Below are 57,671 nucleotides of genomic sequence, written 5' to 3' on the forward strand. Positions count from 1 at the left end.
TACTGTCAAGCCACCAAAACCTGTGACTGCACCCGTTGCTGGCAATGACAAAGACGATGACAACGATGATGACGATGTTGATAATGTCGATCGTACTGTCAAGCCACCAAAACCTGTGACTGCACCCGTTGCTGGCAATGACAAAGACGATGACAACGATGATGACGATGTTGATAATGTCGATCGTACTGTCAAGCCACCAAAACCTGTGACTGCACCTGTTGCTGGTAATGACAACGATGATGACAACGATGATGACGATGCCGATGGTACTGTTGAGCAACCTCAACCTGTTGTTAGTAATGCCTATTACGACGATTTTGTTAATACAGCCAAAGATTACTTCCGCAAACTCAACAATAATAACAATGGTTTGAGCGATGACGATGACGATGACGATGCTGATGATATCGATAGCAACTTAGGTACAGATGACGATGCTGATGATAATAATGCGGAACAACCTCAATCTATTGGTGACAATTTAGACACCGATGACGACGATGATAATGATGATGATGATGATGATGACGATGCTGATGATGCTGATGATGATAATAATGCGGAACAACCTCAATCTATTAGCGACAATTTAGACACTGATGACGACGATGCTGATGATGATGCTGCTGATGATTGCACTTGCGATAAACCTGATGCGATTACTGATAGTTTAGATTTCAGCGACGATCACGTTGATGCAATGGAAGATTTGATTCGCAATTTCAAAAAACAATACGGCGATGATGGCGAGGTCGATCGACGTGGGACTATTGGTGATGATTTCAATTATGTCGAGTATCTTGAGTCAGTGAAAGATTTTATTGAGGGTTTGAGCGATGACGATGACGATGATGACAATGACGATGACGATCTAGATGACAATGACGACAGTGATGACGATGACAATGATGACAATGACGATCTAGATAACAATGACGATGATGACAATGATGATGACGATCTAGATAACAATGATGATGACGATCTAGATAACAATGACGATGACGATCTAGATAACAATGACGATGATGACAATGATGATGACAATGATGATGACGATGATGACAATGACGACGATGACAGTGACGACAATGACGATGACGATCTAGATGACAATGACGACAGTGATGACGATGACAATGATGACAATGACGACAATGACGATCTAGATGATCGTGATGATGATGTTGATGATTGCAATGTAGATAAACGCGATGACCTTACTGACGGTGTAGATTACAGCGACGATCTCGATGCAGCGAAAGATTTCGATCGCAATTCTAGCAATGACAAGGATGATGACAACAAGGATTTCGGTAAAGTTTTCGATAATGCTGATGATTCAGGTGACGATACCGATGACGTAGATGGAGGGGTAGATACCCAGTTCAACCCAATGGATCAACGAACCGTACAATGGTCTAATGGTGATGAAAGCACTGATGACAAATTGTTGGGAAGCGAAAACAAAGATACCCTGTTAGGCGGAACCCAACGGAATGATTTGTTGACAGGCAATGCTGACGACGATCGCATTGATGACGATCGCAACGCCAGCAGTATCTACAGCAACCAAGGAAATGATTTGCTCTTAGGTGGCGGTAACGCTTTACTGGGTGGCAATTCCAGCAACGATCTTCTGACAGGGGGTCAACCCAAGAATACACTTGTCTTGGGAGATGACAGCGGTATTGATATCATTTCTAACTTCATCAATAGTCTTGATAGTCTCGGTTCAATCAATGGATTTAGCACGGATCGGCCAACCATGATTCCTGGTGGTGGCGATGCTTTGATTCCCACAGACGATCGCCTGTTAGGCAATCCCGGAGTTTTGCCCAATCCACTCTCAACCCCTGATTTTCTCTCATAGTTCTCAGTCTTGATGAGCGATCGCCTTTGGTTGCAGAAATAGTAGTCGGGGCGATCGACTTTCTGAAACCGAGTTTCTCTGCCAGACATCGATCGAATTTAAATATTGACTCAAGCAAAATCGGATTTCAGATTCATTTTGGGAGAGGGCTGATACCCTCTCCCGAAAAAAATCTGAAGCTTTTTTTATTTCTGAGGACAAACATAAGTGCGATCGATGTTTAATAAGTTTCTTAATCTGTCCGCAGCTCTTCAGTAATTTTACGGTGATAGCCCAATAGCGATCGGGCAAAAGAGCCAATTAATCCCTGTAAAACCACTGAAAATCGATTTTGTTTGATAACATAGTTTTAACGCAAGGTTAAAAGAACATGAAATTTCAGATTTTTCTAACTCCCGCAGGCATAACTCAATTCCTACTTCGAGTCGTAGCTTTTTTAGTTGTAATGTCTTTCTTAGGGCAAATGACAGTGTACTTCTTGCCGAACTACCCCTTCCGAGACTACTTGGCAAAAGCATTCAGCGTTGATTACGAGCGAAACATTCCAACCGCATACTCAATTTTGGCATTGCTGTTTAGTTCTACCTTGCTGGGGACGATCGCCTATGGGAAGAATTTGGATAGCGATCGCTACAAAAACCACTGGAAAGTGTTATCCTTCATATTTTTCTATATCTCTTTCGATGAAGCAGTTCAAATTCACGAAAAGTTTATGGAGCCGATGCGATCGCTCTTAAATGCCACGGGCTTTCTTTACTTTACTTGGGTTGTGCCGATCGGTTTTCTGGTAGCGATATTCCTATTATCCTACGCTAAGTTTTTGTTCCACCTTCCTACTTCTATAAGAAACTTGTTTGTTGCTGCCAGCCTTCTTTATATTGGAGGAGCATTAGGGATGGAAATGGTAGGGGGATACCAAGCTTATACGGTTGGAATGGAGAATATACCTTACCTAATAATTGTGACTATTGAAGAGTTTTTAGAAATGCTGGGCATTATTGTCTTTATTCACGCCTTGACATCGTATATTAATAAATATTTAGGCGGTGTAAGTTGGACATTGTTCCTAGGGAAAAAACAGCAACTACACAACAGCTCAAGTATCGAGATGGTTGCTATTAGCGAATCGGCAAACCAAAAGTAGCGCAAATTCGCGGACAGATCAATGATCATTTGTACCAACACAGCATCTAAAAATGAGATTGATATATATAGCAGTCTTTGCAGAAGTCGTAAAGTTTTTGCCCCCAGCCCAGCCCTCCCCTTATAAATGGGAGGGAGTAAGAAATTTACAAATGATTTAGGATTACTATAGTTTTTTTTGAAAATAGTGGAAAATGCCGAGATATCAGGGCTATTTCATTCTCTTGTAGGGGCGGTGCCCCCGTGCCCGCCCTCTCCGAGTAGAGGGGTAGGCACGGGGGCACTACCCCTACAAAATCGCAATAGTCCTGAGAATGAAATAGCCCTGGCCGAGATATAATGTAATCACCTTGAACGGTTGCAAACAGTATGTTATGTTTCGAGATAGTTTAGATAAAATTGGCACAGAATCATGATATCAAAGTATATTGGGATGATGCTACAAGCCGCTCTAATAGTTACTCAGTTTGCACCTAAAGCGGCAGCCAATACTAACAGTATTATTCCGGTTCAATTAGCAGAAACTGCTACTGTCAAAACTGAATGGCAAGAAAATATTTCTGAATCAGAGAGCAATGAAATATCACCGCCAACGATCGGCGGACAAATCCCACAATCTGGGAATACAACAGAATCAAATCCCAAAGACACTTGTCTCCAGCCAGGGCAACCGACAGCAGCAATCACTGAATATATCTTGCCTGTCCCAGTCAAAGTATCTGGGAATGCTATTTCGGTAAAGATTACTGGGATTACTGCATTCAGTCAAGCTCAAATTGATGCGGAAATTAGGACGATCGATCAGCGGTTTGTCGATCGCGAAATTCCCAATGATGAATTTCTCGATTTTTTAAAAGAAGTAGAAAATAAAATCACTCAACTCTATCGTAATAATGGCTATATCTACACCCAGGCTCGACCGCAAAGTGCTACAATTATAGACGGCGGTTTTGTCGAAATTCGCGTAACAGAAGGCAGTGTTTCAGAAATTCTAATTCGAGGCAGACAACGGTTAAACTTGTCTTATCTTTGCAGTAGAATTAAAGCGGGAGTAGGTACTCCTTTTAGCACGGTAGAACTCGAAGAAAAATTAAGACTACTACGTTTAGACCCGCTTTTAGAAAGCGTACAGGCAAGTTTGCAATTTGGTAGAGCAAACCAAAAGACTTTGACTATTAGTGTCAAAGAAGCAAAACCCTTCGCGGCTAGTATCAGTTTTGACAATTACTTTCCTCCCAGCGTTGGATCGGAACGAGTTGGAGTTAATCTGCGGTATCAAAATTTAACCGGAATCGGAGATGAGATGGTCGGTTCTTATTATCGAACTACATCGGGAGGTGCTGAGGTGTTTGATTTGAATTATCGATTGCCACTCAATTCAATGAATGGCACGCTACAAGCAAGAGTAGCACTCAATCAAAACAAAGTTACTCAATCAGATTTTGATGATTTGGGAATTAGGGGAGATACAAAATTGTACCAGGTGATTTACCGCCAGCCAATTGTGCGATCGACCGATCGCGAATTTGCGATAATTGGCGGTTTCACCCATCAAGACGGTCAAACCTTTATTTTCGATCAAACACCTGTTCCCTTTGGCATTGGGCCCGACGACAATGGAGTCAGCCGCACCAGCGTCATTCTGTTCGCTCAAGACTATGTAAGCCGCGGGACTCGTGGTTCTTGGTTAGTGCGATCGCAATTTAGCCTCGGCACCGATTTATTGGACGCCACAACTAACAATTCTCCCATTCCAGACGGACAATTCTTGAAATGGAACGGACAAGTGCAGCGAGTGCAGCAACTCGATCGAAATCATTTATTAATCCTGCAAACAGACTTGCAACTAACTCCAAATAGCCTGTTACCATCGCAGCAATTTGTGATTGGCGGCGTTCAATCGATACGCGGCTACAGGCAAAACGCGCGGGCTGGAGATAACGGATTTCGCTTGTCAGTAGAAGACAGAATCGCTGTAAGGAGGAATGCAGCCGGAACCCCCACACTTCAACTTGCACCATTTGTAGAATTAGGAACGGTTTGGAACTCAGCCAAAAACCCGAATCCATTACCAAAACAGACATTTTTAATCGGCAGCGGTTTAGGAGTAATTTGGCAACCGTTTCTCGGTATAGAGGGTTTAAGCGTCAGACTTGACTGGGGAATACCGTTAATTAATTTACGCGATAAAGGCAACAACCTGCAAGAGCAGAGCTTGTATTTCGGTGTAGGATACACGCTCAAATAAAACTACTGTATTAGTAACATCTCTTAGATTTGTAGCAGAATTATTGCGGAACAGGTTCTATGCGTGTTCCACAATAATTCTGCCAGATGTCTAATGAAATAACTTACAATTTGATGATTCTTGTGGGATGGGCGTCCTGCCCGTTTAGAAAGGACGGGCTATAAAAGCCCATCCCACTTTCAAGAGTGTAAATTATTTAATTGGCGATAACTGACTCAACTCAAGCGTTTTCCTCATCCGCCGGGTCGCCGTAGGGGTCTTCGCTAGCGGGGGTGACGTTGCCGAACATTCCAGCATCCGCATAGGAGTCTGCCGGGTCGCCGTAGGGGTCTTCGCTGGCTGGGGTGACGTTGCCGAACTGTCCGTAGTCGGCGGGATCGCCGTAGGGATCTTCGCTGGCGGGGGTCAGGTTGCCGAATTGTCCGTAGTCGGTACTGGCGTAGTCGGCGGGGTCGCCGTAGGGGTCTTCGCTGGCCGGGCGGGCGTTGCCGAATCGCCCAGGAGTTGAGGGATCTTCGTAATTGGCGTCAGGATCGACTTGCTCGCTGTCTGGCCCGACGATCGCATCTTTTAACTTCCGAAAAAATCCGTCTACCATGATAAAGTTCCTCTATTTTATGTGTTGAAAAACTGTTGTTTTAGATTGGGAATACCAGAGTTAAGGGAAAATCATGGAACCTGCAATCTAAAATCTCCAATGGTGAGGCTACTGTGCCGGAACAGGACTTGTAGCTTCCGGCAAGCCTTTCAAGTCTCGACCGGTAGTTTGGTTGTTGTATCCCTGGAATTCCCGGTAACGCGCTGCTTCGGACTCAGGAACATTAACCTTAATTCCTTCAGGCGGTGGCGTTACCCAGTGAGCGCGATTTTGGGCATCGCGGTAGTAAACCCGACCGTTTTTGGAAAGGTAATGTTTTCCCTGCGCCCCCTGTTCTTGTTTATTTTTGTGCTGATTGTAGATGTAGTAAAGGGCGGCCGCTCCTGCTAAAGTAATCGCTACTTTTTGAGTATTGCTCAATCCTTTTTTTGCTTCGGGCGTAGGAGTGGCGCGATTAGTTTGCACTGATCCAGCGCGAGTGTCGTCAACGGTCGGCGGGGGAGCCGAACTTTCCTTGCTAGAACCGCAAGCACTCAAAAACGGAAAGGTCAGCAGCGTTGTCAGCAGCAGAGCCATGAAGCGCGATCTTCTGGTTTCGGGTTTGATTGTGTTCATTGCCGCTCCGAATTGTCGGGATTACAGGTAGGGTGTGTTCTGGCGAGGTTGAGGAACCTGAGCTGCTGCTAACCGTTTTGTAAGTACATTAATTACTCAAAGCAATTGTGACAAAAGTAGTTGCCCAGAACTTACAACAGCGCAGGTACGGCATTGCATTTCTCTTTGATCATCCGCAAATTTTTCTAAGATTGGCTCATGCTAGGGATATAAATAAGGTTTGTTTTTTTTCAGCCCGCAGGTATATGCGCATACGTTGCCTGAGGTAAAAAAAGTTTGTTGGTGGGCTGCCCAAAGCGAAGTGAAGCAGACCGACGGGCGAGTCCGAAACCAAAAGCGGCACAGCCGAGGGAGAGAAGGCGGGATTTAATTGTGCGAACCGGCTTATCTGAAATACAGACAATTTTGTTGTGGAAATTCAGGAGAAGTCGATCGCGCTGCTGTATTAATAATTAACCGAGATAGAAAGCCACAGTGGCTTTTCAGAATTTTTATGAAAATCCAAAATATAATTACTGCTGGATTGTCGATCGCCCTTTTATTGGCTGCGGTCAAATACATACCTGATTTAAACAAGCAAAACCAAGTCAAGCAATTGCTGGAGACCAAACAGTGTCCAGAATGCAATCTCAGCAATGTCAACTTGAAGGGAATGGACTTACAAGGATTTAACTTGCAGGGAGCCAACCTAGAAGGTGCTAACTTATCGGGAGCAAAATTGGCGAATGCCAACCTAAAAAATGCCAACTTGAATAAAGCCAACCTGACTGGTTCTGATTTGGGCTGTAGCGGCATAAGTTTCAATCTTGATACTAATGGTCAAGCAGCAAATATGGATTTTAAAGTCAGTGCCGTTCCCGAAAAAAATAACCCAGAAAATGCAGTAGTTGGTTTTAATATGAAATCAACAGACCGAGGAGCCACAATGCGTTTCAATCTTCCGGGATGCGCGGATTTCGAGAATGCTACAATGCAGGAAACTAAAATGCCCGATGGCAACATTCACCTTTAGTTCCCGGAAATATAGCAACCTACTGTCTCATCATTTGTCAACTTCTTTTCATTCTTTCTGCTCTCTCTTTTCTCTTTCTCTGCGTCCTCTGTGGCCTCTGTGGTTCATTAAAAAAAACCGCCGTCTGAACAGCAGACAGCGGTTTTTTAAGTAACTAACAGCCCCTAAAATTAGTGAGCAGAACCGTTACCGTGATACTTGTCACTATCGTAGAATCCGTTTTTTGTGCCGAAGAACAAACAGCACACGGTGAAAACTGCTGTCAAGACTGCTAAAACTAACTTAACGTCCATAATTTACTGTCTCCTGTTTGATGAGTGCAAATACTCAGATTGTAGAATCTTTTTGGCTGGCGCGGCCATCTACCAGCGTAGCGCCTGATTTGCTGGGCTGTACTCTGGTGCGCCAGTTTCCTGATGGGGAGATGATTCGGGGAATGATTGTGGAAACCGAAGCTTACGCCCCCGGAGATCCCGCTTGTCACGCTTACCGACAGCAGACTCCTCGCAATCAGGCGATGTTCGGGCGTGCGGGTATCGGCTACGTTTACTTTATCTACGGGATGTATCACTGTTTTAACGTGGTGACGGATGCGGAGGGAGTGGGTAGCGCTGTGCTGATTCGAGCTTTGCAGCTAGATGCGCCTCCTGTCAAGTTTGCTGCAATTCCCGAAAAAAAGCAGTTGCGCCTCGCCGCCGGGCCTGGGAAGCTGTGTAAGGTGCTGGAGATCGATCGAACTTTAAACGCTTTACCTTTGGCTGTCGGGGAACCGCTGAGGTTGGAACACCGGAGTGCCCAATTTCAGGAGGCGATCGAGTCAGGTACGGTTAATATTGTGCAAACTACGCGGATCGGGATTTCGCAAGGGATGGATTTACCTTGGCGTTGGTATATTGGGAACTGTGCGGCTGTATCTACATTCAAGTAATGTCAAAGATGTCACTGTAAATTTTGTCACTTATCTCAATCAAATTATGGCTTATTCTTCTGAAAACCCGATCGTACAACTCAAAAAATGCCTGACACTCGCTCAGGATGTTGGGAGTCACGCCGAAGCTAACCGAGCTTTTGAGCAGTTGTGCGGGATTATCGATGCTGAAAATCCGATGGCGGCGCAACTTTTGGAGATGTTGTGGGAAGATGCAATTCTGGCTAGGCGATCGGCTGTATTTTGGCAGCAAATGAGCGAGGTTGAGAAAGATATGGCGAATAGAATGATGGAAAATATGACGCAGATGAGACAAAATTATTTGCGCTTGATGCAAGAAATGTAGGATTTGGGAATGGGGAATTGGGCAAAGAGGGCATGGGGCATTGCTAATTGCCCGGACTTTACCAACAGGCGTAGGGTGCGTCAGTCCAGATATTTAACATCGAGCGAACAGTTGGTTTCTGACCGAATAGCCGGGGTTTGAAGCCCTTACTCAGGTCGGCAGATTGTGATAAGAACGGAGTTTAAATCTCCGTTCTTATCACTTCGCTCTCAACTGTCAACTGTCAACTGTCAACTGTTTAAGCACCCTACGATCAATTTTCCTACTTCATTAAAGCAGCGCCGCGGTTGTAAAGTTCGCGGGCGTAATCAGTCCAAGTTCCCTGTCCCCAATAGCGAAAACAGCTTGTTTGCACTAACAAATTGTAAAGCAAAGCTTGCTGGTATTCAAACTGCTTGGTAACTGTGGCATCTTGCTGCACCAGCCGATCGTACTTTTGGTGAAAGGCAGCGCTGAGTTGATTCATCGGTTCCAGGACGTTTTCGTAGCCCTTCACCCAACTCAAATCGTTTGTCCAAGAAGCACCATCCATGTGAAAATTGTGGTCTGTTTGCTTGAGTTGGGCGATCGCACTTTCGACCTTTTCCGGTGTAGCATTATCAGCATCGACTAACTGCCAGATTTTGTGCTGGTTAACCCCTTGACAAATCGGATAATCATCAGGATTAACACCCGCCGCCTCAATCATCTCCAAATATTCAGTACCGTTTAAACCGACAACACCGGATTTGCCGCCACCTTGAGAGCGGTTTTCGTGCCAAGCTTTCACAAAGGCGCTGGGGAATTCATTCATCATCACGCCGCCATTTTCGCCATCGGCAATTTGAGTGACTAAAGAAGGAACTGTGACATTGCCAATTTGCTGTTTGTTGCGGACTTTCGCTTCGTAATACGGCTGCATTTGTCCAACCAACTTTGTATCGGAACCTTGAGTTTTAATCAAAGCCGTAATGCTGATGGTTTCGCCGCGAGAATTGCGGGCTTGCAAACGATTGGGAATGTATTTTTGGTCTTGCGACAAGCCGGAACCGTCGAGATTTTCCACAGAATGTTCCTGCACCATCAGCCAGCGGTAGCCGCATTCTTTCAAAGCTTTGATGTATTCGTACAGTGTATCGGGGTGATTGGGAAAGTGCATTTCTGGAGGCGAAAAACCTTTAACGCGCTTCAAGGCATCCAATCCGAAAATTGCGGCAAAATGATGTTGCCATGCTTGAATTTGGAGTTTGATATCGGGAATTGGAGTTGAGGGAATGACGGCGTGACTCCACATTGTTCCCAGCCATTCTACGTGGGGTTGATATTGAGGATCGCAGGTAATTCGCTTGAGATTGTCAAAGATATCGTCGCGTCCCATTTGGCGCAATCCCCACAATAAATTGCCCGAATAGTCGAGCATGATTCGCGGGTTGCAGCCTTCAGAAATGAGTTGGGGAATGAATTCTCCCATGCGGGAATAGCACCAAGCAAAGACTCCGGCATTGTGGTTGTCTCCTTGGTTGGGATTTTCAAACATATGCTGGAGATTGCAGATTAGTTCGCCGTTTGCACCTGCTGGAATTGTGGGTTGGTGCATATGCAGGGCGCAGGCGAATCCGGCTTGAATGTTTTCGAGGCGCAGATTTGTCTTAGGTAAAAAGACTGGTTCGTTGCTGTTGGCTGCGGCGCTGATTTCTGCTTCCGATCCGCAGATGTTGGGTAATCCTGAGCGAAGTTCTTCTAAAACGGGTGGGTTGGGGGATGGTGCGATCGCAGACATAAGTTTTTCTCAAGAATTGTGGAGGAACGCGGTCTGCTATTTGGTAAGATAGCTATATGCTTTTAGGGTAGCAGAAAAGGTAGCAGATTTAAGTAAGTATCGAAAAGTTAGGAATAATCTTTGAGTTAGTTATGCGATCGATATTCGGAAAAAGACGAGACAACTGGCGATTTGCATCAAGAAATTGAGTTGACAAAAGCGATCGAATGAGTTAGGTTTTTCGGAATTTGTCACTTAGTTGCAGATATTTCGACTTGGGTTCACAATGATTGATTATAAAAACCGCAAATTAAGGCAGATAAACACAGATAAACGCAGATAAAAGTCTGCCATGATTATTGTCAGGTTGCTGTGCGATCGCCCTGAGACTTTGTACCTCTACCTCGCAGATATTTTATGAATGAAAAAAAACTGCTCCTACAGCAGGCGGCGATTAATTTGCTGGTGGCTGTAACCATTGTTCAACCTGGATTGGCTGCGATGCTCGCGGATTCATCGGACTCACCGCATTTGCAGCCGCAGGTACTGGCTTACGAGCCGCCCGCGCGGGGAGCACCGGGCGATCGCGGAGATGCAGGCAGCCGCGACGATATTCACCACTTTTTAGCTTTAATTCCGGCTCTAAATTTAGGATTGACTGCGATCGCACATCCGACTTTTTGGCTGTACTTGCCGGCTCCATTTCCCGATGACATTCCCTTGGAGTTTGTGCTGCGAGACGAACAGCAAAATGTAATTTTTAGAACTATTTTTGAAATAGAAACAACTGCGGGAATTGCGAGTTTTTGCTTGCCACCAGATTCAGATCCTCTGGAAATTGGCAAGAAGTATAACTGGTACTTTTTCTGCGGGAATATCTCCCGCCACGGGTGGATTGAGCGGGTGGCGATGAAACCAGAAATTTTGGTACAGCTAGAAGCAGCATCGCTGAGGCAGCGCGTTTTGATGCTTGCTGAGCAGGGTTTGTGGTATGACACAATCGCAGAATTAGTTGCACTGCGCGATAAATTGTTAAGCCAATTACAGGCAGCTAATTTAGAGGAAAGGCTGGTGATTTATGCTGAAAATGACTTGCGGTATGAAGCGCTGGCAGAATTAAGTGGATTTGATAAAATATCTTCTCTGGCGACTTTGGAGGCTGACTGGGAGGCTTTATTGCAGCATCCGTTTGTGCGGTTGCACGGGATAGTTTCACCACCGTTTGTTTGAGTCCGAACGTGTATAATACATAGGCCGGGGCGGGTTTTTGAGATTGTGGGTTTTTGGCTCAGATTGTTGGTGAACCCGCCCCTACAGGAATTAATGTCAATGGATCGAACACGATCGTTTTTATTTATGGTGAGCTTGCTGCAAAAAAAAAACATCCGAAATACTGTAGGGGCGGGTTCGCAAACCATCTACAAAATCGACAAACAATCTAAAAAACCCGCCCCATCCCCGCCATTATTTACATTAACAATTCCCTAAATCCGATCGTGCATAATACATAGATAGGCCGGGGCTGGTTTTTGAGATTGTGGGTTTTTGGCTCAGATTGTTGGTGAACCCGCCCCTACAGGAATTAATGTCAATGGATCGAACACGATCGTTTTTATTTATGGTGAGCTTGCTGCAAAAAAATATCCCAAAATCCTCTAGGGGTGGGTTCGCCAACCATCTAAAAAATCCACAAACAATCTAAAAAACCCGCCCCATCCCCGCCATTATTTACATTAACAATTCCCTAAAAATGAAAAGATAAACCGATCGATGAAATACCCGATATTAAGCGCCTACAATACTTTCAATAAAGCACCGATCGCCCTTTGGGCATTTGATGCAGCAGGAAACTTGGCGAGCGATCGCCCGGATCTCCCTCCAGCACTGCTAATTGACAGCGTTTGCCGTGCTGTTGAGCGATCGCAAAACGGGCCGCAAGAAAGCCTGCTGCTGACTGGAGGTTACGTTACTTTCCCAGTCACTCCTCTACTGGATCTCGGCACGGAAGACTTTTCTATCTGTGCGTGGATTCGCACGGAAGATTACGGTATTGTCAAAATTATCGATAAGCGGATTGAAAATTCCGGCCCTTTGCAGGGCTGGAGTTTGTTTATTTATCAAAGTAGAATTAACCTGCAAATAGCGGATGCAAAAGGTTGGCTAAACTGTGGTGCAGATCGTCCAGAAAAAATGGATCTTTTCCCAGTTGTTAGCGACAGCCAATGGCATCATGTTGCGGTAACAGTCGATCGCAATTTAGCGGATGGAGGGCGCTGGTATGTCGATGGTAAGGAAGTAGGTGAGCGATTTAGACCCATCTACCAACAGGGTTCTCTCAGCAATAATATGCCCCTGACTGTTGGCAGGCGATCGGACGATTTTGGTGGCATTTATCGAGGCAATATTGGAGATATTCGGCTCTACAAACAGGCGCTGTCGCCGGCAGATGTGTTGTCGATTTACCGATCGATTCAGTCTCCTATTAATAATAAATTTTTTGTTAATATTCTGAAGAGACCAGAAATACCGCACCCCGAGCAAGATTCCTTCTCGGACAGTGATAATAATACCCTGGAAAGATACTCGCAGGCGATGGAATACTATCAGGAGTCGCTAAATATTCATAGAAACAACGGCAACGGCTACGGAGAAGCGAATTCTTTGAACAATCTAGGCAATATTTACAGCGCGCTGGGGGAATACTCGCAAGCAATTGACTCTCACCAGCAAGCGCTAAATATTCAGCGAGATATCGGCGACTGCGCTGGACAAGTGGATTCTTTAAACGCTTTGGGCAATATTTACAATGCTTTGGGGGAATACTTGCAAGCAATTGAGTGCCACCAACAGTGTTTAAAGATTGAGCCGGAAATCGGCAACCTCTATGGAGAACCTAATTTCTGGCGCGATTTGGGGAGTGCATATCATTCCCTGGGCGAATACCAGCAGGCGATCGAATGCCAACTTCAGTCTTTAGATATGGCAATAAAACTCAACTCTAAGCATAGAGAATTGAACTCCTTAAACGCTTTGGGACGTACCTATGTTTCCCTGGGGAAAAATCAATTGGCGATCGAATACTGTGAGAAGTCCCTGAATCTTGCAGCGAAAATTGACAACCGCTTTGGGGAAGCTAATTCTTTGGTGATTCTGGGTAATGCTTACAGTAATTTGGGGCATTACTTGCGGGCGATCGCATTTTACAAACAATCCTTAGATATTCAGCAGGAAATTGGCGATCGCTCTGGGGAAGCAACTTCCTGCCGAAATTTGGGCAATGCTTACCGCTGTTTGGGGCAGTACCAGCGGGCGATCGAATACAGCCGCAAGAGTTTGGAGATCGCGCGGGCGATCGGCGAAACCGCATCAGAAGGGGCAACTCTCAACAATTTAGGACTTGCTTTATTTGACTTTGGCAAGTTTGCAGAAGCTGAAACAGTCCTGGGCGATGCAATTCAAACTTGGGAATCGCTGCGGGTCAAATTGAGCGATCGCGATAACTTTAAAGTATCTATTTTTGAAACCCAAGCCGCAACTTACCGCCATTTGGAAAAAACCCTGATCGTCCAGAACAAAATAGAAGCAGCACTGGAAATTGCGGAGCGATCGCGCGCGCGAGCTTTTGTAGAGTTACTGGGTGCTCGGTTGTCGGCAAATTCAGATGCGATACCCGATATTAAGCCGCCTAACATCGATCGCATTCAAGAAATTGCCAGAGCCCAAAATGCAACTTTTGTAGAATATTCGATTTCTTTTTTAGAAGAACTCTTTATTTGGGTAATTCAGCCGAGTGGTGAAATCGCATTTCGCCAAGTTGATCTCAACTACGAACATACTTCGCTCAAAGAATTGGTTGCCGATTCTCGCGAGGCGATCGGCATCAGGAATCGCGACTTCAATCCGACTCTAAAATTTGACGCGGGCGATTTAGTCAAACTCCACGATGATGCGCCGAATTGGGAACCATGGCAAGTAATATCTGTAGATAAAACTGACAATATTCTTTCGCTCTGCCAATCCTCTTGGCCCCCAGGATTGACTATTCCGAGGCCTGCAATTGATGTAGCAACAAAAGTGGAATCGAGCCTCACCAATCACCCTCGCTTGCAAAAACTTTATCAACTGCTAATCGAACCGATCGCCGACTTGTTGCCGACAGATCCAGCAGCTAAAATTATCTTTATTCCTCAAGCCGAACTGTTTTTTGTGCCGTTTCCGGCGCTGCAAGATGCTGCTGGGAAATACTTAATTGAAAAACATACTATTCTGACCGCTCCTGCAATTCAAATTCTGGAATTAACCAGTCAAAAACGGCAAGAAAATTCTAATTTAGCTGGGGATATTTTAGTAATAGGAAATCCGACGATGCCAGAAGTTGCTTTGGTACCGGGGAAACCTCCGCAGCAGTTATCTGCTTTGCCGCATTCAGAAACCGAAGCTAATACGATCGCCAAATTGTTCAAAACCCAAGCCTTAACTGGCAAATTCGCTACTAAAGCCGCCGTAATTCAGCGATTGCAAAACGCCCGCATTGTCCATTTAGCCACCCACGGATTGCTGGATAACATTCGCGGAATCGGCAGTGCGATCGCCCTTGCACCCGATCGCACCGATAGCGGTTTGCTGACGGCTGAGGAAATTTTGCACCTGCACCTCCAGGCGGATTTAGTAGTTTTGAGTGCTTGCAATACCGGCATGGGGCGGATTACCGGTGACGGAGTTATCGGCTTGTCTCGCGCTTTAATTTCGGCTGGTACATCCAGCGCGATCGTGTCTTTGTGGGCGGTACCAGATGCTCCTACAGCCGATTTGATGGTGAAATTTTATCAAAATCTCGATCGAACGGGCAACAAAGCTCAAGCCCTCCGCAGCGCCATGCTGGAGACAATGCAGCAACACCCAAATCCGAGAGATTGGGCAGCTTTCACCCTAATTGGTGAAGCTTCAACAGTTGACAGTTGACAGTTGACAGTTGACAGTTCGAGAGCGACCTCTACTTATAAGTCCGAGGATTGGAGTAATGAATAGTCTGATTTTAATTTCTCCCGAGCAGGCTTGGGGCTTTCAACCAATTCTTTCTGGAAATCGGGAGTTTCGGTTAAATTTTGTAAAGAATTGGCAAATCCCGCGAAAAAATTAGTTTTTTGACTGAAATCTCCACAGAAAGGCGATCGGGCCTGGATCGGTCATTTCGATTTTCGATTTTCGATTTTCGATTTTCGATTGGGAATGACTTAGATCGTGTTCAGTCAATCACCAGCAACAAAAACGGTTTGTAGTGAGGACTTCAGTCCTCACAATCAGAGGACTAAAGTCCTCACTACGAACCAAACTTATGATAGTTGTTTGACCGAACAGGATATTACTACTTAACTTTGCGCCATTAACAATTGAGTTGAAAATTATGAAAATCTCTGCCCCTCAAAACACCAAAATTCTAGTTGTAGAAGACGACGCGCCAGTTCGCAATCTAGTCTATCGCTTTCTGAAGCAGAGATATGAAGTACAATTTGCAGCCGATGGCAAAACAGCCTTAGAAATATTTAATGAATTCAATCCAGTTCTAGTTATTTTAGATTGGAATTTGCCCGACACTACAGGCTATAAACTTTGTCAAGAAATGCAAAAAATGACCAATGTTTTAGTCGCCATTCTCAGCAGCCGTACCGCCGAAGAAGATCGAATTAAAATCCTGAAAGCAGGTGCTGACGATTTTATATCCAAACCGTTCAGTATTGAAGAATTAGCAGTTAGAGTAGAAGTCTTGCTGAGGCGTGGGAGAACTGTCAACCCGCCCCGCCTTGTCTGCGGTCAACTAGAAATTGATTTAATGAACAGACAAGTAAGATTCCAAGGGCAAACTTTAACTCTCACCAGCTTAGAATATGAGATATTGTGTTTTTTAGCAACTCATTCAGATGAAGCTTGGACTCGCCAACAGCTAATCGAAAAAATTTGGGGTTGGAAATCCAATTACGCATCAGAAGAGCGAGTAGTGGACGTGCATATCGGCCAGATTCGCAAGAAAATGGCTAAAGTCGATCGGGCTGTGCCAAATTTTATTCAAACAGTTCGCGGATACGGTTATACATTTGCTCCGAATGCTCGCAATCACAGAATATTTTCCAATTAGAATCGAATAGTCAAAGTCTTTGCAATCAAATTTTTGGACGTTGCTCAGAGCAACATCCAAATTATTTTGGCAATACAAGCCTATTGAATAAACAACTTTAAATCCGCTCTTAATCCGAATGATTAATCTCTCTCTTTTCTCCCTCTGTGTCCTCTGCGGCCTCTGCGGTTTAAAAAATCCGGTACAGCCAGACATGATATAATTTAAAATCCCCAAAAAAAGGTATGTAGTTGCGATGCAAGCGCTCCGATCGCAGATAATGAAGAGCGCTTGCATCGCAACAACGTACCTAAACTCGATCGCAAACAATTGCAATACCAAACGCCCCCAACATTGCCACAACCGACGGCACCAAAGGCACCCACCAGCCCTGGATTAGCAAAAACCAGCAAACACCGCCCAAAATCCCCACAAAAGCGATCGCCCGCAACACAGCAAACAGCCTGCGCCGGCTCAAAATCGCGATCGTGCTACCAACTGCTGCAGCGCCCAAAATCCACAGCATTTCCTGCCACAGAGAAACAATTTGCAGCAGCGGGCGCCCATCCAAAGCAGCACTGATAATTTGACTAGACATTTGTGCTTGAAGTAACACCCCCGGCATTTTCTGGTAAGGTATTTCTCGCGCGCTGTAGGGTGTAAAAAAATAATCGGGATTGGAAATCGGCGCCGTCACACCGATAAAAATAATTCGCTCTTTAATCAAATTGGAACTGACTTTTCCTTCTAACAGTTGTGTCAGGCTAACTCGCTGAATAAAATTTTGGGGCGATCGATAATTGAGCATAATTTGAAAACCGCGACTATCCAGATTGTGATAAGCGCCTGTACTGCCGTGAATCGGTGCAAAAACTGCCTTTCCCAGCTCTATCTTATCTCCTGACAAAGTTTTTGGTTTGATGCTTTTTGCTGCTAGGTAATGGAGTGCAGCCCTCACGCTCAAAGAATGTTCTGTAGCACAACCATCGGTTGTCTGCGGCTGGATAAACAGCAAGTGGCGGCGGAGAGTGCCATCGGCATCAGCCACCACATCGCTAAATCCGAGGCGCTCTTTTGGCAGTGCAGGTGGCGGTTTGATCCCGCATTTGTTCGGTTTGCCACTTTCTTTGATGCTGCACAAACCAATTAAACTTCGATCGCTCTTAAAGCTAGCAGCCAATGCCGCATAACCGACTCCGACAGGGCGAGGGCGAAAGATATCCAGGGCGATCGTTTGCGGTTGATACTGTGCTAAATTTGCTAGTGCTTGGGCGATCGTCCCATCCGGCAGCGGAAAGCCGTATTTTTCGATATCCGTTTCCGTTGCTTCCACCAGCAACAAACGCGAATCCGAGCTTTCGGGGGGACGCAGGCGCATCAATTCGTCAAAAGCTTGCAATTCCGATACTTGCAGCCAGCCCAGCGATCGCATTCCCATGACAAAAATAGCAGCAATTGCGATCGGCAACAGCCCAATTTTATAGCGGTACCGCCAAGATAAAGATGGCGAATTACTGGCATTTTCCACCTCTGGTTTGTGCAGCAACTCTTGCCAAGTCGGCGGATTAGCAGCAGGATTTTGACAAATTACCGGCAGCCAATCCGCGCCCGGAATTTCTGACTCTAATTCTGCCAATCTTTGCCTCGCCATACGCACTGACAGATACAAAGATTTCCCGCTGCAAAAATAGGCGAGAAAATACTTTAAAAAATCTTGGGCAACTCGATCGCAAACAGGTTCCCGCATGACGATCGTTTGGGGGATTCCCAAATCTTCAAGCTGCCGCGCTATGCCCAATCCATCGCAAGAATTCACCACAGCCAACTGCAAGCCACTGCTAACCGCTAGCTTGAAACCGTGTTTCAATTCTTTTACTGTTAAACTCTCGGTTTTATTAATATAAAATTTACCATTTCGACCGTCGCTGTCTGTAGAACTGTGTCCGGCAAAAAATAAGATATCCCAGTTTTTTTCCCAAAGCTCTTTGCCGATTTGGCTGCGGTTTGGTTCTACTAAAAAAGTAATTTCTGTTGATGGCAATTCTGCCAAAATTTTGCAGTCTTGTTCAATATCAATATTTTGACTGTTACCCAATATTGCTAAAATTTTTACACAATTTTTAGGGTATTTTCCCAAACTCTCATATCCCCAGCGGGCGGGCACGGGGGCACCGCCCCTACAAAGGGGGGAGAATGGTGTCAAAGTTCCCCTTTTTAAGGGGGATTTAGGGGGATCTGAATCTGATTGCAAAGTTTCAAAATACGCCCTAGAGACATTTATGTTGGCAGGTGGCGGTTTTTTAGAAGCTGTGGCACTCAAAGCAATTTCAGCTTGCGGATAGCGATCGAAAATATCCCAACAGTACCAAGGCAGCCGCCGCAAAACAATGTCGTCAGTTTTGATTAAAAATCGAACTGTGTCCAACGGGCTTAATTGTGCGAGCAATGTTTCTCTGAGTTGGCGAAACGATTCGGAATAGAGCCAGCTATTGATTTGCTGGCTTAATTGTGCTGCCAAATCCCGGCATTTTGCCAACTGTTCCGCACGAGAGCTACTAATGGTAATCGCGATCGGCTTAATGCGGAAATCTCCCAAACTGCGGTACACTGACTGCCAGCGATCGTAGTTGTCAGCTATTTCTGGTTTCGGAGGCAGGAAACCTGGGATTTCTACTGTGGCCCGTTCTCCTTCCGGGCCGATTTCCAGAGTAGCTCGCACGCCTTTTGTCAAGTTATCATCTAGCTTTAAGACAACTAATTTTTGCATGGTTGACACTCTCAGGTTTTTGATACACTGAGATTTTTGATTCCTCAAGCCAAATTCCTGGTAAAGGTTTAATTTTAATGCTGAACAGCTTGTAACCAGCGGGCAGATTTAAGCGACAAAATTCTCTGCTATACATATTTCTTTCAGTTTTACCACAACGCTGAAACATTCTCCGCGATCGGCAGCAAATTCCAGTGTCATGTAGCCGTTGTCTTTTTTGACTGCACAAGCTTCCATGACAGTGGTGCCTTCGCCGTCGATGAGTTTCAAAGTCAGGTTGAGCGGCAAGCTGTCTGCTCCGGCGATCGGATGCACCTGTACTTTAATATTAATATCACTATCAGTCGTTGGTGCGATCGCCACCACCAAAGCTACAGATTCGCCGGCTACTCCTACACCCCTATCTAAATTAGGTTTTCCCCGAAAACAGTTGAGAGTTGTTGGTACTGATTCCGAGATATCTGGTGTCAGATGGATCGTCTTAGCCCGCACGATTGCCCTACCATAACGAAAAGCTAAACTAGGTTCTGGTGGTGCTAAAACTTCTGCTACAGACTGCCAATGAGCATCAAAAATATTGTGCAGCCACTGACTGAGTTGTACAGTTGTTTTGCTGCATTTCAGGCCATCCAAATGTAGCAGCAATTTTTCAACACTTTGTAATTTGTCGATCGCCAACTCGCCAGCGATTGCAGTTGCCATAAATCCCAGCAAAATAGCTTCTTTGCTGTTTGTATCGATTTCAACTGCCACTAAACCAATGCGATCGTCAGGTACTTCCAGCGGAATGTCACAAAACTTGCCAGACTTCACAGGGCGGCATTCCAAATAGCCAAATTGAGTTAATTTCAAATCTGCTGCATCGGTGTAAAGGCGCATGGCAGGGTTCCAACTATCGCTGGCTTTCAAATCTGTAGGAATATCCATCATTTCCATGTAATCTTTCACTGCACATACAGCTAAAGTGTTGAAATAAACTTGGTCTCTTTTTTCTGCTGTACTCAATCCTTTAATATTTGAAAAGTTCTCTGCCAGTCGCAGCGCTGCGGTGGTAATCGGCAGTGGAATAGATGATTGCCTGATATTGTTAAGGTTGCCATTCATCGGGATTCTCCTCTTTGAACTATAGTTTTATGATGAAAATTCAAAAACAGACTTTTCTCTAGTCTTTCTCAAAAAGATGAGGTACTCATGGGAATTGGGAATTGAGAATTGGGCATTGGGCATTGGGAATTGGGCATTGGGCATACCTCACCACGATTGATAAGCGCTATATTACTAATTAAAAATTACCCAATTTTCAGGGTTGTTACCCGCTATCTCAAGGCTTTTTGAGCGGCGATATTTTAATTCAAATATAATAAATATCGCTATTAACTATTAACTATTAACTGTTATACCAATTTAATCTTAAGTTGCATAGATCCGATCCCCCTAAATCCCCCTTAAGAAGGGGGACTTTGAGAAGAATCTTGTCCCCCCCTTATTAAGAGGGGTTAGGGGGGATCGGAATTCGCGAGCAGCCTCATAAAAAATTGGTATTAACTGTGAACTGCCAACTGCCAACTGCCAACTGCCAACTGTCAACTGTCAACTGTCAACTGTCAACTGCTATTCTAGATATCCTTGCTTTTTGGCAAAATTTCGCAAGCGGGGCAAACACTCTCTTTTATAAAAGTTGGGCGCGGTTGACGGTGGCAAGTTAAATTCAAGAGCAATATTTTTCCAGGGAGTCTCCGGGGGAAGACGCTTCAAAATTAAGATTTGGCAAGTGACATCGGGGCGTTCTTTGATGTAAACGCTTCTTAACTCTCCCTCTATATCTGCCAGCACCCATTTTTTAGTCTCTTCTAGAATAACTAGCGGACTGTCAGAATGAGTCGGCGGATTTTCGATATTATTTATCGGGTTAATTATTTCTGAGTCGTCTAAATTTGTCGGGAAAATAACTCTATTTTGATCCTTTGCTTCTTCGATACAAAAGTCTCTCAGCCGCATCATGAGATAGTTGCCTAGCCAAGTAATGAGACTGGCTCGATTCGGATCGAAAATTCTTGTGGTATTCTCTTCGCAAACGCAAACATTGCGACAAAAATACACCCAAGTTTGCTGTAGGGCATCGTTATAATGAGGCGTGTTTTCTTGCCAAAGTTTGCCGGATTTGACGATCAGCCTCACTATCTCGCTGAGTTTTTGCCGTCGCATCAAGCTTTTGGGCGGATGCGAACAGGCTTCAGCAACTAGCTGTTTGAGTTGTTGGTTTAAATTGTTCTCCCTATTGTTGGTGTCGGGCATCGGCGAGGGCCTCCTGAAGAGTCTCTGGATGAATGCTAGACACGGCATTTGCTGGTTGAGTTTCCACAATAGAATCGCTGAGTTGATGTTTGGTAGCCAAACAAGTGTTGTCTGATAATCAGTTATCAGCATCCTGCGAGAAATTTTCGCGAAAATTCCACAAAAATTTTTGAAATATTTAGTTGACAAATGCGATCGAATGAGGTAATGATCGATTTTTGAGGCTGTGCCGCGCGTGTGTCCTTTGTCTTCTGTGCGTTTGTGGGCCACAGCCCCGAATTTTGCTAGCCGGAAAGTCGATCGACCTTTTATGCCCAACGAACGACTTGCTTATTTGCTGAGAAATTATATACTTTGTCAAGTTAAGAAATATTTTTTTGATTGATCCAGGAGTAAGCAAAACAAATGTACATCGTACAAATTGCCTCAGAGTGCGCCCCCGTCATCAAAGCAGGCGGTTTGGGGGACGTAGTTTATGGGTTGAGTCGGGAGTTGCAGAATTCCGGCCACGCCGTCGAAATTATTCTGCCCAAGTATGACTGCATGAGGTACGACCACATTTGGGGGCTGCACGATGCCTATCGGGATTTGGCGGTGCCCTGGTACGGTGGCGAAATCCTTTGCGATGTCTATTGTGGCTGGGTGCACGGGGTATTGTGTTTTTTCATCGAACCTCGATCGCAAGATAACTTTTTTAACCGCGGCTGTTATTACGGTTGCAACGATGACAATATGCGGTTTGCGTTTTTTAGCAAAGCTGCTTTGGAATTTTTGCTCAGAAGCAACAAGCGCCCGGATGTGATTCACTGTCACGACTGGCAAACTGGCTTGATTCCAGTCATGCTGTTTGAAGTTTATAAATACAATTGGATGGAAAATCAGCGAGTCTGCTACACCATTCACAATTTCAAACATCAAGGAATGGGCGGAAGTGAGATTTTGGAAGCAACGGGTTTGAATCGCCCGGATTATTATTTTCAGTACGATCGCCTGCGAGATAATTTTAACCCCTTTGCCCTCAACTTTATGAAAGGCGGCATTGTGTACTCAAACTTTGTCACCACGGTTTCGCCGCACCACGCTTGGGAAGCTCACGTCGGCGAGTTCGGCTACGGTTTGGGCCACACTCTGCATATATATCAAGACAAGTTTCGCGGGGTACTCAACGGCATCGATTACGACGTGTGGAATCCCGAGAGCGATCGCTACATTCAGCACCACTACACTCAGGAGGATTTGGCAGGAAAAGCCGAAACTAAAACAGCTTTGCGCGATCGGCTGTTAATGCGCGATGCTGACAAGCCTCTGATTACCTTTATCGGTCGTTTGGACGACCAAAAAGGCGTTCACCTCGTCCACCATGCAATTTATTACTGTCTGAGCAAAGGCGCGCAATTCGTACTTTTGGGTTCGGCGACGGAAGCGGGAATTAACGCGCATTTCCAGCACGAAAAATGGGTTTTAAATGACAATCCCGACTGCCATTTGGAACTCGGTTTTAATGAGGAACTGTCGCACTTAATTTACGCGGGTGCGGATATGATTGTGGTGCCGAGCAATTACGAACCCTGCGGGCTGACTCAGATGATCGGGTTGCGGTACGGTACGGTGCCTGTGGTGCGGGGCGTGGGCGGTTTGGTGAATACGGTGTTCGATCGCGATTACGACACCAACCACTTACCCGAAGAGCGCAACGGCTACGTATTTCACCAAACAGACTACTACGCTTTAGAGTCGGCGCTCGATCGGGCGATCGGATTGTGGTATGACTATCATGATGAATTTGAAAAGCTCATGATTCAAGGTATGAATTGCGATAATTCGTGGAAATATCCAGCTAAAGACTATGTGGAAATTTACGAGTTAATTCGACACAAATAAGTTAGTCATTGGTCATTAGTCATTAGTCATTAGTCATTAGTCATTGGTCATTTGTCATTAGTCATTGGTCATTTGTCAACTGATTAACGCTGTCAACTGTCAACTGTCAACTGATTAACGCTGTCAACTGATTAACGCTGTCAACTGTCAACTGTCAACTGTCAACTGATTAACGCTGTCCACTGAGATAATGTTTTGGGCGAAAAGGCGGGGGCGGAAAGTACGAATGCAGCTTGTAGGGTTTTCTTGCCTGTCGGTGCGAAGTGCGATCGCACAAGATAGAAGTATAGAAATTAAACGGCTGGTGTTCGCCCGCCCTACACAAAATGAACTCACAACAACTAGAACAACAAGTAACAATCATTCAAGACGAAGCAGCAGCAGGAAATTCAGCTAACCCAACAGTTGAAACTCCTTTATTCGCCTCAGAGTTCGTAACAGAGGAAAAAGTTAGAGTGGAAGAATTTAAGATTAGCGCTGACAGTTTAATTGGTAAAGTCAAAGAACTAATTGAGCAAGGAAAACTCCGCCGCCTCGTCATCAAAAACTCAGAAGGGCGGATTTTAGCAGACATTCCGCTGATGGCGGGATTGGTAGGCGGTGTTGCAGGGAGTGTAGTCTTTCCAATTGCTGCTGTATTGGCAACAGTTGGGGCAGTTGTCGCTCATTTGAGTGTGGTTATCGAGCGAAAAGAGTAATAGGTACGTAGTTGCGCTTTAGCGCTCTTCTCTTATATATTCAAAAGAGCGCCCAAGCGCAACAACATACCAGAGTTATAAAAGGTACGTAGTTGCGCTTAAGCGCTCTTCTCTTATATATTCAAAAGAGCGCTGAAGTGCAACAACATACCAGAGTCATAAAAGGTACGTAGTTGCGCTTAAGCGCTCTTCTCTTATATATTCAAAAGAGCGCCCAAGCGCAACAACATACCAGAGTTATAAAAGGTACGTAGTTGCGCTTAAGCGCTCTTCTCTTATATATTCAAAAGAGCGCCCAAGCGCAACAACATACCAGAGTTATAAAAGGTACGTAGTTGCGCTTTAAAAGAGCGTTGAAGCGCAACTACATACGCCCGCACCCGTAATTTTTATTATTTTCTTTGAGAATATTTGGTTGCCGGGAATTATATTGCATCCGGTTATATTAAACCTGTTTATTCTCACGATCCAGAGATCGGAAAGTTCATTCAGTCGGGAATTATTGTTTCCTCGGCGCGAGTTGTATTTGTGTTAGAGTACAAATTCTAGTTGTGCGATCGCGCGATTTCTCGCATCTTCGATGGAGTCGATCGCACTTTTGGCAAAAACTTGGCTTTTGGCAACAAATCGGCGATCGTTCAAATGGTCGTAAGCTTCCCAATTACCGCTAACTTCGCGATCGTGCCACAGAAACCAGCCGCGGTAGATTTCCCCGCTATCAATATCATCGCACAGCACCAGCCAATCATCACCCGTGAGAGCGCTGTTATCTAAGGCTACCAATTCAACCCACGCTAATGCAGTGCAGGCATCGATCGCATCAGCATCAACGGAGTTAGATTCTGTAGCGGTAGATTGTGGCGAGCAAAGTGTAGACTTCATAAATTCTCCTGAATGAAATAAATGGATTTATGCTATTTATGCAACTGATGGGGGACAGCAATTGGAAAAATCGTATTCTGATGAATTTGCGGTTGGTCAAATTTACCAGCGGCCGATGCTTCTGTTAAATTATTAAGTGTATTAATTGTCACAATTGAAGCAGTTCCTAAGGCGGCCATTGCCAATCGGTGTAGAATTTTGTTCATGGTGATGCTCCTGGGTTTTCCTTGATGTATCTACTCTAAAAAAAATCAGTGGTTGCTCGCAGGGGAGATTGGGGAGTTAAGATTTTTTTTGCTTTTCAAATATATTCACAGGTTGAAGCCGTTATCAGGACAGAGTTTGAGAAAGTCGATCGCCTAAAAACCCTCTACAAGTAAAATTACTTAAATTCCGGCGGGCTGACTATCTCCCTTAAAATCGCTTAAAATAGGAACTTAAGGTGTTAAAGTTCCTAGATTCCTTCCCATTTCAGTGCAACAGAAGTGCTCAAGTCAAAACGCGATCGCGGTCGAATTCTCACAGCCCCTGGCTTAAAGAAACTTAATGAGGCGCTCCAAGAATGGTCTGACCGATATAACATTAGAGGTACTCTGACGGAAATCGAGGCCGAGTCGGGCGTTGGCGCGGATACTGTCAGCAAAATTAAGCAGGGTAGAGAAGGTGCGGATCTCAGCAAACTGCGACAGTTGTTCGCGGCGTTTGAGCTGACTCTGACGAATGGCGACCATCGATCGGCTAAACTAGACGATGCCGAAGATGTCGCTGAGTCGGACAATTTGCCCGCAGCGGGGGAAACCGCCAGCAGCAGCAACAGAAGTGTTAAAGTATTTGTGAGTTATCGCAGCGCCGAACCCGATCGCGAGTTGGGAAAACAGCTAGAAACGGCGTTAAGTGCGATCGGGCATACAGTCTTCACCGCAGAAAATAATATTAGATTGGGAGATAATTGGTTCGATCGCATAAACTACTTCCTCAAAGAATGCGATTATTTGCTATTGCTATTGCCGCCAACAGTCAGTCAAAGTGAACTGCTAACCTATCAAGTTCAGCAAGCCAAAGAACTTCAAGACTCTCGCCCTGACAAGAAACCAATAATTTTACCGATTCGCGTCGGTTTTCCCTTGAACGTACCTCTAAACCACGATTTGCGGGGCTATCTGTACCGAATCGAACAGAGGGAATGGCAAACGGATGCCGACACTTCAATTCTGATCGAAGAAGTGTTGAAATTGCTAGCAGAAACTCCCGCACCAGTCAAAGAACAACCGGAAGATTTTAGAGCAAAACAGGTATTAGAAATTAGTAGCGACGAAATACCTCTACCCGCCGCGGAACCGGAATTACCGGGAGGACAAGTCGATGTCGCTTCTCAATTTTATGTAGAACGTCAGCCAATTGAAGAACGCTGCTATCAAACTATTGTACAGCCCAGCGCCTTAATTAGAATCAAAGCACCGAGGCAAATGGGCAAAACATCCTTAATGGCAAGAATTTTGCATCACGGATCGCGTCAAGGTTATTGCACAGTGCCGCTAACTTTTCAGTTAGTAGATAAAAGTGTATTCGCCAACTTAGATAAATTCTTAAAATGGTTTTGCGCTTACGTCGGGCGCGAATTGCACTTAGCCAATCAATTAGACGATTATTGGGACGATATTTTTGGCAGCAAAGTCAACTGCAAAGATTACTTTGAGAAATACATCTTACCCCAAATCGACAGTCCTCTAATTTTAGGATTAGACGAGATCGATCGCGTTTTCCAATATCCCGACATCGCCGAAGACTTTTTGGGACTGCTGCGGGCGTGGCACGAAGAATCGAAGCGGCGGGACATCTGGAAAAAACTGCGATTAATAGTCGTTCACTCCACCGAAGTGTACATCCCTATGAACATCAATCAATCGCCCTTCAACGTCGGCTTACCCGTAGATTTACCCGAATTCAACCCTCAGCAAATCCAAGACTTAGCAGCGCGGCACAACTTGAATTGGTCAGAAACCGAAGTTGAGCAACTGACGGCAATAGTCGGCGGTCATCCGTATTTAGTACGAGTTGCACTATATCATATTTCGCGAGGCGATCTGACACTTGATGAATTAAAAGAAAGTGCGTTAGCGAAGCCCTCGAAGAGGATCGCCGATGCGGGCATTTACAGCGATCATTTGCGCCGCCAGTTGTGGAATTTAGAAGAATACCCAGAATTAGCCGAAGGAATGAGAGAGATTGCGGTGGCGGATTCTGGGGTGCAATTAAAGGCGATTCAGGCGTTCAAGTTGGACAGTTTGGGGTTGGTAAAGTTGCAGGGAAACGAGTGCGTGCCTAGGTGCGAGTTGTACCGGCAATATTTTCGATCGCACTTAAGCGCGATCGGGTAATATTAATTTTGGGTGAAAAATCTCCGCTCGAAATCGGCGGTTGAAACCGCTACTACACAAACAAAATCTGCCTTCGCGGATTAAGAGATAATCAGCTTAAAACATCCCATGAACGATATTTTTTTGATAACTTCCGACAATTGGCTAGATTGGATAACCGTGTTTGGCTATCTAGGTTTTACTGTTTTCGTTATGTGGCGAATTTTGGCGGCAAAGTAGATATGTGTTAAAATCAGGTACAATTCTCACTAAATCAACTCCTGCATACTAATTATGTCGCCCGTGGAAAGTGTCGCAGCAATTCCTATACGGTTGTTTTTGAAGAATTGAACCGCAGAGGGCGCAGAGGGCGCAGAGGAAGAGGAGAGAGAGATGAATCCTCAACTTGTAGGGTGCGTCAGACGAAGTTTTAGGGCGATGATTAAAAATTCCGGTTCTGACGCACCCTACTAATTGACTGTAGGGTGCGCCAGACAAAGTTTTAGAGAGTTTTTTTAGGGCTGTATTTAGATATCATCATCTCATATATTTCATAATTTTCTCGATCGAAACAGCAAAAAAATACTTTTGGAGCAGCACCATTGTTTTGTATATATTCCGAGCATACCTTCACTGCAATCTCACTTGCTAGAGCTTTAGGAAAGCTGTAAATACCGGTGCTAATGCAAGGAAATGCCAAACTCTCAAACTCTCGCTCTGTGGCAATTTGCATACACTTACGGTAACACTCGGCTAAGAGTTCCGGTTCTCCATCATTACCCTTTCGCCATACTGGCCCTACTGCGTGAATGACGAAGCGTGCAGGCAATTTATATCCCTTAGTTAGTTTAGCATCTCCAGTCTTGCATCCTCCCAGCAATCGGCATTCGTCATAAAGTTGCGATCCTGCTGCTCTGTGTATTGCTCCATCTACTCCACCACCACCAAGCAAGCTGCTATTTGCAGCATTCACGATCGCATCTACTTCGAGTTTTGTGATGTCGCCCAAAATAACTTTCATATTTATTGGCATAGTAAACTGTAGACAAGTTTAGCAAAGAAACTCGTTATCTAGTTTTCTTCTCTCAATTTTCGCAAAATCGGAATTTGTTCCAACTGTTCCGATCGCAAACTATCCCAGTTTAACCCAGTTGGACGCGGATAAGTTGTATTAGTCTCAATTACCTCGTCAGCAGTCACAATCCAATTCAGCGCCCAATCGTGAGGCTGCATCGGCAAACGCGAATCTTCTACAATTTGCAAAGGATGCACTGTAGTCACAATCGGCGTATCGATTTCTACTAATCCGAATTCTGTCAGCATCGCCAACTCCAAATCGGCAAATCCTGCACCTTTGCCGGTTCTTCCCCCGTTGCGCGTCACGGCTACACAGCCGACTATTGCTAAGTCGATCGCCTCCATGTCTGCAAAACTGACCAATTTTCCGCAACTGAGGGCTTTACGGGCGATCGCGCTTTCGGCAATAGATACACTTTGTCTCTGCAAATCCTCGGCTGTTAATTCGACAAAACAGCGATCGTCTGTCAAGCGCGGTACAGCCATATACAAGCGTTTTCCATCTTGCAAAGCCCGCATCCGCACTGGAATTTGCGCCGCATCGGGATTGCATTTAATCGTTTTCGCCTGTTGCCAAATCGGTAAACTCGCCAATTTTTCAGCCGCCAACTCGGCACCGACAAAATTGGGAATATGACCAAAAGAATCGCCAACAGATGCGGTTTGATCTTTCAGTAAAGACCAAATTTCCGTTCTTAACTTGTCTTTGTCGCGGTGATATCCAATCCAATCTGTTTTCATGCTATATTATGGTACAATATATTATCCAAAATTTTACTTAAATTCTTCAGTCCGCGAAGGCGGACTTCGTTCGTGTAGACGCGGTTTCAACCGCCGAATGACTAAAATGTAATTTTTAAAATTTACCATTTTATTCTATGAATTTTACCACAAAACCCAGTTATTATCAAGTCGGTGGCAGTCTGACAAATAATGCTCCGAATTACGTCAAGCGTCAAGCAGATGACGACTTTTATAACGGATTGAAGGCGGGGGAATTTTGCTATGTTTTGAATTCCCGCCAAATGGGTAAATCTAGCTTGCAGGTGCGGACAATTCAGCGACTGAGAAATGAGGGAATTGCTTGTGCTGCGATCGACATTTCGGAAATTGGCAACCGCGGCGTAACTCCCGAACAGTGGTATGCTGGGCTTCTCCGCATTCTCGAAAATAACTTTAATCTGTCGGATATTGTCAACGTGCGGACTTGGTGGCGCGATCGCAATTTTTTAACTCCGGTGCAAAGATTGAGCGAATTCATCGAAACCGTGTTGTTACTCAATATTTCCACCAATATTGTCATCTTTATCGACGAAATCGACAGCATTCTCGCCCTGGATTTTCCCGCCGATGATTTTTTAGCCCTAATTCGATCGTGCTATAACAAGCGTGCCAATAACTCGGAGTTCGATCGCCTAACGTGGGCTCTCCTAGGTGTAGCATCGCCGACGGATTTGTGCCGCGACAAGAATCTGGGCAGCAACACGCCTTTTAATATCGGTAGGGCGATCGAATTAACTGGTTTTGACGAAACAGAAGCTCAACCGCTAGCAGCGGGGTTAGCGGAGCTTACAGACAGTTCTGCTGAAGTTTTGAGAGAGGTTTTGTATTGGACGGGCGGGCAACCGTTTTTGACTCAAAAGCTGTGCAAACTTTTATTTGAAAATGTACATTTAACCCCGGATTTACCCCCCCCAGCCCCCCCTTGTCAAGGGGGGGAGCAAGAGCGAGTCAATAATCCGCGAGAGTGGGTTGAGGAAGTGGTGCGGTTGAAGATTGTGGAGAATTGGGAATCTCAGGATGTGCCCGAACATTTGTCTACAATTCGCGATCGACTGTTTCGAGAAAACCAGCGGATTGTCAGAAGACTCGGATTGTACCAGCAAATTTTAGAGCAAGTTGAAATCGTCCCCGATGGTAGTGCGGAACAAATGGAATTGCGATTAAGCGGATTAATCGTCAAACGCCGAGAAAAATTAACTATTTCTAATCCTATTTATCAAGCTGTCTTTAACCAAGACTTAATCGCCAAAAACTTAGAAAAACTCTTGCCTTACTCCGAAGCTATCAAAGTCTGGCTGAACTCTAACTCTCAAGATGACTCCCAACTGTTGCGCGGCGAAGATTTGCAATCAGCATTGGTTTGGGCGGCAGACAAAAGTTTGAGAAACGAAGACTTTCAATTTTTGACAGCCAGCCAAAAACTGATTTTGAGCGACCAAAATCAACTGCTGCTGGCAGCTAAACTAGAAACCCAAACAGCGACGCGCGATGCCGAAACAGCTTTGAGTGAAGCTGGTGCAGCCAAGCAAAAAGCCCAACAGTGGATCGGCATCGGTTCGGCGGTACTCGCCGGATCGTTGATTGGGGCGATCGGCTTTTCAACTCTCGCTTACCAGCGGTTTAAACTAGCACAAGCCAGTATTGAAATCGAACAAAATGGCAGCGATGCTTTACTATTGGCGGTATCTCAAAAAAACGAGAGCAGCGAAGCTTTATCGGAAGCTTTGCTGAGGGCGATCGCCTCTGGAAAAAAATTAAGAACATTTGTTGAAAATAAACAACATCTCGAACAATATCCGGCAACTAGACCGCTGTTAGCCTTACAAGTTATTCTCGACAAAATTAGCACGAAACAGCAGATAAAAACACCGTCGCTTCCACCAAGAAAGATGAATTGGCGAGCTCATATAGGTGCTGTTACCAGCATTTGTTTTAGCCCCGATGGTAAAATTTTGGCAACCGCAGGAATAGACGATAGAGTAAGAATTTGGAACTTTTACGGGCAGAAGCTTGCTGAATGGAAAGCTTTACAGCAGTCAGTGAATATGGTAAGCTTTAGCCCAGATGGTAAATTTTTAGCGACTGCCGGAAGCGATAGCACAGTTAAGTTCTGGAATTTGTCAGGGAAAAAGATTTCTCAGTTGAAAGGAATTGAAGGCTCTGTTAACAGTATTAGTTTTAGTCAGACAGAAAAGTTATTTGCAGCAGCAGGAATCGATAGCAGTTCGGCAATTTGGAACTTGTCAAAACTCCCAAAAGTAATCTCATCTAGCATAAAGCTTCCCGGTCACAATGGTTTAGTTAGAAGCGTTAATTTTAGCCCCAGCGGCGATTTTTTGACGACTTTAGACGGCAAATCTACAGTGCGAGTTTGGGATTTGTCGGGAAAACTGGAAAAAACTCTGCCGGTGCAGGCAATTGGTATCAGTTTCAGTCGTAATCCACAGCAGTATCGCTTTGCTACAGTAACATTAAACGGCAAAGTCGGGCTGTGGAATCTGTCAGCAAAAAAATTAGTTAGTGAATTTGAAACCTTGCATTTAGATGCCAAATTAATTAGTTTTAGTCCCGACGGAGAAAGGCTGGCTACTGTGGGAATTGATAAGACTGTGCGGCTGTGGAATTTAGCGGGGCGCCCGGTTGCTCAATTTACCTTTGAGGAGAATGTTGTTAGTGTCGGTTGGAGTGGAGATGGCAAGCAAATTGCTGTAGCTGGCAGCAATGGTACTGTCTGGTTGAGACAGGTTGAAGGGTTGGAAGAATTGCTGAAGCAAAGCTGCGATTTTCTGGGCAGTAAACCGGAATATTTGAGAAGGGTTTCGACTATCTGCAAGTAGCAATATAGCCTTTCTCAAAAAAGATAAGGTACGTTGTTGGGCTTTAGCCCTCTTATATTATTATATAGTAAGCGAGATAGCCTCAAAAACTCCATTTACAGTAATACCTCATTTTTCTGATAAATGCTATATCCGCACCCTATAAATACTGTCCCAGGTTAACTGTCAAAATCGATCGCGACGCACCAAACAAATACTCCCGGTTTGTAGGGTGTGTTCGGTGCGTCGCTATGAGATTGTCGCTTTTTTTTGGGGGATAATCCATGGCGACGCACCCTACAAATACTGTCAACTGTCAACTGTCAACTGTCAACTGTTTAATTTACCTTGACAGGGGAAACACTTACATTAGGATTTTTCACTCTTCTTAAAAGTTCTTGTCTGGCTTGTTCGGGATTTTGCCCTTTTGGGACTTGATATAATAATCTACAGGAACCGTCTTGAGGATTAGCTGCACAAATAATTAGTTGACCGCTGGCAGATGCACCTGCTGTGACAATATTGTCCCAGCTTCCTTGGCCTTGCGAGTTGTTGAGAATTCCCGAGACTCGGGTGCAGCGAGTAATGGCGTCTTCTCCTGATTCATTGAAATAGTTATCAGCTACCCACAGAATAACGGGAATATTTTTGCCTTGTTGGACAGCAATTGTGGCCGGGCGGCCACCAGCAGCGCCACAGAAAAATGACGGAGTTTGGGCAAAAGCCTGACTGTTTGCTAAAATCGGAGCTGCAATGGCAATAATTGACACACTAAAAGCTGACTTTAAAAGCCGAAATTTCATGGGCGGTAATAAGCTTTTTCATTTATGGTTACTAATACTCTAAAAAGTTAGACTGCTGCTTGCCGGGAAGATTAGGCATTTAGGGAAAAAAATAAAAATTATTCTGTCAAGTTTTGCCGTAAGCGTTGCCCGGGCGAGACGATCGCCCATACTACCATTATCCAGACCAAAACCCACGGAAAATCCCTCGCTGACAAAGGCTGTGGCAAAAAATACGCGCACTCGCAGGGGATCGATCGCGAAGGTATAAGGTAAAGGTAAGGTTCTTAGCAGTTTTTGGCGATCGCCCCGTCCTTCCTCAGTCCGCCCCCCTAAATGGGAACCTGTGTTAGCATCAATAAAAATCTTCTCTTTAATAATCAACAATGGGCAATGTTCTGGTGCTGAATGCCTCCTACGAACCGCTCAACATCACCAATTGGCGAAGAGCGGTAGTTTTGTTGCTGAAAGGAAAAGCAGAACAGGTAGAACATAACGGGAAATTTATTGCGCCAAACTTCCCGCTACCAACTGTGATTCGACTGCGGCATTACGTCCGAGTTCCCTATAAGGATATTCCGCTTACCCGCCGGAACATCTTGCACCGTGACGCCCACTCTTGTCAATACTGTGGCTACACCGGGGACGATTTGACCCTGGATCACGTCATTCCCCGATCGCGCGGGGGAGGCGAAAGTTGGGAAAACCTCGCTACCGCCTGCGTGCGCTGCAATGTCAATAAAGGCAGTCGCACCCCGAAAGAAGCAGGAATGCTGCTGCGGTATCCGCCCAGGAAACCTCACAGCGGTCTTTATTTTGAAGTAACTAGGCACGTTAAGAGTGGTATGCACCAAGAATGGCAAAAATATGTAATCGGCCTTTGAAACCCCTGTCGCAAGAAAGCGCGGGGGTTTTTTGCGGAAGTTTTGAGTTGCAGGCGTGGCGCCATGAGTGCGTCGGGCCAATAGTTTTGAGTTGAAAAGTTAAGTAATTAAAGAGAGAATTTATATCAATTCCGGTTGCACCGTCAGGTGATGTTGACTGTTGACTGTTGACTGTTAACTGTTGACTGTTAACTGTTGAGAGTTTAAACAATACCAATGCAACCGGAAACGATTTTATCTCTTAACTCCGGTTTCTGTTAAGAAATATTGGGTTTGACAGCGCGGCACCTACAAAGAAACCGGGTTTAATTGGTTTTGGCGCGCAAATCCTGAAAGAATTAAATTGTGTATTTTTAACAATGAAAGACCACCAGCCTACCAATTCAGATGAAGTATCTGACAACCACGAAGCTGAGGTTGTACCATCCGCGAGTGTACCTGGGAAACGGCGCAGCAAAGCCGAAGTTGCTTCGGAAGACGATCGCGCCAGTCTGCGCGGGGAATTACTCGATCGCAAAATCGAGCAATTGCGCCAAATGTTCGATCGGCACAGAGGCGATCGCCAGTTAATATTATTGCAAGATTTTCCCGACCCCGACGCACTTTCGAGCGCTTGGGCTTACAAATTAATCGCCGAACAGTACGATATTCAATGCGAGATTATCTACGCCGGCGCCCTCAGCCACCAAGAAAATATTGCCTTAGTTAAATTGACAGGCTTACCGTTGCAGCGGTGGACGCTGGAAACGACAAAAACGAAGGATTTGTCGGCGTATCAGGGCTGCGTTTTTATCGACAACCAAGGCACGACTTGTAACTTAACTGAGTTTATTTTAGGGGCAGGAGTGCCGATCGCAGCAGTAATCGACCACCACAGTTTGCAGGGGGAAATGAACGCAGAATTTACGGATTTGCGTCCGGATATCCGCGCTACAGCCACGATTTTTACCGAGTATTTGCAGGCTGGAATGGTGGCTTTTGACGGTAGTGTCAGCCAGCACGTCAAGTGTGCTACGGCTTTGATGCACGGTTTGCGATCGGATACCAATGCCCTCAGACAAGCACAGGAGGAGGACTTTTTAGCTGCGGCTTATTTGAGCCGATTTTATGACCCGCAGTTGCTGAATGCGGTGTTACAGTCGTCTCGTTCTAAATGGGTGATGGATGCGATCGAGCGATCGCTCAAACACCGCATTGTCAAGAACAATTTCTCGATCGCGGGCATCGGCTACCTCCGCTATGACGATCGAGATTCCATTCCCCAAGCAGCGGACTTTTTGGTAACAGAAGAGAACGTACATACAGCCGTTGTCTATGCAATTGTGCACGACAAAGACGAAGAAATCGAAGTAGTAATCGGATCGCTGCGAACGAACAAACTGACTCTTGACCCCGATGAATTTATTAAAGAAGCCTTCGGTCAAGATGCTCAAGGACGCTTTTTTGGCGGTGGAAGAAGTCAAGCGGGCGGTTTTGAAATTCCGGTAGGATTTCTTTCGGGTGGAAATGAGAATAGCGATTATGCAAGGCACAAATGGGAAGTATTCGATTCTCAAATTAAGCAAAAATTAATGAGTTTAATTAGTCCTACCGATAATCCAGTTTACGATCGTTAAAGTTTGTATAGCCTTTCTCTCCAAGACTAAGGTACGTTGTTGGGCTTCAGCCCTCTGGTGGTGATGCTACACTCAGCTCGCCGACGCACCAAAAACTCCAATAACAGTTATACTTCATCTTTTTGAGAAGGTACGTTGTTGGGCTTGAGCCTCCTTGTGGTGATGGTACACTCAGCTCGCCGACGCAGCAAAAAGTTCAATAATACTCATACTTCATCTTTTTGAAAAAGTTTATAGCCCTTCTCAAAAAGAAGAAGTATGTCTAATCATGGGTGATTGCTAATTGCTAATCGATATTCACTAAATGAACAAATAGTTATATAAGATATCCCTCGAAAGTTTTTGTCGGATTATCGCTAAAGAATTCGGTTTATTCATATTTTTTATACAAAAAAAGTAAGTTGTTGCGCTTTAGCGCTCTATTTTAGACTAATAGAGCGCTAAAGCGCAACAACGTACCTTTAACGTACTTTTGAAGTAAACCTGACGACAGCGCAGGATTGTAAGGCAGTTGTACAATGAATAGGGCGAAAATGCGATCGCACCAAATCTCAAAAAAAGTGCGATCGCAAAACTATCAAAAAGGACAGCGACAGTGCATCTCTACCTAGTCCGTCACGGCATCGCAGCGGAACCCGAAGAATATGATACAGACGAGGAACGGCCCCTAACTAAAGAGGGCGATCGTAAAACCCGAAAAATCGCCCAGCGGCTGTACGAGATCGAAATTCAGTTCGATCTGATTCTTACCAGTCCCCTACTGCGCGCCACACAAACCGCCCAAATCCTGCTGTCAGCGGGTCTGAGTTCCAAAATAGAAGAATCCATCCCCCTCGCACCTTCAGGAGACATCGGGGACTGGCTGAGGTGGTACAAGCAGTGGCAGGAAACAGGGAACCGCAGCTTGGCCCTAGTGGGCCACCAACCAGATTTGGGCAATTGGGCTGAAACTTTACTTTGGGGTCGATCGCACGACGCGCTGATTGTCAAAAAAGCAGGTATCATCGGCTTAATTCTCCCCGAAACTGGCTCCCCAGTCGGCCGCAGCCAAATGTTCTGGCTGACTGGGCCCAAGTTTTTGCTCTCCTAGAAACGGCGAATCGCCCTCTTAAACCCAGATTTTCGGGCGCAGAAAGCGGGTGGGAGGGGCGAAAATATCTAGCGGTGCGATTGATAACTGGGTTGAAAAATCCCGTTTCTGAGCGGCGGAGTGCCTGAGTCGCGATCGAATTATTCTTGGTCGAGACGGTGACACGATCTTGCTTTCTGCTAATGTAATTTGATTAGATTCAACTCACACAACACGGTATCGCAATGGTCGTCGGCGAATTCAAACCAGGCTTAGAAGGTGTTCCCGCCACCTTGTCCAGTATTAGTTACGTAGATGGACAAAATGGGGTGCTGGAATATCGCGGGATTAGCATCGAGGAACTAGCACTCAAAAGTTCCTTTGTGGAAACGTCATATTTATTAATCTGGGGTGTACTTCCAACAAAGGAAGAACTAGAAGCTTTCGAGCATGAAATTCGCTATCACCGCCGGATCAAATATCGCATCCGCGACATGATGAAATGCTTTCCCGAAAGAGGACATCCAATGGATGCCCTGCAAGCTTCAGCAGCGGCTTTAGGTTTATTTTACTCGCGCCGAGCTCTGGCTAACCCAGCATACATTCGAGAAGCTGTAGTGCGGCTGCTAGCTAAGATTCCCACAATGGTAGCAGCGTTCCAGCAAATGCGGCGGGGTAATGACCCGCTGTTGCCGAGAGATGACTTAAACTACTCAGCTAACTTTCTGTATATGCTCAACGAGCGAGAACCCGATCCGCTGTTGGCTAATATTTTTGATGCTTGTCTGACTCTCCATGCGGAACATACTATCAATGCCTCTACATTTTCGGCAATGGTAACAGCTTCGACGCTAACAGATCCTTACGGGGTGATTGCTTCAGCAGTTGGCACTTTGGCGGGGCCGCTGCATGGGGGAGCGAATGAAGAAGTGATTGAGATGTTGGAGCAAATTGGTTCTGTAGAAAACGTGCGGCCTTTTGTCGAGAAGTGCGTTGAAAATAAGGACAAAATCATGGGTTTCGGACACCGAGTTTATAAGGTGAAAGATCCGAGAGCAACTATTCTCCAAGGGTTAGCCGAAAAGTTGTTTGACAATTTTGGTCGCGATGATTATTACGACATTGCTGTCAAGTTGGAAGAAGTCGTTGAAGAGAAATTGGCTCACAAAGGAATTTATGCTAATGTAGATTTCTATTCTGGTCTGGTTTACCGGAAAATGGGAATTCCGACGGACTTGTTTACACCAGTTTTTGCGATCGCCCGAGTTGCCGGTTGGCTTGCCCACTGGAAGGAACAGCTAGAGACAAACCGCATTTACCGCCCGACTCAAATCTATACGGGGACTCACGGCGAGCCTTATATTGCGATCGAGGAAAGACTGCCATCTTAACCTCAAAGCTGTAGCCGTAGGGTGCGTGGCCTTGCAAAAATCTGTCAATAAAAATTGACTTTTCGAGTAGCGACGCACCTTACCAAAATTTTGGGTTTGTTTCCTCATCTCTGGAAAAAAACAGGTGCGTCGCCATGAGATTGTCGCTGTTGATGAAGGATTGTCGATGGCGACACACCCTAGGGCTTGACTTCAAATGACGTAATTTCGTCGATGCACATGGCAAAAAATTGCACAATGCGTAAGTCATATACAAATGTCAGCTAATCGCTATGAATCAAGTTCAGATTTACATGCCACCACCATTGAATTGGCAAGATTTTGAAACGTTGATCGAAGAGATCGCTAAAACTAAATATTCTCCAGATTCAGTGCAAAGTTATGGTGGACAAGGACAAGCCCAACATGGTATTGATGTATACGCTGTAGACCATTATGGTAAACATATAGGTATACAGTGTAAACAGACAAAACAAAAAGAGAAAATTACAGAAGGCATAATTACCACTGAAGCCAAAAAGGCAAATTCGTTTTTGCCTGCGTTAAGCTTGCTCATAATAGCTACAACTCAGAACACTGACGCTAAGTTACAAAACGTTATTAATATAATCAACCAAAATAACACTTATAATTTCAAGATTCAGATATGGTTTTGGGATGACATTAATCGTGATATTAATCGATCGTTTTCAGTAATGTATTCTTGTTATAAAGAGTTTCAGAATCAGTTTGGTATAAGTGAGACTAAAAATCATCTAAATATTTTGCGCTTGGCGTTCGATAGACCAGCATTCAAAGATGATTTTTTGCATGAACGTAACTATGATGATTTTGAGCAGGCACTTGCATCAACTAAACAAATGCTTAAAACTGGTTTTTTATTCGACCGTTGGAGCAAGTCAATGATAGCCAATTGTGTTCCAATCGAGATGATTGGCGATCCAGAATATAAAGAAGTTATAGACAAGATAGAAAAGAAAGTCGAAAAAATATACCAAATGTACTTGCGAGATAAAAGGAAATTCATTCAAGAGCCGCAGTTAAGAGAAGATTGTGCAGGCAAGTACAACATACAGAGACGAGAATTAATAAAGATTTTAAATAAAATGTTTGAGTCAAAAGGTCTCAACCCTATTGTTATATCCTATTAAGCTTAAGAAATGCCTAACAATCGCTTGCAGGAGAATTTGAAGCGTGGCGTTATGCCGAACCGCGAAGTCAGTTTAGATTAACTGTTTCAATTCGAGATTAAGCGATCAAAAATAGTTGATTCCATTTTTCAGTTCGGATAGATTATTGGCGATCGCCCTCCAAAACACATCAAATTATTTGAGAATATTTGTTGTTGGATGGAATAGCGATCGCCACCAGCAAACTTGAGAAGATGATTGTTGAGGCGATCGCTAAAGTTAAGAATTGAGAAGCGATCGGGGCATAACAAATCATTGGAGCGGACAAAGTTGTAATATTTTGGTTGAGAGCAAAAGTAAATCTGCCACTCAATTCAGCCGTTAGGCGGCTTCATCCTCTGGTAAAGACATTACTTCTAAAAAGCTTGTGAGTTAGCATAGATATCTGTGCTTTTGGCTGATAAAGAGGTTATAATTTCGTTTGAAGCCACTGCGCTATTGTTTTTCTACTTGCTTATTATTATTATGTCCATTGATTTCAGTTCTAGAACATTGGGAAAGTATGCAACGTGTTTACTAGATTTTCTGATGAATTTACCAGATTTTCTGATGAACCACCAGGTTTTTCAGCAGAATACGGTGTTTGCAACAGTGGTTGCAGGACTTACTACTGGATTAGGAATAGTTTTGGGCAACTTGATAATCAACAGCTTTAAGTACAAAAATTTAATCGAAGACATCTCAAAAGTATTTGATTTAGTGGTAAGTAGTCAAATAACTGATCTTTATAACATCCGGATGACGTGTGAGAGCATAAGAAACAGATGGACTACTCATGGTGACACTATTATTAGCTTACAAAAGAATATTGTTGTACGTGATCGAAGTATTGAAGAGAGAAGAGGTTTATTAAAAGATACAGCAATAATTAAGGATCGAGAGATTACTATAAAAAATGATGATTTGTATCAAGGGAAATTGTATGATGTAAAGCTGTTCAAGTCTGATAATTTAGAGTTTATTGTAAGATATTTTCGCAAGCTCAAAGTTATCCTTGAAGATTTAAGAAATTTCGCTTATTACGAATTACCTAGCAATATTGATGAATGTGATACTTTTAATTGGCGTTTAAAGGAGACGTACATAGATAGATCCAAATTTCTTATTGCTAGGATCAATATCGTAATATGTCTGGGATTGATGACAAAGTGCATATTTAAACGCTTTGATACTCAAGCTCAAAAAAATTTTGGTGAAGTATATAAACTATTGCTTAATCTTCAGGAAGAGATACAGGATAGTAGAAATATGCACTCTCTATTGAAAGAGGATTTTGACATAATTCAGGATTTCGCTCAAAAAAGCAAGATTGAGTTCGATAAGCCAGCAGCCTAAAACTTACTTCACGCCATCGGACGGACGAAAACCGATTGTAGGGATGCCGAGGTTATCTGCTGCCGATGTATTTTGCCGTTATGCAGAACCGTGAAGTCCTTTAAAAGCGATTATTTCAGCGCAAGTTAGGCAGATAAAAATGGCTGACTTAGTTGATAAGTTTCGAGAGATGATGGGCGATAGCCTTCTAAAATACATCAAATCATTTGAGAATATTTATGGTTGTATGAAATAGCGATCGCCCCTTACAAACTTGAGAAGATGAATGTTGAGGCGATCGCTATTTCATATTTTATGGTGGCTTGCTAGTAGTTGCACTTCTGCTTCTTGTAATTAGAGCATTAAGTTGAGAATGGAACTTTGGCAAACTTTATAAAGCCAAACGGTGCGTCAGAAATATGCTTTCCGTACAACTTGAAAATCTCAAATCTGACGCACCCTACTAGACATCCCAAGAATTGCCTGTCTTGAACAGGCAGGATGCCTGTTCCACAATAATTATGGGAGATGTCTACTAGCTAAATCTAAACAGATTGAGTTACATGATGGCGGCTAGTCAACTTATCCAATTGATTCACCAACAAACTCAGGAACAATCCCACATCGGTGACAACTCCAGTAGATTCGATCGACCCTCGATCGCTCAATTTCGTCACCACAGCCGGATTAATGTCCACACAGACCATCTTTACACCCGCAGGAGTCATATTTCCCACACCGATCGAATGCAGCATAGACGACAGCATTAACACCATATCAGCGCCCCGTAACAGCTCAGTATACTCTTCTTGAGCCTTCACCAAATCCATTTGCGTGTCGGGAAGCGGCCCGTCATCGCGGATCGAACCTGCCAGCGAAAACGGTATATTGTGCTTCACGCACTCGTACATCACACCGCTGGTAATCACGCCTGCTTCTACAGTTTTAGCAATACTGCCATAACGGCGCACAGTGTTAATCATTTTCAAGTGGTGGCGGTGTCCGCCGCGCACGGCTACGCCGCGTTTCATGTCAACTCCCAAAGAAGTTCCCATGCTAGATTGTTCCATGTCGTGAACTGCGATCGCATTTCCACCTAACAATGCTTGCACGTAACCTTCGCGGATCAAATGCGCTAAATGTTCGCCACCGCCGGTGTGGATGACAACAGGCCCCGCCGTCACTACAACTTTACCGCCGCGATCGCGAATTTGGCGCAATTCCCACGCTACTTGTTCCACTACCAATTCTACCCGGCGCTCGCTAGAAACACTGCCGGACATAAAGCTAAATTCTTGAGAATTGCGCTGTTCCCGCGATTCTGTTTTGCGGATGGTGCGAATACCGACAACATCCACAACGACTTTTTCACCTATTTTTAAATCGCGCAACAATTTGCACGTAGCCACCGGGCCTTCTGCGGTTTCAGTAATCGCAACTGCACCATCCATCCGCTGATTTCGTGCTTTCACCCACTGACCGTTTACCCGCACTTCTGTAGGATAAATTGTACTAACGTAAAAGTCGTCTGGGCCGACACCATCTTGCACGACATCTTCTAAAATAGCGTCGCAAATCTCTTGCGGCGGTGGCACTGCACCCAAGTCAATCAGCAATCCCATGATTTCTTCCATCACATCGTGGGAAGGAGCCGAAACTTTTACATCTGCCGATGATGTGCTTTGGCGCTGTTCTCCTAAATTGAAATTTAGCACTTGGAAACTGCCGCCGTTTTCGATAATTAAGTCTAAAGCGCGGCTGATTAAACCGGCATCAAGCAGGTGCCCTTCCATGCGAATCGCACGGCTTTCTACCATCACGTTTGCCGATCGATCTTCTTGCACCGGTTCTGTCACCCGCAGAGTCAAACACTTGCAGGCGCCACCCGCTTTCAAAAATTCGCTCATCGGGGTTTCAATGACTTGGAAGCCGGCTTGAGTGATGCGCGTTTTCAAGCCTTCGCTCACCTTGTTCATTACCACAATTTTGTCAATATTGACAGCATTGCAAGCAAAATTAGCAGCATCGGCTTCTTCAATAGCAATCCGTTTTTCCGGTGCCACTCGCATTTCAATGAGGCGGTTCGAGTAAGAGTCAAATGCTGCGGGATAGTAGAGCAAATAGCCGCCTGTGAGCGGACAAAAACAGGTATCTAGGTGATAGAAACGTTCGTCTACTAAACGCAGCGACAGCACTTCAATATTCAGCCATTTTGCTAGCAATGGGTGCGAGTCGAGTTCCGAACGGAAGCCGTATCCTGCCCACAACCAACGTCCTTCGCGATCGAGCAAAGCATCGCCCGCACCCTCAAACGGCAAGTCTTTGGGGAGTTCGTGCACGGTGAAACCTTTGTTTTCAAACCATGCTTTGAAATAGGGTTCTTCGCCTTGGCGTTCCTTGTGATAGAAGCGGCTGAGGACAAAAGTATTGCCTAAAAGTAAGCCAGCGTTGGCGGTGAACACCATATCCGGCCAGCCTTTTTCGGGCGGTACCAAGTCTACAACGGCGTTGTCTTTCAACACGTGGTAAAGTTTCTCCCACTGTTCGACGGCGCGATCGCGCGATGATTTGTGGACATTTCCCTCCATCCAAGGGTTAATCACGTAATCTACATCGTAGTGGTCGGGAGCGCACATCAGGAAGCGAATTGAGTCAGTCATAATTCAGTTAAAATGTGGTAGATGCTACAGACTTAAGTTGAGATAGTATGTATTAAATCAACTCTCAAATTCACTCCCAAGAGAAAGAGTGAAACGTCTGGCAGCGAAAAAAGTAGCTTTTAATTATATCACAGTTAGGTTAAAATCAAACTAAACGCTAAACCGTTTGCTTAAAATATCGGAGAAAATTTCAGGTTTTGACATTATTTTCGGTCAATTACCTTTCATAAAAGGTTCGTAGTGAGGACTTTAGTCCTTCTTTCTGAGGACTAAAGTCCTCACTACAAACCTATTTTACTTTTGACTTTTTGCGAAATCGGTAGTTCGATCGCAAATTCTGTACCTCGGTCAACTTCTGAATGACACCACAAATTACCGCCGTGGCGGTCTTTCACAATTTGGTAACTAATCGACAATCCCAAACCAGTGCCACTGCCGATCGGCTTTGTACTAAAAAATGGGTCAAACATCCTTGACTGAACCTCGGGACAGATACCGGGCCCGCTGTCAGCAATCCGCACGCACACTTGATTTTCGCTGCTGACTTCCGTAATAATGCGAATCTGACTAACTTTGTCATTACAGGTTGCTGATGACTCTTCCACAGCATCGATCGCATTTGACAGCAAATTCATAAAAACTTGGTTTAATTGCGCCGGATAACACTCGACATTTGGCAGTTTGCCATAATTTTTGACAACTTGAATTTCCCGACCTTCTAGCTGTGACTGCAATCGATGCTGCAAAATCACCAAAGTGCTCTCTATCCCTTCATGAATGTCGGTGACTTTGCGCTCTTTTTCATCGAGTCTCGAAAAGTTTCGCAAGGACAACACGATCTGCTTAATTCTGTTAGCACCTGCTTGCATTGAAGCCAGCACTCTGGGGAAATCCTCAGCGATAAAATCCACTTCTATTTCTGCCAATTCTTCGGCAATTTCTGGCACTGGTTCGGGATAATTTTGCTGGTAAAGCTGGATCAATTTTACCAAATCTTTAGCGTACTGTGCGGCGGGAATAATATTGCCGTAGATGAAGCTGACGGGGTTATTGATTTCATGGGCAACTCCCGCCACGATTTGCCCAATACTTGACATTTTTGCGGCTTGAATCAGTTGTGATTGAGCATTTTTTAAGTATTCCAGAGTTTGTTCTAACTGTTGGGCTTTTTCTCGTTCTCGCTGTTCGCTACTTCGCAAACTTGCTTCGGCTTGTTTGCGATCGCTAATATCGATATGCGTGCCCGTCATCCGCAAAGGATTTCCCGAATCATCACGTTCCATCACCTTAGCTTGAGCCAAAATCCACTTCCATTCGCCGAATTTTGTCAGCATCCGAAATTCTGCTTCGTAGGTCGGTTTTTTGCCTACCAGGTGAGCATTTATCGCTGCTGTAGCCAGAGGCAAATCATCTGGATGTACAAGTCTTTCCCAGGCTGCATAACTATTTTCTATTTCCTCTACTTCATATCCCAGCATCGTCTTCCACCGTGAATTAAAATAGACTTCTCCCGTGGCAAGATTCCAATCCCACAATCCCGTCGCACTGGCTTCAAATGCCAGGTAAAAACGTTCTTCGCTAATTTGCAGCGCTGCTTCCGCTTCTTTGCGATCGGTGATATCCATTACTGTTCCAAACAGTTTAATTACTTCTAGGGATTTGTTAAAAATAGCTTCTCCCCTTGTTTCGAGGTATCTGATTTGACCGCTGGGATGCAAAATTCGCAACTCTTTTTTGTAGGAAGTTCCCTGTGAGATACCAAGGCTGACAGTTTGTTGAAACAACTCTCTGTCCTCTGGATGATACATCTGTAAAAGTTCGATATATGTCGGTTCAGGTGCGGCTGAGTCCAGACCAAAAATGCGAAATACTTCTTCCGACCAAATATTTTTATTGGTGACGATATCGAATTCCCAATTGCCGATATGGGCAATTTTCTGGGCTGCTGCTAGACTAGCTTCGCTTTTTTGCAATTTAAGTCGCTGCTCTTTATCTTGTTCCAGAAGATTGGCTTGAGCGATCGCAATTCCCATTTGTGCGGCGACAGCTTTCAATAATCTGATCTCATTTTGCGTCCAGTGGCGGGGGAGATCGTACTGATGCAAGCAAATCATGCCGTTAGCTTTTCCTTGGTAGGAAGTCCGGATGCACATCATCGAATTCAAACCTATTTGACAGCACAAATCTCGGTATTTTTCTAGCAGCGGTTCTGCAAAAACATCGTCAGAAACTACAACTTTGTCTTGGGACAATACAAACTCAGCATGAGGATTGTCTATCAAGGTAATTCCCAAATCTAAAAGCGATTTAATTTCAGACTTTTTGTACTGACCTACACAAGAAAGGCGAGGAATTGGGTCTTCTTTGTAGGTATGAATTGAGCAATAATCGGCATTAAAAATCCGACCTATTTGGGCAACCGCTGTTTCAAAAACTTGATCCTGCTTTAAACTATAACGAATCTCCAGACTAATTGTTTCTAGCAGAAATCTTTGCTTGATTTGCCGCTCCAAAGCAGCCAAAGCTGTTTTAAGCTCGAATTCTGCTTGCTTGCGATCGCTAATTTCAGTAGCAGTTCCCAGAATTTTCCAAGGTTTGCCCTCCACCGTCCTTGAAAACACCGTATCCCGGCTAAAAAACCAGCGAAATTCACCATTTTTGTGTTCTATTTGGTATTCAAACTCAAAGCTTTCACCATCTTTTGATGTCTGAATCCTCCTCATGTGTTCTGAGAATGCTGGCAAATCGTCAGGGTGTATTAAGTTAGGAAGAAATGCTGCTGGCATTTGCTGTATTTCTTCCAGCGAGTAGCCAAGATCGATATATAGTTCGCGATTGAGATACAGAATTCGCTGTTCTATCACATCGTAAACGTACAAAACATTAGGATTCATTTTAATTACTGCCGACAGCCATTGCTGACTTTCTCGCAGTTGTGCTTCGACCCGCTTGCGTTCTTCTATTTCTGCTTCCAGGCGCGCATTTTGTGCTACTACTTGCCGAGAAAGCCTGCTCAGATGCATTTGACTTTCGACGCGAGCGACCAATTCTTCTATTTGAAATGGTTTAGTAATGTAGTCTATAGCTCCCAGCGAAAAAGCTTTAACTTTATCAAAAGTTTCATTTAAAGAGCTGATAAAAATTACAGGAATATCTTTGGTTTCAGGAGCAGCTTTTAGCTGTTGGCAGACTTGATAGCCATCTAGACCGGGCATCATAATGTCCAGCAAAATTAAATCTGGTGGAGTCGATCGCGCAAACTTAAGGGCTAATTTTCCATCTAGTGTTGGCCGCACTTGATATCCCCGGTCGGACAACAACTTGGATAAAAGACGCAAGCTTTCTGGGTGGTCGTCAACAATTAAAATGTTTTGTTTTAAGCCAGATATTTCAGATTGTTTTGTTGTTATTTTGGCGTATTTTTGGTCAAATTTATTCACGATAACCCCTCAGAGTCTTAGGAATATCTACGCAGCTTTTCTATCTATAGCGTTTACTATTTTGTTTTCATATGATAATTTTGCTGCGTAATATAGTGTGTATTAATCAAATTGTAAGAATCATTAAAGCGCAAGTGCTTATAGGTGGAACTATGAGCTTGCGGCAACAATAAAATTGGGTAGATGTTGATTTATGGCGCGAATTTGAGCAGTATAAGTTTCTATCAGCTCCGCATCCTGTTTGTCAATCGCTGGTCATTCTATTTTAGATTGGAGATTTCGGGGTCAGACGTTCGGCTAGGGCGATCGTCCAACGATTTTAGATTTACAAGGGTAGATGAATCTGGGAGATTGAACTTTTATCTAAAATTTTGGGATGCTCTTCAACAGTTGACTGTTGACCGCTTGACAGTTTGAGAGCGACCTCTACCTATCGGTCAGAGGATTGGAGTAATGAATAGTCTGATTTTAATTTCTCCCTCAAAGACTTGGGGCTTTCAACCAATTCTTTCTGGTGACAGAAGAATGTGAGACGGTATCCGTTTTTGGACAGGAGTCATTGAGTGGCTGTATGCGATGCTTTTATTAGCTATGGCAGCATAAATCAGACACACAGCTTCCCTTTTGTGCTATGCCAGTGGCACTGTCCGATCGCCTGCCAACATAACGCACCCCTTAATTTCTATTCAGTCTATCAAAAATGTCTGCATCTTTAATTTTTTGTTTCAGCAAATTATTGCAGGCGATCGAGAAAACAGCCGATATTCCTCAAATAACGCATAAATCCGGCAAATTTCATTAAATATAAAATTCAAACAGTGATTAGAACGCGGTTTCGCTACTATTGGGCTAGTTGCTCAATGTTTGTTTTTAAGTATATCTACCGGCTCTGCACGGCAAGCAAATCGAGCCTGACAACCGGCTACCGTATCTTAAGTTTTGTTGAGGCGTTGGCGCGATCGCCTGTACAGCATCTAGATTGTCTGCGATATTAGAGGAGGAGAGGATTTGACGAGTAGGGAATAGGGCCTTGAAATCTACAATTTAAATGCCGTACAGCTTACTCATCAGTCAATATCAATCTAAAATCTAAAATCTAAAATGGCACGATCTATGGCATCTTTGTGGGAGCGTGCAATTCATCGCAAGCAGCATACACGGCTTTGACATTATACCAATTCAGAAAAATTCGAGCAATTTCTAAAGCTAACTGCGACTTACCTCGGTCGATCAACCACTGCAAAAAAGGTTTCATAGTGCGCTCGTTCAGCATCCCGCCCAAAGATAAAACTCCCCAGAGTATTTGGTGCAAAACAGTCATTTGAATCATCAGCCGCACTTCCCAACTCGGGTGTTTTTGATAAAACAAAACTCCCATTCTCCCGCGCTGAATTTCCCTGTCAATCATCCCAGGAATTTGCTCTAAATCAAAAGGTGGATGCCAGTGATAGCCGACGGCAGCCGGACATTTAATCAATTTTAAATTTAATTTTTTTAACCTGACACCCAATTCTAAATCTTCCCATCCGTAAAGTTGAAAGCGAGTGTCAAACAGTCCAGCTTCCAGCAGCCAGTGACGGGCGATAGCGACATTTCCCGTAGCAAAATAAGCAGCCGAAAAATCAGTTATTTTGTAAGGTTCCGCAGTGGGATTGTCGAAATTGCAAGTATTAATCACGCTGCCGTAAGTAAAAACCGCATCAGTATCTTTGTAAGCCTGTAACAAAGCATCTGCGTGTGCTTGTAAAAAATGCTCGGTAACAACTAAATCGCTATCAATAAAAATAATTGTCTCGCCTTTAGCATCTTCAACGCCCAAATTCCTGGCGGCGGCGGGGCCTTGATGAGATTGACAGATCGATCGCACGTGCGGCAAAAACTCGGCATCTGCGGCCAACCACTCCAGCGTGCCATCTGTCGAGCCGTCATCGACTACAATTACCTCATAATCTGCGATCGTGCTACCAAACTGCTGGTTTTCCAAAGCCAGTAGACATTTTGCCAAAATCGGTTTACGATTGTACGTCGGAATCACAACACTAAAAAACACGGCTTTTCCCCATCGCCACAGCTACCGTATCCCACGGTAGCAGATTTTTAGCAGCAAGTCCTCATGGGAAATAGCAAAGTTGAGCAAAAAAAGAATATCTAAATCTGTACTATTTCTGACAAGAATTGATCTCAATTAGGTGCATAATAAAAAGTTGGTTAAATTCCAATACGGTTGGGTTAACACTGTTTATGACCCGGAGATCCCCCTAAATCCCCCTTAAGAAGGGGGACTTTGAGAAGAATCTTGTCCCCCCCTTTTTAAGGGGGGCTAGGGGGGATCGGGCTCGGGCCCAACCGTATTAAGTTAAATTCAGGATCTAAATAGCAATGAGTCGCGCTAAAAAAGTTGTGCTAGCATATTCAGGCGGAGTCGATACCTCCGTCTGCATTCCTTACCTCAAAAACGAGTGGGGAGTCGAAGAGGTAATTACTCTGGCGGCGGATTTGGGACAGGGAGACGAATTAGAACCGATCCGCAAAAAAGCTTTAGCATCCGGTGCTTCGGAATCGCTGGTAATCGATGCTACCGAGGAATTTGTCAAAGATTATGCCTTCCCAGCCATTCAAGCTAACGCGCTTTACGAAAACCGCTATCCGCTTTCGACGGCTCTAGCTCGCCCGCTGATTGCTAAACTGTTAGTAGAAGCTGCCGAAAAGTATGGTGCAGATGCGATCGCCCACGGTTGTACTGGTAAAGGAAATGACCAAGTACGGTTCGATGTGTCGATCGGCGCGCTGAATCCCAAGATTAAAATCTTAGCACCCGCGCGCGAATGGAAAATGAGCCGCGAAGAAACGATCGCCTACGGTGAGAAATGCGGGATTCCGTCGCCGGTGAAGAAGTCTTCGCCTTATAGTATCGATCGCAATTTGTTAGGAATGGCAATTGAAGCCGGCATCCTCGAAGATCCTTGGGCTGAACCGCCGGAAGAAGTTTATTTGATGACAAAGGCGATCGAAAACACCCCCGACAAACCCGAATACCTAGAAATTGGTTTTGAGAGCGGAAATCCTGTCAGTTTGAACGGCAAAGAATTATCACCAGTCGCCTTAATTACCCAACTCAACGAAATAGTTGGAAATCACGGCGTCGGACGGATTGACATGATTGAAAACCGCCTAGTTGGGATTAAATCGCGGGAAATTTACGAAACACCAGCGATTTTAGTTTTGATGCACGCCCACCGAGACTTAGAAAGTTTGACTCTGACAGCAGATGTGACTCGATACAAGCGCGGCATCGAAGAAACCTACAGCCAAATGATTTATAACGGTCTTTGGTACAATCCGTTAAAAACTGCTTTAGACGCATTTATTCAGGACACGCAAAAGCGAGTAACTGGAACCGTGCGCCTCAAACTGTTCAAAGGAAATGCCACAATTGTCGGCCGCAAATCCGAGAATTCGCTGTACAGTTTCGACTTAGCAACCTACGGCGCCGAGGACGAATTCGATCACAAAGCCGCCGAAGGATTTGTCTACGTTTGGGGACTGCCAACCCGCGTTTGGTCGGAGAAAAATCGCGGTTAGATATTGTTTAAAATTCGGGTTAAAAACCCGATGTTAGCCCGCCGAATTGAATTCGGGGAGTTTACGGGCACACAAACAAAGTCCGCCTGCGCGGACTAAAGAGTAAGGTGGGCAACGCCCACCTTATTTTTTAATATACCTCTTGCAAAAAAGATATATATTATAATCAAACGTTTTGAATTAAAATTCTCCCATAATTGTGGAACAGGCATCCTGCCTGTTATTCACAGGCTTTTTGGAGATGTCCGATCGAGTAAAGCAATACTTTCCATTATATCAGAAAATTATTTTGCAAGAGGTCTAATATATGGATCGAATAATTTAAAAATTCTAGTGATTTTGGTATAATATAAACGATCGGAATCTACAATTATAAAAAACTCCATAGAAAGCCAATGGTTGCAAATCAAAGCCCAAATTACATCTCGCCGGAAGAGTATCTAAAATTAGAAGAACTCAGCCAGATCAAACATGAGTATATTCAGGGCGAAACCTACGCAATGGCAGGTGCTACTGAATCTCATGTGACAATATGTGTCAACTTAGTCAAAACACTAACCGATCATGTCCGGGGCAATGGCTGTAAGCTCTACACTGGAGACATGAAAGCTAGGATTGAATCTAGGAATATTTATTACTATCCCGATGTGATGGTAAGCTGCGATGAACGGGACAAAGCTTTTAAATCTTTTAAAAAATATCCTTGTTTAATTATCGAGGTTTTGTCTGATGGAACTGAAGGATTCGATCGCGGCGATAAGTTTGCTGATTATCAAGAATTAGAAACGCTTCAGGAGTATGTGTTAATTAGTCAAAAGCGGCAGCGGGTAGAGTGTTTCCGCCGCAATGCTGAGGGGTTGTGGGTTTTACATTCTTACACGCAAGGAAGTGAAATTCACTTAGCTAGTGTGGATTTTCGCACTAGCATGGATGCTATCTATGAGGATGTAATCTTTACCAACGAAAGTCATTCGGCGGTTGAAACCGCAACTACACAAACGAAGTCCGCGCAACGCGAGACTGAAGAGTAGAATGGATATTATGGCAGGATTTGGTATCATGTCTATGCCTGACTCAATATTTCCAAAAACTCCTGCACAACTAGATCCGGTTGTTCGCTGCATCGGGTAGCATCGTAATGTTTGACAAGACAGATGCCAGAATCGATCGAAAGCCCGCACATTGCATCTTCAGTTGTGTTTTGATGGGATGATTCTCTGTCAATTTTCAGCATTCCTAGCTTGTTTTGGTGGAATATCAGAAAGTCAGCTTCTAGATTCTGTCTACCTTCCGGTGTTGCGAGTCGGAGTTGAGAGTTGGGGATGAAGAGTGTGGAAGTGCGATCGAGTATTTCGGCAATTTTCACTTGTGCATCGGAGTAAAAGCAAAAACCGTTCCAGTCAATTTCGTTTTCAGAGTCAGATAATTTAGTTTCACCGTCAGCGTTTATAGTTTTATCTAAATCAGCTTGAACATAGTCAGCTTCACTTAAATTTGCAAATAATCTTGCTCCACTGAGGTTTGCTCCACTGAGATTTGCACCAGTGAGGTTAACTTCTATCGTCAGATTTCGCTGTAGATTCACTTTGCCTCGTCTTAAATATCGTTTCAATACTGACTTGAGATTATCTTTTTTGACTTTTTCTTCTAGTGCTTTTGAAAGTAGCTTCCACAGTTTAGCACCAGCATCTTTGATATAATCATATTCATATTCAGCACTGGCTGCAATTTCTTTATAAGACCGCCCTTCCCAGGATTGACGAAACACTAACTCTTGAACTTTGTTGAGGCGATCGTAGTTGAGGGCTGTTTCTGCGATCGCGATGGCTTCGTCAACTGTCATGTGTTAAAGTCCCTTACTAGCGGAGCGTTAAGGTAGGATTGGTAAAGATTATACCGCAACAGGGAGCTAATCTTACTTTTTTATTACTTTTTTATTACTTTTTCTCACTGTTAAATCTTATATTAAGTCGCTATAGTTTAAAAAACTAATGAATTTTATTCTATGGAACCTCTCACATTGACAGCCGGAGCTATAGCAACTTTAGTCTTAGTCAAAGCCACTGAGAAGGCTGGTGAAAAGCTAGGTGAGCTAGTCGTTGAGAAAGCTGGTAAGTTGCTATCACTGCTTAAGACAAAGTTACCGAGAACAGCAACGGCTATAGAAGTATCTGAACACCAGCCCTTAGATTATGGCAAAGCTGTTCTTGAGTTAGAAGCAGCCATGAAAGACCCGGAAGTCGCTAAAGCAGTCGAGGAAGTAGATACAGCAGTAAAGGCAGACCCGGAAGTTGCTAAATTAGTTGAAGATGTTGCAAATACCCTTAAGTCTAAATCACCAAGCACTCAAAATTTTATGAATATAGTAGAAAAAGTAGTGAACTTTGCTCAGGGAGATAAAGCTTCTATTGTTATCGAAAACCAGAACATCAACATATGACCGGAGTCGCCCGCTAGTTTACGGGAAAAGCAGAAATATACTTTTGATAGCTTTGTCAAAAAAATTGCCGATGACTACATCTATTTAGAATATCTGCCTCCTCGTGTAGCCGATCGAAAATGGGAAGTTGTGAAATCTGCTTCTGTAGAAGAATTTGGAAAAATTGAGTTAAAGGTTATTAAGCTAGTTGTTAGCTATTGCTGCTATTTTATTAAAGGTCTTCCAAGACCTTCAGCAGAATACCAAGCTATTAAAACTCAAGAAAATTACTATCATATGGCAAGACAGCTAAGCACAAAAGGCAAATTAAGGGTTGGCAGTGCTAAGCTAAGCTCTGTCATAAAAGATTCAAAAATGGCTGAAATAATCCGATCAATAGAGGCATAAATAATGATAGTCAACCAGTCAGAAAAAAGTAAATTAATTCGACAGTATTTTGAATGTTTAAAAAAACGAAGAACAGCGACTGAATCATTCGGAGAACAAGTGATTACAGATTTCTTAGAACACGTGAAAAATAAGAGATCGCCAAGAGAAGGAATTTTTGTGTACGTTGTAGTAGGAGGATTATTAGTATCGCTTTTAATCAGTCCTACATTGACTTTTATTCTGGCTGTAGTAGTTTTAATTATAAGTCAACAAAAAACACCTGTCAAAATCAAGATGACAATAGACGAAGAAAAACAAATCGATGAATGGCTATTAGAAGGCAAAAGAAAACTATTTCAAAAAGCTCCTAATGAATTAGGTTTGATTTTAGGAGTAAATCCACGTCAAGCTCTTAATGTAGTCTTGAATCAAGATGCTCCTATAGCACTTTGTAGTGGATTTATAAAAGATAGCCCTTCTTCACAAGACACTCAAGATTATTTAATTGAAGATTACTTTCTGGAGAAAGGACTAGATGGCAATACTAGATACAGTATTCATGTATTTCTGGTGATTTTCCTGTGTAGAAATTTTATGGCATACTACAAGTGTCATTGGAATTTTATCAATGATGTGGAAACTTTAGTTGAAACAGGTGAGTATCTATATGACACAATTGTTTCTGTAAAGACCCAGGAAATGTCATTAGCAATGCCAGGGAATGATGCTGGAAACAGATTAACATACAAGAAAATTTTGCAGATTAGCACTACAGACAGTAAAGACATTGAGTTTCCAGTTATAACAGACATAAGGTTGACTTCCGACAGAGATAGCATAACAGTTAAAGATGCAGCACATATTATTCGTGAAATGCTGAGAGAAAGACGTATTGATATGCAAATAGTTAAGCCGTTTGATGCAGATGATTGAGAATAATATTAAGTAATATCTAACTTTTACGATCGCCCTTTTGTCATCTCAGTATTCTGTGAAAAAGGGCGATCGCGTCCCGCCCCGCAAGCTATGAGCTTGTTGAAGTGCGATCGCTCAACCCTTAACTATCTCCAAATCCGTATCTTTAGCTACTTATTCCGCTTATTATTCGTGGTCATACCACAAGTTCATATTTTATAATTCTTCCAGAATTCTACTTGTTCTCCCAGTCTCGCGTTGCGCGGACTTTGTTTGTATAGAGGAGATTTCCAATCGCCCCGAAATTGGTATTTGCAATATCACCTTCACTCCTCAGACTCCGACTCAAAATCCACGCGATCGTAAATATCACCTAACCGCATCTCAAATTCCACACAACTCAATTTCAACACCGCATCAGCACCATCATACTCAGACAAAATCCACTTATTATCATCCGTCTTCACAAACTGTTCAACGTGCATCTCATATTGATCGATCAAAACATACTCCCGAAAACTAGGAATAGAACGATAAAGTTTAAACTTGTCGCCCCTGTCATAATCCTCCGTCGATTCCGACAAAACTTCAGCCACCATCACCGCATTAGTAATCGCATCTTTCCTACCCTCAGCAAACTCCAACTTCCCCGCCACTAACATCAGATCGGGATAAGTACAAACTTGCTTCTGCGGTATCCACAAACGCAAACCTAAAGCAAATAAATGATAATCTCTCTGTTTTTTCAAAGCGAAGTTCAAAGCAGAAATCAAATTACCTACTATCTGGTTGTGATTGGCGGAATCAAGCGCCATTGGTAATATTTGACCGCTATGATATTCACTTTTATACTCTGCTGCGTCTTCTAATTCAAAATACTCCAATGGAGAGTAATAAGGCTGTGCTTTCTCGATTGTTTCACCGATTTGTGTTGATGTTGTCATAGTACATCCTCGGACGATCGTACTCACATTATAACCGGATTATCTGCAATCAAAACTACCGCTCACGAATCCTCATCTATGGATTCAATTACCTCTCCTTCAAACTCAAAACCCCGATCGCAACCATCCAAATATTTATCCATATTAGGGTTAATCCAGAGCACTGCTTCCCCGTGTCCCAACTCGATCGCGCGATCGATTAATTCATGCCAATGTGTCAGAGGCTTCCCCGACGCTTCCACCGCTTGCAAACAATCCCAAACCACCTTTGGCACTGATACCGGCGACACCGCATACCTCAACAATTCCCGTGCATCCTCGGGCGAAATAATTACATTATTTTCAACCCAGATCGTACCCACATCTTCTTCCCTTTCCCCTTGCCAATTAACCTCGCCGCTCAAAAGATAACCCCAAGGTTCGATAAAATTGTCAATCAGATACTGCAACCATTCTACATAATCATAAAATTTTTCCATGCCGTTCCATTTAATCCCCCCGCCGTCAGCAGTCGGAATCCATTTACACCACAATCCGGGCTGAGTCTTTGGCGGGCGGTTGTAATTTACAATAGAAACTTCCGACTCTTCATCCCAGCTTTGATTGACAAAATAGCAGCCTTCTTCGCCCACAGGCAAGTTAACTGCTTGTCTCGCTGGATCGGGAATACTTTGCAAAATCGCTGCATTTCGTTTCATCCGTCTGGTGCGAGAAAACTCGATTAAGTAAATAACTTCGATGTCTAATAACCGTTTGTTTAAATGAAATCTGCCGTCAAAGATTGTAGTGTATCCCATGATTTTTACCTATTATAAATGTATGCGCGATTTAGAGAGTATTGGTGTAAATTTAAGACTAAGACTATTTGTATTTCTAGTTTATAGCTGAGGCAGGATCCCCCTAAATCCCCCTTAATAAGGGGGACTTTGAGTGTTCTTATTCCCCCCTTTTTAAGGGGGGTTAGGGGGGATCGAGGTGGTTCACCGTCAGATGGTATACTGATACTACAAGTACCAAATCTATTTGGTTTTGTCCAAATTCCGCGACTCCAACCAAATAGGAATTGCAATCCAAGCAACTGTTAATAGCAAAGCAACTACGGCAAATTGAGCAGCCCAACCTACTAACTTCTCTAAAGACACAACTTGTCCTAGGAAGTATGACAAACTTACCATTACGGATGCCCAGCTTGCGGCACCCAAAAGATTGAAGAATGAAAATTGCAAAAAGGGCATTTCTGCAATACCCGCTAGGGGGCTGGCAAAAATTCGCAGCAGTGCGATGAAACGGCCCAAAAATACGGCTTTAGCCGCATTTTCGCTAAACTTTTCTTTTAAGTCAAACAGTTGTTCTTCCCGAAAGCGGAAAATTTTTCCCAGCTTCAGCAGTAGCGGCCAGCCGCCGTATCTGCCGATCGCATAACCAAAATTTCCCCCGACAGTCGCACCGGCGATCGCGCTTCCGAGCACGTACCAGTAATTCAGTTCCCCGCTGCCAGCCAAAAACCCGCCAGCAATCGTAATTGTCTCGCCTGGAAGAGGGACTCCCAGATTTTCTAGCAAAATCCCGAAAAATACAGCCCAGTAGCCGTAATCTCGCGCTAATTGCTGAATAGTCTCTAACGATAAAAACTCAAAAGACATTTCGATATTGCCTTCGTAAACTTTTGCAAAGCTCAATACTTTTATATATTGGCTCGATTCGGCCAATAGTGCAATCTTTCGCTGTGATGAAAAACACACTACACTTGCGATCGCCAGCCAAACAAAAAAATAGCCTTCAACGCATTATAGATAAATATGAGAATAGTTGCGGTTGCGTTCCGCCCATTGCCATCAAGGCATCCTACTAAATTTATCACTCCCGGCGATCGCCTGTGCTTTCACAGCAGTCCCGATCGCGCATCCTACAAACCTTAGCTAAAATCCGCTGATGCTGTTGAGACGTTTCAGCAAGTGAATTCACTTATTCATACTTTACAATCGTAGGATAACTGCTATGGAATTTTCCAACTTCAACGAACACATCATCCTGCAACCTCACAACTGCCTCGACTCCCAAGCAGGTAGCCTCCTCCAGCAACAGCTAGCCGAGATTTTGCCCGATCGCCCTCAACTCTGGGTAATAGACATGGCCTACGTAGATTTTATCGACAGTTCCGGCTTGTGCGCCCTAGTCGGCGGACTCAACGCCGCCCGCCACCGGGGATGTCGCCTCGTCATCTGCAACCTGTCATTCACAGTCAGGCTCATTTTTGAAATTACTCAACTCGACCAACTCTTTGAAATTTTTGACAGTTTTGAGCAAATTATCTCAACAGAAACTCCCGCTTTAGTTGCTTAATAAAAATCAAGCGATATCCGGTTAATTGCCCATAATTATGTTCGTAGTAAGGACTTTAGTCCTTATTTATTAGTCAAGAGAGGACTAAAGTCCTCACTACAAACATTAAGAAGTAATTTGTAGGTCGTAATTTATTAGTCAAGAGAGGACTAAAGTCCTCACTACAAACATTAAGAAGTAATTTGTAGGTCGTAAATAGGCTTATTTGTCAAGCAATACCAATGACAAACAAATAAATCCGGTACTTGAACGCCGACAGAAGCGATCGCAGGTGCAGCCGGAAAAGGCAAAAGTCGATCGAAACAAATCCTGTCTCCAACGAACCCAAACTGCATCAAATAAGTCGCCGGCGGCGCATTTAAAAGATCCACGAGCAAACGGTAAGCCAACTCGTACAACTGCTGCCGCCAAACATCAGACAAATGCAGCGGTTGAGAGTAAGTCAACTCGCCCGACAACTTGTCAAATTCCCCAGCGATCGCCTCAGCATACAGCGGCCCCTTTGCCGTCAACACCACCGGCAGCCAAAAATTGCCATCGCCGACGGGTACTTGTAGTTC

General features: G+C 44.1%; 48 protein-coding genes and 1 pseudogene (1 of these 49 running past the window's edge). 27 read left to right on the top strand and 22 right to left on the bottom strand.

The annotated features are described in order from the left end of the window. The 3 genes and pseudogenes from QZ918_RS18975 to QZ918_RS18985 form a co-directional block, all read left to right on the top strand. Positions 1 to 1,876, top strand: a pseudogene (locus QZ918_RS18975) (hypothetical protein); the annotation flags it as partial. A gap of 370 nt (positions 1,877 to 2,246) precedes the next feature. Beyond that, positions 2,247 to 3,020 carry a DUF8692 domain-containing protein gene (locus QZ918_RS18980; RefSeq protein ID WP_293337627.1) on the top strand — a complete coding sequence of 258 codons (774 nt, stop codon included), beginning with the start codon at positions 2,247 to 2,249 and terminating at the stop codon, positions 3,018 to 3,020. Positions 3,021 to 3,431: 411 nt separating this feature from the next. Further along, positions 3,432 to 5,267 (top strand): ShlB/FhaC/HecB family hemolysin secretion/activation protein, encoded by a 1,836-nt coding sequence (locus QZ918_RS18985; RefSeq protein WP_293337629.1) that lies wholly within the window; start codon positions 3,432 to 3,434, stop codon positions 5,265 to 5,267. 220 nt (positions 5,268 to 5,487) lie between these two features. Here QZ918_RS18985 and QZ918_RS18990 read toward each other — a convergent pair whose 3' ends face one another. Both QZ918_RS18990 and QZ918_RS18995 read right to left on the bottom strand, forming a co-directional pair. Further along, on the bottom strand, positions 5,488 to 5,865 hold the full coding sequence (locus QZ918_RS18990) for a translation initiation factor (protein WP_293337631.1): 378 nt from the start codon (positions 5,863 to 5,865) through the stop codon (positions 5,488 to 5,490). 108 nt (positions 5,866 to 5,973) lie between these two features. Then, a complete protein-coding gene (locus QZ918_RS18995; protein ID WP_293148490.1) occupies positions 5,974 to 6,480 on the bottom strand; it encodes a hypothetical protein in 507 nt (168 codons plus the stop codon). 493 nt (positions 6,481 to 6,973) lie between these two features. On the opposite strand from QZ918_RS18995, the gene QZ918_RS19000 reads away from it, so the two are divergent. Then, on the top strand, positions 6,974 to 7,492 hold the full coding sequence (locus QZ918_RS19000; RefSeq protein WP_293337633.1) for a pentapeptide repeat-containing protein: 519 nt from the start codon (positions 6,974 to 6,976) through the stop codon (positions 7,490 to 7,492). Between the two features lie 170 nt (positions 7,493 to 7,662). On the opposite strand, the gene QZ918_RS19005 is transcribed toward QZ918_RS19000, so the two are convergent. Further along, a complete protein-coding gene (locus QZ918_RS19005) occupies positions 7,663 to 7,785 on the bottom strand; it encodes a DUF8629 family protein (RefSeq protein WP_096830678.1) in 123 nt (40 codons plus the stop codon). 20 nt (positions 7,786 to 7,805) lie between these two features. Between QZ918_RS19005 and QZ918_RS19010 the strand changes: the two genes are divergently transcribed. Together QZ918_RS19010 and QZ918_RS19015 are read left to right on the top strand one after the other, a co-directional pair. Continuing rightward, positions 7,806 to 8,420 carry a DNA-3-methyladenine glycosylase gene (locus tag QZ918_RS19010; RefSeq protein WP_293337636.1) on the top strand — a complete coding sequence of 205 codons (615 nt, stop codon included), beginning with the start codon at positions 7,806 to 7,808 and terminating at the stop codon, positions 8,418 to 8,420. Positions 8,421 to 8,466: 46 nt separating this feature from the next. After that, positions 8,467 to 8,766: a hypothetical protein gene (locus QZ918_RS19015; RefSeq protein WP_293148499.1), complete on the top strand. Its 300-nt coding sequence runs from the start codon at positions 8,467 to 8,469 to the stop codon at positions 8,764 to 8,766. A 262-nt stretch (positions 8,767 to 9,028) separates the two neighbouring features. Here the strand turns inward: QZ918_RS19015 and QZ918_RS19020 are convergent, their stop codons facing one another. Next, entirely contained in the window at positions 9,029 to 10,525 is a 1,497-nt protein-coding gene (locus QZ918_RS19020; RefSeq protein WP_293337638.1) for a polysaccharide deacetylase family protein, read from the bottom strand. A gap of 396 nt (positions 10,526 to 10,921) precedes the next feature. Between QZ918_RS19020 and QZ918_RS19025 the strand changes: the two genes are divergently transcribed. From QZ918_RS19025 to QZ918_RS19040, 4 genes are all read left to right on the top strand, one after another. Beyond that, positions 10,922 to 11,734, top strand: coding sequence for a DUF928 domain-containing protein (locus tag QZ918_RS19025; RefSeq protein WP_293337640.1), 813 nt, complete (start codon positions 10,922 to 10,924; stop codon positions 11,732 to 11,734). 99 nt (positions 11,735 to 11,833) lie between these two features. Beyond that, positions 11,834 to 11,992 carry a hypothetical protein gene (locus QZ918_RS19030; protein ID WP_293337642.1) on the top strand — a complete coding sequence of 53 codons (159 nt, stop codon included), beginning with the start codon at positions 11,834 to 11,836 and terminating at the stop codon, positions 11,990 to 11,992. A gap of 282 nt (positions 11,993 to 12,274) precedes the next feature. Next, complete coding sequence (locus QZ918_RS19035; protein WP_293337644.1) at positions 12,275 to 15,466, top strand: CHAT domain-containing protein; 3,192 nt, start codon at positions 12,275 to 12,277, stop codon at positions 15,464 to 15,466. Positions 15,467 to 15,908: 442 nt separating this feature from the next. Next, the gene (locus tag QZ918_RS19040) at positions 15,909 to 16,637 is read left to right on the top strand and encodes a response regulator transcription factor (RefSeq protein ID WP_293337646.1); all 729 of its coding nucleotides are present in this window, start codon (positions 15,909 to 15,911) and stop codon (positions 16,635 to 16,637) included. A 289-nt stretch (positions 16,638 to 16,926) separates the two neighbouring features. Here the strand turns inward: QZ918_RS19040 and QZ918_RS19045 are convergent, their stop codons facing one another. From QZ918_RS19045 to QZ918_RS19055, 3 genes are all read right to left on the bottom strand, one after another. Then, positions 16,927 to 19,383 carry a CHASE2 domain-containing protein gene (locus QZ918_RS19045; protein WP_293337648.1) on the bottom strand — a complete coding sequence of 819 codons (2,457 nt, stop codon included), beginning with the start codon at positions 19,381 to 19,383 and terminating at the stop codon, positions 16,927 to 16,929. A gap of 108 nt (positions 19,384 to 19,491) precedes the next feature. Further along, entirely contained in the window at positions 19,492 to 20,487 is a 996-nt protein-coding gene (locus tag QZ918_RS19050) for a DUF1822 family protein (RefSeq protein WP_293337650.1), read from the bottom strand. A gap of 507 nt (positions 20,488 to 20,994) precedes the next feature. After that, the gene (locus QZ918_RS19055; RefSeq protein ID WP_293337652.1) at positions 20,995 to 21,996 is read right to left on the bottom strand and encodes a hypothetical protein; all 1,002 of its coding nucleotides are present in this window, start codon (positions 21,994 to 21,996) and stop codon (positions 20,995 to 20,997) included. A gap of 87 nt (positions 21,997 to 22,083) precedes the next feature. On the opposite strand from QZ918_RS19055, the gene glgA reads away from it, so the two are divergent. Together glgA and QZ918_RS19065 are read left to right on the top strand one after the other, a co-directional pair. Continuing rightward, positions 22,084 to 23,559: a glycogen synthase GlgA gene (glgA, locus tag QZ918_RS19060; RefSeq protein WP_293337654.1), complete on the top strand. Its 1,476-nt coding sequence runs from the start codon at positions 22,084 to 22,086 to the stop codon at positions 23,557 to 23,559. A gap of 326 nt (positions 23,560 to 23,885) precedes the next feature. Further along, positions 23,886 to 24,257 carry a DUF4342 domain-containing protein gene (locus QZ918_RS19065; RefSeq protein WP_293337656.1) on the top strand — a complete coding sequence of 124 codons (372 nt, stop codon included), beginning with the start codon at positions 23,886 to 23,888 and terminating at the stop codon, positions 24,255 to 24,257. A 531-nt stretch (positions 24,258 to 24,788) separates the two neighbouring features. Here QZ918_RS19065 and QZ918_RS19070 read toward each other — a convergent pair. Together QZ918_RS19070 and QZ918_RS19075 are read right to left on the bottom strand one after the other, a co-directional pair. Further along, complete coding sequence (locus QZ918_RS19070; RefSeq protein WP_293148522.1) at positions 24,789 to 25,139, bottom strand: hypothetical protein; 351 nt, start codon at positions 25,137 to 25,139, stop codon at positions 24,789 to 24,791. 32 nt (positions 25,140 to 25,171) lie between these two features. Continuing rightward, a complete protein-coding gene (locus QZ918_RS19075; protein WP_293148524.1) occupies positions 25,172 to 25,345 on the bottom strand; it encodes a hypothetical protein in 174 nt (57 codons plus the stop codon). 279 nt (positions 25,346 to 25,624) lie between these two features. On the opposite strand from QZ918_RS19075, the gene QZ918_RS19080 reads away from it, so the two are divergent. After that, positions 25,625 to 27,517, top strand: a complete 1,893-nt coding sequence (locus QZ918_RS19080; protein ID WP_293337658.1) for an AAA-like domain-containing protein — start codon at positions 25,625 to 25,627, stop codon at positions 27,515 to 27,517. 481 nt (positions 27,518 to 27,998) lie between these two features. Here QZ918_RS19080 and QZ918_RS19085 read toward each other — a convergent pair whose 3' ends face one another. Then, positions 27,999 to 28,517 carry an O-acetyl-ADP-ribose deacetylase gene (locus QZ918_RS19085; RefSeq protein ID WP_293337660.1) on the bottom strand — a complete coding sequence of 173 codons (519 nt, stop codon included), beginning with the start codon at positions 28,515 to 28,517 and terminating at the stop codon, positions 27,999 to 28,001. A gap of 50 nt (positions 28,518 to 28,567) precedes the next feature. Next, positions 28,568 to 29,314 (bottom strand): 5-formyltetrahydrofolate cyclo-ligase, encoded by a 747-nt coding sequence (locus QZ918_RS19090; protein ID WP_293337663.1) that lies wholly within the window; start codon positions 29,312 to 29,314, stop codon positions 28,568 to 28,570. Between the two features lie 137 nt (positions 29,315 to 29,451). Between QZ918_RS19090 and QZ918_RS19095 the strand changes: the two genes are divergently transcribed. After that, positions 29,452 to 32,193, top strand: coding sequence for a WD40 repeat domain-containing protein (locus tag QZ918_RS19095; RefSeq protein ID WP_293337665.1), 2,742 nt, complete (start codon positions 29,452 to 29,454; stop codon positions 32,191 to 32,193). A gap of 317 nt (positions 32,194 to 32,510) precedes the next feature. On the opposite strand, the gene QZ918_RS19100 is transcribed toward QZ918_RS19095, so the two are convergent. Together QZ918_RS19100 and QZ918_RS19105 are read right to left on the bottom strand one after the other, a co-directional pair. Beyond that, entirely contained in the window at positions 32,511 to 32,975 is a 465-nt protein-coding gene (locus QZ918_RS19100; RefSeq protein ID WP_293337667.1) for a COP23 domain-containing protein, read from the bottom strand. A 39-nt stretch (positions 32,976 to 33,014) separates the two neighbouring features. Further along, the gene (locus QZ918_RS19105; RefSeq protein ID WP_293337669.1) at positions 33,015 to 33,341 is read right to left on the bottom strand and encodes a hypothetical protein; all 327 of its coding nucleotides are present in this window, start codon (positions 33,339 to 33,341) and stop codon (positions 33,015 to 33,017) included. On the opposite strand from QZ918_RS19105, the gene QZ918_RS19110 reads away from it, so the two are divergent. The 5 genes from QZ918_RS19110 (at position 33,341) to QZ918_RS19130 (ending at position 39,065) form a co-directional block, all read left to right on the top strand. Next, positions 33,341 to 33,838, top strand: a complete 498-nt coding sequence (locus tag QZ918_RS19110; RefSeq protein ID WP_293148535.1) for an HNH endonuclease — start codon at positions 33,341 to 33,343, stop codon at positions 33,836 to 33,838. The genes QZ918_RS19105 and QZ918_RS19110 overlap by 1 nt on opposite strands. Positions 33,839 to 34,197: 359 nt before the next feature. Then, complete coding sequence (locus QZ918_RS19115; RefSeq protein ID WP_293148537.1) at positions 34,198 to 35,454, top strand: DHH family phosphoesterase; 1,257 nt, start codon at positions 34,198 to 34,200, stop codon at positions 35,452 to 35,454. A 595-nt stretch (positions 35,455 to 36,049) separates the two neighbouring features. Then, positions 36,050 to 36,544, top strand: coding sequence for a phosphohistidine phosphatase SixA (gene sixA, locus QZ918_RS19120; RefSeq protein ID WP_293337671.1), 495 nt, complete (start codon positions 36,050 to 36,052; stop codon positions 36,542 to 36,544). A 224-nt stretch (positions 36,545 to 36,768) separates the two neighbouring features. Next, positions 36,769 to 37,914, top strand: a complete 1,146-nt coding sequence (locus QZ918_RS19125) for a citrate synthase (RefSeq protein WP_293337673.1) — start codon at positions 36,769 to 36,771, stop codon at positions 37,912 to 37,914. 272 nt (positions 37,915 to 38,186) lie between these two features. Continuing rightward, on the top strand, positions 38,187 to 39,065 hold the full coding sequence (locus tag QZ918_RS19130; RefSeq protein ID WP_293337675.1) for a hypothetical protein: 879 nt from the start codon (positions 38,187 to 38,189) through the stop codon (positions 39,063 to 39,065). Positions 39,066 to 39,234: 169 nt separating this feature from the next. Here QZ918_RS19130 and QZ918_RS19135 read toward each other — a convergent pair whose 3' ends face one another. Continuing rightward, on the bottom strand, positions 39,235 to 39,360 hold the full coding sequence (locus tag QZ918_RS19135) for a hypothetical protein (protein ID WP_293337677.1): 126 nt from the start codon (positions 39,358 to 39,360) through the stop codon (positions 39,235 to 39,237). Between the two features lie 137 nt (positions 39,361 to 39,497). Between QZ918_RS19135 and QZ918_RS19140 the strand changes: the two genes are divergently transcribed. Then, positions 39,498 to 40,439 (top strand): hypothetical protein, encoded by a 942-nt coding sequence (locus QZ918_RS19140; RefSeq protein WP_293337679.1) that lies wholly within the window; start codon positions 39,498 to 39,500, stop codon positions 40,437 to 40,439. Between the two features lie 524 nt (positions 40,440 to 40,963). On the opposite strand, the gene argZ is transcribed toward QZ918_RS19140, so the two are convergent. From argZ to QZ918_RS19155, 3 genes are all read right to left on the bottom strand, one after another. Further along, positions 40,964 to 43,078 carry a bifunctional arginine dihydrolase/ornithine cyclodeaminase gene (argZ, locus tag QZ918_RS19145; RefSeq protein WP_293337681.1) on the bottom strand — a complete coding sequence of 705 codons (2,115 nt, stop codon included), beginning with the start codon at positions 43,076 to 43,078 and terminating at the stop codon, positions 40,964 to 40,966. A 281-nt stretch (positions 43,079 to 43,359) separates the two neighbouring features. Then, on the bottom strand, positions 43,360 to 46,518 hold the full coding sequence (locus QZ918_RS19150) for a PAS domain-containing protein (protein WP_293337683.1): 3,159 nt from the start codon (positions 46,516 to 46,518) through the stop codon (positions 43,360 to 43,362). 1,111 nt (positions 46,519 to 47,629) lie between these two features. Next, a complete protein-coding gene (locus QZ918_RS19155; RefSeq protein WP_293337685.1) occupies positions 47,630 to 48,568 on the bottom strand; it encodes a glycosyltransferase family 2 protein in 939 nt (312 codons plus the stop codon). A gap of 329 nt (positions 48,569 to 48,897) precedes the next feature. Here QZ918_RS19155 and QZ918_RS19160 point away from each other — a divergent pair, with 329 nt between their 5' ends. Next, on the top strand, positions 48,898 to 50,100 hold the full coding sequence (locus QZ918_RS19160; protein ID WP_293337687.1) for an argininosuccinate synthase: 1,203 nt from the start codon (positions 48,898 to 48,900) through the stop codon (positions 50,098 to 50,100). A gap of 395 nt (positions 50,101 to 50,495) precedes the next feature. Then, the gene (locus QZ918_RS19165; protein ID WP_293337689.1) at positions 50,496 to 51,131 is read left to right on the top strand and encodes a Uma2 family endonuclease; all 636 of its coding nucleotides are present in this window, start codon (positions 50,496 to 50,498) and stop codon (positions 51,129 to 51,131) included. A gap of 32 nt (positions 51,132 to 51,163) precedes the next feature. On the opposite strand, the gene QZ918_RS19170 is transcribed toward QZ918_RS19165, so the two are convergent. Next, entirely contained in the window at positions 51,164 to 51,943 is a 780-nt protein-coding gene (locus QZ918_RS19170) for a pentapeptide repeat-containing protein (protein WP_293337691.1), read from the bottom strand. 162 nt (positions 51,944 to 52,105) lie between these two features. Between QZ918_RS19170 and QZ918_RS19175 the strand changes: the two genes are divergently transcribed. From QZ918_RS19175 to QZ918_RS19185, 3 genes are all read left to right on the top strand, one after another. Beyond that, positions 52,106 to 52,540 (top strand): hypothetical protein, encoded by a 435-nt coding sequence (locus QZ918_RS19175; protein ID WP_293337693.1) that lies wholly within the window; start codon positions 52,106 to 52,108, stop codon positions 52,538 to 52,540. A 129-nt stretch (positions 52,541 to 52,669) separates the two neighbouring features. Continuing rightward, complete coding sequence (locus QZ918_RS19180; protein WP_293337695.1) at positions 52,670 to 52,927, top strand: hypothetical protein; 258 nt, start codon at positions 52,670 to 52,672, stop codon at positions 52,925 to 52,927. 3 nt (positions 52,928 to 52,930) lie between these two features. Further along, complete coding sequence (locus tag QZ918_RS19185; RefSeq protein WP_293337697.1) at positions 52,931 to 53,842, top strand: hypothetical protein; 912 nt, start codon at positions 52,931 to 52,933, stop codon at positions 53,840 to 53,842. Positions 53,843 to 54,150: 308 nt separating this feature from the next. Here QZ918_RS19185 and QZ918_RS19190 read toward each other — a convergent pair whose 3' ends face one another. The 3 genes from QZ918_RS19190 to QZ918_RS19200 all read right to left on the bottom strand — a co-directional run bounded on the left by QZ918_RS19190 (position 54,151) and on the right by QZ918_RS19200 (position 56,411). Beyond that, positions 54,151 to 54,768, bottom strand: coding sequence for a Uma2 family endonuclease (locus tag QZ918_RS19190; RefSeq protein WP_293337699.1), 618 nt, complete (start codon positions 54,766 to 54,768; stop codon positions 54,151 to 54,153). 62 nt (positions 54,769 to 54,830) lie between these two features. Beyond that, a complete protein-coding gene (locus QZ918_RS19195; protein ID WP_293337701.1) occupies positions 54,831 to 55,565 on the bottom strand; it encodes a hypothetical protein in 735 nt (244 codons plus the stop codon). Positions 55,566 to 55,787: 222 nt separating this feature from the next. After that, the gene (locus QZ918_RS19200; RefSeq protein WP_293337713.1) at positions 55,788 to 56,411 is read right to left on the bottom strand and encodes a DedA family protein; all 624 of its coding nucleotides are present in this window, start codon (positions 56,409 to 56,411) and stop codon (positions 55,788 to 55,790) included. Positions 56,412 to 56,497: 86 nt separating this feature from the next. On the opposite strand from QZ918_RS19200, the gene QZ918_RS19205 reads away from it, so the two are divergent. Further along, the gene (locus QZ918_RS19205) at positions 56,498 to 56,620 is read left to right on the top strand and encodes a hypothetical protein (RefSeq protein ID WP_293337703.1); all 123 of its coding nucleotides are present in this window, start codon (positions 56,498 to 56,500) and stop codon (positions 56,618 to 56,620) included. Between the two features lie 146 nt (positions 56,621 to 56,766). Beyond that, on the top strand, positions 56,767 to 57,111 hold the full coding sequence (locus QZ918_RS19210) for an STAS domain-containing protein (protein ID WP_293337705.1): 345 nt from the start codon (positions 56,767 to 56,769) through the stop codon (positions 57,109 to 57,111). A gap of 170 nt (positions 57,112 to 57,281) precedes the next feature. Here QZ918_RS19210 and QZ918_RS19215 read toward each other — a convergent pair whose 3' ends face one another. Then, positions 57,282 to 57,671, bottom strand: partial view of a hypothetical protein gene (locus tag QZ918_RS19215; protein ID WP_293337707.1) — the 3' portion only. Its footprint extends 255 nt past the window's final position; the window shows 390 of its 645 coding nt (coding positions 256-645); its start codon lies beyond the right edge, outside the window — the gene reads right to left on this strand; the stop codon is at positions 57,282 to 57,284.

The sequence above is a fragment of the Microcoleus sp. CAWBG58 genome, from assembly GCF_020883045.1.
Classification (GTDB): Bacteria; Cyanobacteriota; Cyanobacteriia; order Cyanobacteriales; family Microcoleaceae; genus Microcoleus.

Excerpts from the sequence above, each read along its gene's own strand:
- QZ918_RS18980 (WP_293337627.1), top strand. The coding sequence starts at position 2,247 with ATGAAATTTCAGATTTTTCTAACTCCCGCAGGCATAACTCAATTCCTA.
- QZ918_RS18985 (WP_293337629.1), top strand. The coding sequence starts at position 3,432 with ATGATATCAAAGTATATTGGGATGATGCTACAAGCCGCTCTAATAGTT.
- QZ918_RS18990 (WP_293337631.1), bottom strand. The coding sequence starts at position 5,865 with ATGGTAGACGGATTTTTTCGGAAGTTAAAAGATGCGATCGTCGGGCCA.
- QZ918_RS18995 (WP_293148490.1), bottom strand. The coding sequence starts at position 6,480 with ATGAACACAATCAAACCCGAAACCAGAAGATCGCGCTTCATGGCTCTG.
- QZ918_RS19000 (WP_293337633.1), top strand. The coding sequence starts at position 6,974 with ATGAAAATCCAAAATATAATTACTGCTGGATTGTCGATCGCCCTTTTA.
- QZ918_RS19005 (WP_096830678.1), bottom strand. The coding sequence starts at position 7,785 with ATGGACGTTAAGTTAGTTTTAGCAGTCTTGACAGCAGTTTTCACCGTG.
- QZ918_RS19010 (WP_293337636.1), top strand. The coding sequence starts at position 7,806 with ATGAGTGCAAATACTCAGATTGTAGAATCTTTTTGGCTGGCGCGGCCA.
- QZ918_RS19015 (WP_293148499.1), top strand. The coding sequence starts at position 8,467 with ATGGCTTATTCTTCTGAAAACCCGATCGTACAACTCAAAAAATGCCTG.
- QZ918_RS19020 (WP_293337638.1), bottom strand. The coding sequence starts at position 10,525 with ATGTCTGCGATCGCACCATCCCCCAACCCACCCGTTTTAGAAGAACTT.
- QZ918_RS19025 (WP_293337640.1), top strand. The coding sequence starts at position 10,922 with ATGAATGAAAAAAAACTGCTCCTACAGCAGGCGGCGATTAATTTGCTG.
- QZ918_RS19030 (WP_293337642.1), top strand. The coding sequence starts at position 11,834 with ATGGATCGAACACGATCGTTTTTATTTATGGTGAGCTTGCTGCAAAAA.
- QZ918_RS19035 (WP_293337644.1), top strand. The coding sequence starts at position 12,275 with ATGAAATACCCGATATTAAGCGCCTACAATACTTTCAATAAAGCACCG.
- QZ918_RS19040 (WP_293337646.1), top strand. The coding sequence starts at position 15,909 with ATGAAAATCTCTGCCCCTCAAAACACCAAAATTCTAGTTGTAGAAGAC.
- QZ918_RS19045 (WP_293337648.1), bottom strand. The coding sequence starts at position 19,383 with ATGCAAAAATTAGTTGTCTTAAAGCTAGATGATAACTTGACAAAAGGC.
- QZ918_RS19050 (WP_293337650.1), bottom strand. The coding sequence starts at position 20,487 with ATGAATGGCAACCTTAACAATATCAGGCAATCATCTATTCCACTGCCG.
- glgA (WP_293337654.1), top strand. The coding sequence starts at position 22,084 with ATGTACATCGTACAAATTGCCTCAGAGTGCGCCCCCGTCATCAAAGCA.
- QZ918_RS19065 (WP_293337656.1), top strand. The coding sequence starts at position 23,886 with ATGAACTCACAACAACTAGAACAACAAGTAACAATCATTCAAGACGAA.
- QZ918_RS19070 (WP_293148522.1), bottom strand. The coding sequence starts at position 25,139 with ATGAAGTCTACACTTTGCTCGCCACAATCTACCGCTACAGAATCTAAC.
- QZ918_RS19075 (WP_293148524.1), bottom strand. The coding sequence starts at position 25,345 with ATGAACAAAATTCTACACCGATTGGCAATGGCCGCCTTAGGAACTGCT.
- QZ918_RS19085 (WP_293337660.1), bottom strand. The coding sequence starts at position 28,517 with ATGAAAGTTATTTTGGGCGACATCACAAAACTCGAAGTAGATGCGATC.
- QZ918_RS19090 (WP_293337663.1), bottom strand. The coding sequence starts at position 29,314 with ATGAAAACAGATTGGATTGGATATCACCGCGACAAAGACAAGTTAAGA.
- QZ918_RS19095 (WP_293337665.1), top strand. The coding sequence starts at position 29,452 with ATGAATTTTACCACAAAACCCAGTTATTATCAAGTCGGTGGCAGTCTG.
- QZ918_RS19100 (WP_293337667.1), bottom strand. The coding sequence starts at position 32,975 with ATGAAATTTCGGCTTTTAAAGTCAGCTTTTAGTGTGTCAATTATTGCC.
- QZ918_RS19110 (WP_293148535.1), top strand. The coding sequence starts at position 33,341 with ATGGGCAATGTTCTGGTGCTGAATGCCTCCTACGAACCGCTCAACATC.
- QZ918_RS19115 (WP_293148537.1), top strand. The coding sequence starts at position 34,198 with ATGAAAGACCACCAGCCTACCAATTCAGATGAAGTATCTGACAACCAC.
- QZ918_RS19125 (WP_293337673.1), top strand. The coding sequence starts at position 36,769 with ATGGTCGTCGGCGAATTCAAACCAGGCTTAGAAGGTGTTCCCGCCACC.
- QZ918_RS19130 (WP_293337675.1), top strand. The coding sequence starts at position 38,187 with ATGAATCAAGTTCAGATTTACATGCCACCACCATTGAATTGGCAAGAT.
- QZ918_RS19135 (WP_293337677.1), bottom strand. The coding sequence starts at position 39,360 with ATGATTTGTTATGCCCCGATCGCTTCTCAATTCTTAACTTTAGCGATC.
- argZ (WP_293337681.1), bottom strand. The coding sequence starts at position 43,078 with ATGACTGACTCAATTCGCTTCCTGATGTGCGCTCCCGACCACTACGAT.
- QZ918_RS19160 (WP_293337687.1), top strand. The coding sequence starts at position 48,898 with ATGAGTCGCGCTAAAAAAGTTGTGCTAGCATATTCAGGCGGAGTCGAT.
- QZ918_RS19165 (WP_293337689.1), top strand. The coding sequence starts at position 50,496 with ATGGTTGCAAATCAAAGCCCAAATTACATCTCGCCGGAAGAGTATCTA.
- QZ918_RS19170 (WP_293337691.1), bottom strand. The coding sequence starts at position 51,943 with ATGACAGTTGACGAAGCCATCGCGATCGCAGAAACAGCCCTCAACTAC.
- QZ918_RS19175 (WP_293337693.1), top strand. The coding sequence starts at position 52,106 with ATGGAACCTCTCACATTGACAGCCGGAGCTATAGCAACTTTAGTCTTA.
- QZ918_RS19185 (WP_293337697.1), top strand. The coding sequence starts at position 52,931 with ATGATAGTCAACCAGTCAGAAAAAAGTAAATTAATTCGACAGTATTTT.
- QZ918_RS19190 (WP_293337699.1), bottom strand. The coding sequence starts at position 54,768 with ATGACAACATCAACACAAATCGGTGAAACAATCGAGAAAGCACAGCCT.
- QZ918_RS19195 (WP_293337701.1), bottom strand. The coding sequence starts at position 55,565 with ATGGGATACACTACAATCTTTGACGGCAGATTTCATTTAAACAAACGG.
- QZ918_RS19200 (WP_293337713.1), bottom strand. The coding sequence starts at position 56,411 with ATGTCTTTTGAGTTTTTATCGTTAGAGACTATTCAGCAATTAGCGCGA.
- QZ918_RS19205 (WP_293337703.1), top strand. The coding sequence starts at position 56,498 with ATGAAAAACACACTACACTTGCGATCGCCAGCCAAACAAAAAAATAGC.
- QZ918_RS19210 (WP_293337705.1), top strand. The coding sequence starts at position 56,767 with ATGGAATTTTCCAACTTCAACGAACACATCATCCTGCAACCTCACAAC.